Annotated in this window: 56 protein-coding genes, 1 tRNA gene, 1 pseudogene, 1 riboswitch and 1 other annotated feature (1 of these 60 only partly in view); of the genes and pseudogenes, 52 read left to right on the top strand and 6 right to left on the bottom strand. The window is 36.2% G+C overall.

Annotated elements, in window-relative coordinates; translation table 11 throughout:
* Positions 1-35 precede the first annotated feature (35 nt).
* Together MKY29_RS13820 and MKY29_RS13815 are read right to left on the bottom strand one after the other, a co-directional pair.
* Positions 36-230, bottom strand: a complete 195-nt coding sequence (locus tag MKY29_RS13820) for a hypothetical protein (RefSeq protein WP_090564163.1) — start codon at positions 228-230, stop codon at positions 36-38.
* Between the two features lie 134 nt (positions 231-364).
* Positions 365-1504, bottom strand: a complete 1140-nt coding sequence (locus MKY29_RS13815; RefSeq protein WP_093496033.1) for an MFS transporter — start codon at positions 1502-1504, stop codon at positions 365-367.
* Positions 1505-1678: 174 nt separating this feature from the next.
* On the opposite strand from MKY29_RS13815, the gene MKY29_RS13810 reads away from it, so the two are divergent.
* From MKY29_RS13810 to MKY29_RS13790, 5 genes and pseudogenes are all read left to right on the top strand, one after another.
* Complete coding sequence (locus tag MKY29_RS13810; RefSeq protein ID WP_093496032.1) at positions 1679-1912, top strand: hypothetical protein; 234 nt, start codon at positions 1679-1681, stop codon at positions 1910-1912.
* Between the two features lie 15 nt (positions 1913-1927).
* Positions 1928-2488, top strand: a complete 561-nt coding sequence (locus tag MKY29_RS13805) for a DUF402 domain-containing protein (RefSeq protein ID WP_093496031.1) — start codon at positions 1928-1930, stop codon at positions 2486-2488.
* Entirely contained in the window at positions 2475-3014 is a 540-nt protein-coding gene (locus tag MKY29_RS13800; RefSeq protein WP_340880097.1) for a GrpB family protein, read from the top strand. The genes MKY29_RS13805 and MKY29_RS13800 overlap by 14 nt, the downstream gene beginning before the upstream one ends.
* 9 nt (positions 3015-3023) lie before the next feature.
* A pseudogene (locus MKY29_RS13795) lies at positions 3024-3480 on the top strand (NUDIX hydrolase).
* A 47-nt stretch (positions 3481-3527) separates the two neighbouring features.
* Entirely contained in the window at positions 3528-4607 is a 1080-nt protein-coding gene (locus tag MKY29_RS13790; RefSeq protein ID WP_340880096.1) for an NAD(P)H-dependent flavin oxidoreductase, read from the top strand.
* A 284-nt stretch (positions 4608-4891) separates the two neighbouring features.
* On the opposite strand, the gene MKY29_RS13785 is transcribed toward MKY29_RS13790, so the two are convergent.
* From MKY29_RS13785 to rnhC, 3 genes are all read right to left on the bottom strand, one after another.
* Complete coding sequence (locus MKY29_RS13785) at positions 4892-5383, bottom strand: hypothetical protein (protein ID WP_340880095.1); 492 nt, start codon at positions 5381-5383, stop codon at positions 4892-4894.
* 211 nt (positions 5384-5594) lie between these two features.
* On the bottom strand, positions 5595-6101 hold the full coding sequence (locus tag MKY29_RS13780; RefSeq protein WP_340880094.1) for a GNAT family N-acetyltransferase: 507 nt from the start codon (positions 6099-6101) through the stop codon (positions 5595-5597).
* A gap of 18 nt (positions 6102-6119) precedes the next feature.
* On the bottom strand, positions 6120-7052 hold the full coding sequence (rnhC, locus tag MKY29_RS13775; RefSeq protein WP_340880092.1) for a ribonuclease HIII: 933 nt from the start codon (positions 7050-7052) through the stop codon (positions 6120-6122).
* A gap of 77 nt (positions 7053-7129) precedes the next feature.
* Between rnhC and zapA the strand changes: the two genes are divergently transcribed.
* From zapA to MKY29_RS13705, 14 genes are all read left to right on the top strand, one after another.
* On the top strand, positions 7130-7390 hold the full coding sequence (zapA, locus tag MKY29_RS13770; protein WP_090564147.1) for a cell division protein ZapA: 261 nt from the start codon (positions 7130-7132) through the stop codon (positions 7388-7390).
* A 4-nt stretch (positions 7391-7394) separates the two neighbouring features.
* Positions 7395-7937 carry a CvpA family protein gene (locus MKY29_RS13765; RefSeq protein WP_090564145.1) on the top strand — a complete coding sequence of 181 codons (543 nt, stop codon included), beginning with the start codon at positions 7395-7397 and terminating at the stop codon, positions 7935-7937.
* A gap of 292 nt (positions 7938-8229) precedes the next feature.
* Complete coding sequence (locus MKY29_RS13760; RefSeq protein WP_340880091.1) at positions 8230-8361, top strand: hypothetical protein; 132 nt, start codon at positions 8230-8232, stop codon at positions 8359-8361.
* Between the two features lie 45 nt (positions 8362-8406).
* Complete coding sequence (polX, locus tag MKY29_RS13755) at positions 8407-10110, top strand: DNA polymerase/3'-5' exonuclease PolX (protein ID WP_340880090.1); 1704 nt, start codon at positions 8407-8409, stop codon at positions 10108-10110.
* A gap of 16 nt (positions 10111-10126) precedes the next feature.
* Positions 10127-12490, top strand: coding sequence for an endonuclease MutS2 (locus tag MKY29_RS13750; protein ID WP_340880089.1), 2364 nt, complete (start codon positions 10127-10129; stop codon positions 12488-12490).
* Between the two features lie 69 nt (positions 12491-12559).
* A complete protein-coding gene (locus MKY29_RS13745; RefSeq protein ID WP_093496024.1) occupies positions 12560-12973 on the top strand; it encodes a DUF350 domain-containing protein in 414 nt (137 codons plus the stop codon).
* 306 nt (positions 12974-13279) lie between these two features.
* A complete protein-coding gene (locus MKY29_RS13740) occupies positions 13280-14974 on the top strand; it encodes a long-chain-fatty-acid--CoA ligase (protein ID WP_340880088.1) in 1695 nt (564 codons plus the stop codon).
* A 213-nt stretch (positions 14975-15187) separates the two neighbouring features.
* Positions 15188-15769 (top strand): TetR/AcrR family transcriptional regulator, encoded by a 582-nt coding sequence (locus MKY29_RS13735; protein ID WP_093496022.1) that lies wholly within the window; start codon positions 15188-15190, stop codon positions 15767-15769.
* An 18-nt stretch (positions 15770-15787) separates the two neighbouring features.
* Positions 15788-16561: an enoyl-CoA hydratase gene (locus MKY29_RS13730; RefSeq protein WP_241596795.1), complete on the top strand. Its 774-nt coding sequence runs from the start codon at positions 15788-15790 to the stop codon at positions 16559-16561.
* A 25-nt stretch (positions 16562-16586) separates the two neighbouring features.
* Positions 16587-17360: an electron transfer flavoprotein subunit beta/FixA family protein gene (locus tag MKY29_RS13725; protein WP_093496020.1), complete on the top strand. Its 774-nt coding sequence runs from the start codon at positions 16587-16589 to the stop codon at positions 17358-17360.
* 100 nt (positions 17361-17460) lie between these two features.
* Positions 17461-18438, top strand: a complete 978-nt coding sequence (locus MKY29_RS13720) for an electron transfer flavoprotein subunit alpha/FixB family protein (protein WP_090564129.1) — start codon at positions 17461-17463, stop codon at positions 18436-18438.
* Positions 18439-19187: 749 nt separating this feature from the next.
* Positions 19188-19502 (top strand): thioredoxin, encoded by a 315-nt coding sequence (gene trxA, locus MKY29_RS13715; protein WP_090564124.1) that lies wholly within the window; start codon positions 19188-19190, stop codon positions 19500-19502.
* A 50-nt stretch (positions 19503-19552) separates the two neighbouring features.
* Positions 19553-21346: an excinuclease ABC subunit UvrC gene (uvrC, locus tag MKY29_RS13710; protein ID WP_093496019.1), complete on the top strand. Its 1794-nt coding sequence runs from the start codon at positions 19553-19555 to the stop codon at positions 21344-21346.
* A gap of 189 nt (positions 21347-21535) precedes the next feature.
* Positions 21536-21714: riboswitch (Lysine riboswitch) on the top strand.
* Between the two features lie 95 nt (positions 21715-21809).
* Positions 21810-23042: an aspartate kinase gene (locus MKY29_RS13705; RefSeq protein WP_340880087.1), complete on the top strand. Its 1233-nt coding sequence runs from the start codon at positions 21810-21812 to the stop codon at positions 23040-23042.
* 389 nt (positions 23043-23431) lie between these two features.
* Here the strand turns inward: MKY29_RS13705 and MKY29_RS13700 are convergent, their stop codons facing one another.
* The gene (locus MKY29_RS13700; protein ID WP_090564119.1) at positions 23432-23845 is read right to left on the bottom strand and encodes a YslB family protein; all 414 of its coding nucleotides are present in this window, start codon (positions 23843-23845) and stop codon (positions 23432-23434) included.
* Between the two features lie 282 nt (positions 23846-24127).
* On the opposite strand from MKY29_RS13700, the gene MKY29_RS13695 reads away from it, so the two are divergent.
* The 33 genes from MKY29_RS13695 to MKY29_RS13535 all read left to right on the top strand — a co-directional run.
* Positions 24128-24739, top strand: coding sequence for a succinate dehydrogenase cytochrome b558 subunit (locus MKY29_RS13695; RefSeq protein WP_090564117.1), 612 nt, complete (start codon positions 24128-24130; stop codon positions 24737-24739).
* 49 nt (positions 24740-24788) lie between these two features.
* Positions 24789-26546, top strand: coding sequence for a succinate dehydrogenase flavoprotein subunit (gene sdhA, locus MKY29_RS13690; RefSeq protein ID WP_090564115.1), 1758 nt, complete (start codon positions 24789-24791; stop codon positions 26544-26546).
* Positions 26547-26548: 2 nt separating this feature from the next.
* The gene (gene sdhB, locus MKY29_RS13685; protein WP_090564113.1) at positions 26549-27325 is read left to right on the top strand and encodes a succinate dehydrogenase iron-sulfur subunit; all 777 of its coding nucleotides are present in this window, start codon (positions 26549-26551) and stop codon (positions 27323-27325) included.
* Between the two features lie 163 nt (positions 27326-27488).
* Positions 27489-27941 carry an acyl-CoA thioesterase gene (locus tag MKY29_RS13680; protein ID WP_340880086.1) on the top strand — a complete coding sequence of 151 codons (453 nt, stop codon included), beginning with the start codon at positions 27489-27491 and terminating at the stop codon, positions 27939-27941.
* A 61-nt stretch (positions 27942-28002) separates the two neighbouring features.
* Positions 28003-28227 carry a helix-turn-helix domain-containing protein gene (locus MKY29_RS13675; RefSeq protein WP_416235939.1) on the top strand — a complete coding sequence of 75 codons (225 nt, stop codon included), beginning with the start codon at positions 28003-28005 and terminating at the stop codon, positions 28225-28227.
* 78 nt (positions 28228-28305) lie between these two features.
* Positions 28306-28761, top strand: coding sequence for a MarR family winged helix-turn-helix transcriptional regulator (locus tag MKY29_RS13670; protein ID WP_090564107.1), 456 nt, complete (start codon positions 28306-28308; stop codon positions 28759-28761).
* A gap of 10 nt (positions 28762-28771) precedes the next feature.
* Positions 28772-29569, top strand: coding sequence for a glutamate racemase (racE, locus tag MKY29_RS13665; protein ID WP_340880085.1), 798 nt, complete (start codon positions 28772-28774; stop codon positions 29567-29569).
* Positions 29570-29695: 126 nt separating this feature from the next.
* Positions 29696-30298 (top strand): XTP/dITP diphosphatase, encoded by a 603-nt coding sequence (locus tag MKY29_RS13660; protein WP_340880084.1) that lies wholly within the window; start codon positions 29696-29698, stop codon positions 30296-30298.
* A gap of 8 nt (positions 30299-30306) precedes the next feature.
* Positions 30307-30804 (top strand): metallophosphoesterase family protein, encoded by a 498-nt coding sequence (locus MKY29_RS13655; protein ID WP_340880083.1) that lies wholly within the window; start codon positions 30307-30309, stop codon positions 30802-30804.
* A gap of 85 nt (positions 30805-30889) precedes the next feature.
* Positions 30890-30963, top strand: a tRNA-Arg gene (locus MKY29_RS13650).
* Positions 30964-31190: 227 nt separating this feature from the next.
* Positions 31191-31340: a hypothetical protein gene (locus MKY29_RS13645; protein ID WP_340880082.1), complete on the top strand. Its 150-nt coding sequence runs from the start codon at positions 31191-31193 to the stop codon at positions 31338-31340.
* Between the two features lie 484 nt (positions 31341-31824).
* On the top strand, positions 31825-33420 hold the full coding sequence (locus MKY29_RS13640; RefSeq protein ID WP_340880081.1) for an amidohydrolase: 1596 nt from the start codon (positions 31825-31827) through the stop codon (positions 33418-33420).
* A gap of 37 nt (positions 33421-33457) precedes the next feature.
* On the top strand, positions 33458-34924 hold the full coding sequence (locus MKY29_RS13635; protein WP_340880080.1) for an alanine/glycine:cation symporter family protein: 1467 nt from the start codon (positions 33458-33460) through the stop codon (positions 34922-34924).
* A gap of 203 nt (positions 34925-35127) precedes the next feature.
* Complete coding sequence (locus MKY29_RS13630) at positions 35128-35793, top strand: HAD family hydrolase (protein WP_093496010.1); 666 nt, start codon at positions 35128-35130, stop codon at positions 35791-35793.
* 162 nt (positions 35794-35955) lie between these two features.
* Entirely contained in the window at positions 35956-36198 is a 243-nt protein-coding gene (locus tag MKY29_RS13625) for a KGG domain-containing protein (RefSeq protein WP_340880079.1), read from the top strand.
* A gap of 176 nt (positions 36199-36374) precedes the next feature.
* Positions 36375-36932, top strand: coding sequence for an integrase (locus MKY29_RS13620; protein ID WP_340880078.1), 558 nt, complete (start codon positions 36375-36377; stop codon positions 36930-36932).
* Between the two features lie 348 nt (positions 36933-37280).
* Complete coding sequence (locus tag MKY29_RS13615) at positions 37281-37454, top strand: hypothetical protein (protein WP_340880077.1); 174 nt, start codon at positions 37281-37283, stop codon at positions 37452-37454.
* A 167-nt stretch (positions 37455-37621) separates the two neighbouring features.
* Complete coding sequence (locus MKY29_RS13610) at positions 37622-38620, top strand: hypothetical protein (protein ID WP_241596749.1); 999 nt, start codon at positions 37622-37624, stop codon at positions 38618-38620.
* A 130-nt stretch (positions 38621-38750) separates the two neighbouring features.
* Positions 38751-40037: a trigger factor gene (gene tig, locus MKY29_RS13605; protein ID WP_093496089.1), complete on the top strand. Its 1287-nt coding sequence runs from the start codon at positions 38751-38753 to the stop codon at positions 40035-40037.
* Positions 40038-40206: 169 nt separating this feature from the next.
* The gene (clpX, locus tag MKY29_RS13600) at positions 40207-41475 is read left to right on the top strand and encodes an ATP-dependent protease ATP-binding subunit ClpX (protein WP_090564093.1); all 1269 of its coding nucleotides are present in this window, start codon (positions 40207-40209) and stop codon (positions 41473-41475) included.
* A gap of 145 nt (positions 41476-41620) precedes the next feature.
* A complete protein-coding gene (gene lon, locus MKY29_RS13595) occupies positions 41621-43939 on the top strand; it encodes an endopeptidase La (protein ID WP_093496007.1) in 2319 nt (772 codons plus the stop codon).
* Positions 43940-43941: 2 nt separating this feature from the next.
* Complete coding sequence (yihA, locus tag MKY29_RS13590; RefSeq protein WP_090564089.1) at positions 43942-44526, top strand: ribosome biogenesis GTP-binding protein YihA/YsxC; 585 nt, start codon at positions 43942-43944, stop codon at positions 44524-44526.
* Between the two features lie 369 nt (positions 44527-44895).
* Positions 44896-46263 (top strand): glutamyl-tRNA reductase, encoded by a 1368-nt coding sequence (gene hemA, locus MKY29_RS13585; protein WP_093496500.1) that lies wholly within the window; start codon positions 44896-44898, stop codon positions 46261-46263.
* A 79-nt stretch (positions 46264-46342) separates the two neighbouring features.
* Positions 46343-47173, top strand: a complete 831-nt coding sequence (ccsA, locus tag MKY29_RS13580; RefSeq protein WP_090564083.1) for a cytochrome c biogenesis protein CcsA — start codon at positions 46343-46345, stop codon at positions 47171-47173.
* Between the two features lie 19 nt (positions 47174-47192).
* Entirely contained in the window at positions 47193-48122 is a 930-nt protein-coding gene (gene hemC, locus MKY29_RS13575; RefSeq protein ID WP_340880076.1) for a hydroxymethylbilane synthase, read from the top strand.
* Complete coding sequence (locus MKY29_RS13570) at positions 48115-48879, top strand: uroporphyrinogen-III synthase (protein WP_340880075.1); 765 nt, start codon at positions 48115-48117, stop codon at positions 48877-48879. Before hemC ends, MKY29_RS13570 begins: the two co-directional genes overlap by 8 nt.
* Positions 48876-49859 carry a porphobilinogen synthase gene (hemB, locus tag MKY29_RS13565; RefSeq protein ID WP_340880074.1) on the top strand — a complete coding sequence of 328 codons (984 nt, stop codon included), beginning with the start codon at positions 48876-48878 and terminating at the stop codon, positions 49857-49859. The genes MKY29_RS13570 and hemB overlap by 4 nt, the downstream gene beginning before the upstream one ends.
* On the top strand, positions 49859-51154 hold the full coding sequence (gene hemL, locus MKY29_RS13560; protein ID WP_093496504.1) for a glutamate-1-semialdehyde 2,1-aminomutase: 1296 nt from the start codon (positions 49859-49861) through the stop codon (positions 51152-51154). The genes hemB and hemL overlap by 1 nt, the downstream gene beginning before the upstream one ends.
* Positions 51155-51632: 478 nt before the next feature.
* A complete protein-coding gene (locus MKY29_RS13555) occupies positions 51633-52391 on the top strand; it encodes a GTP cyclohydrolase II (protein ID WP_093496505.1) in 759 nt (252 codons plus the stop codon).
* A complete protein-coding gene (gene ribD / locus MKY29_RS13550; RefSeq protein WP_340880073.1) occupies positions 52384-53475 on the top strand; it encodes a bifunctional diaminohydroxyphosphoribosylaminopyrimidine deaminase/5-amino-6-(5-phosphoribosylamino)uracil reductase RibD in 1092 nt (363 codons plus the stop codon). Before MKY29_RS13555 ends, ribD begins: the two co-directional genes overlap by 8 nt.
* A 24-nt stretch (positions 53476-53499) precedes the next feature.
* Entirely contained in the window at positions 53500-54084 is a 585-nt protein-coding gene (locus tag MKY29_RS13545; protein WP_093496507.1) for a 5' nucleotidase, NT5C type, read from the top strand.
* 63 nt (positions 54085-54147) lie between these two features.
* Positions 54148-54744, top strand: coding sequence for a hypothetical protein (locus tag MKY29_RS13540; RefSeq protein ID WP_093496508.1), 597 nt, complete (start codon positions 54148-54150; stop codon positions 54742-54744).
* A 225-nt stretch (positions 54745-54969) separates the two neighbouring features.
* Positions 54970-55197, top strand: a binding site (T-box leader).
* A 45-nt stretch (positions 55198-55242) separates the two neighbouring features.
* On the top strand, positions 55243-57671 hold the 5' portion of the coding sequence (locus MKY29_RS13535) for a valine--tRNA ligase (RefSeq protein WP_340880072.1). It continues 214 nt past the right edge of the window; the window shows 2429 of its 2643 coding nt (coding positions 1-2429); its start codon is at positions 55243-55245; the stop codon falls past the right edge of the window.

Below are 57671 nucleotides of genomic sequence, written 5' to 3'. Positions count from 1 at the left end.
GCAAAATGAAAAACCCTGCATTTTACGCAGGGTTATCATTTTGGAGAAATTTGTTTCTGATTAATCCACCAATCAATATGATCCAAATTAAAGACAATCATATTTGCCATTGGTCTTAAGTGAGGAATCTCTTTGTTAATGATTAAAACATTTATTTCCTCTTCAGTTAGTGGGTATCCAACTGTATCTAAATAAGAAGATAGCTTGATTACCCCATAGGCTCTTCTCAAATTAATCACCCCCCACCAAAATCTCTTTGGGTAAAATAAAGGAAGTTTAGTAAAAGGTACTAATTTTAAGTCTATGTATTTTTAATACCCATTTTTGAAGGGAATAATCATCATCCAACAGAAGGAGCAATATTTTATATTTTTCGTTTCCGAACAGTCAACAGTATACCAAATACGACTCCGATGAAGGACAAAGCTGAAATGATGAAGTAAAATGTCTGTCCTCCAAACTCCTTATAGAGAAATCCTCCTGCATATGAAGCAATAATGCTAGATAATCCAAAGAATAATAATGCAAGAACAGTTTGGCCTGTAGCACGCCATTCCTTTGGCATAATGTTATACAAGTACTGAATAGCAGCAGTATAGAAAATTGGAAACGTCAACATCTGCAATAACTGCAACAATGTAAGAGCAACCGGACTAGTTATAAAACCTGATACAAAAAAACGTAAGAAGTAAAAGAATGTAGCTATTGTAATAATTTCTAATTCCTTACCCTTTCTAAGCCACCAGAAACTTAGTGCAAAGATAATAATCTCACTAGTAGCTGCTAAGAAAAAGGCAATTCCCACCAAGGATGTATCTCCTCCCAGAGCTTTAATATGAATTCCTAAAAAAGTGTCGTTCATACGAGCAGGTACCGAGCTTACAAAGATTAATGTTAAAAATAATAGCATTTCTTTGTTGCGTAATACTGTTTTTAACCCCTCAATAGTCACTGGCTTTGCTGAGGCTTGTACATCAGGCATGAACCAAACAATTCCAAACGATAGAAGTCCCAATAAAACAAATAAGATCGATAGACTGCTAACCCCAAAATAATCCATTGCAAATCCAGCCAATAAAGACAAAACTGCATATCCTAGTGCTCCATATGTCCGTATGGACCCATAACTAATACGAGCCATTTCCGAAACAGTGAAATTTAAACTCTCAGTTAATGGATCAAGAGGCATTAGGAAAAAATACACTAATAGCGCAAATATAATTAGTAACACAAAACTATCGAAGTTAAATAAAAAGTAACCGGAAACTGCAGTCAAACAAACAAGTATTAGCATCACTTTACGGATTGTTTTTGTTTTATCACTGATAAACCCCCACAAGGGTTGAGCAAATAATGTCACAAATCCACCAGTTCCGATGATTATTCCTATTTCACTCGTAGATAATCCTTGTTCTCCTAAATAAACAGGCAAAAAAGGAATAAATAGGGCAAGTAAGCCGAAAAACAAAAAATTATACCCTTTTAATAAAACTTGTACCTTCAAATAAATTCTCCTTAAGTAAAACTAAAATAATTTATTTCATTGTAACTGATTTTATCAGCGAATTATACAGATGGCAGAGGAATAATACTAGTTTCGGATATTATATTAGAAATAAAAGAGGGAAAATACAGTTTTAAGCGAATGTAAAAAGTAAAGAAGTATGGAGGAGAATAGATGGATGGAATTGATAAAAGAAATCGTTTAGAAGAAAACCCTTTTAGTTATAAGATATCTAAGGATAATACGGTTTTCATAGAATTTCATGGAAAGCGCGTGAAAATATTAAAAGGGAAAGAGGTAGAGAAGTTTTTAAAAAGAATAGAATTGGCAGGAAATGATAAAGAAGTGCAATTAATTTTAGCAAAAATAACAGGGAACTTTAAACGTGGAAATGAGCGGAAAAAATAGAGGATGTGTGTTTAGATGTTTAGAAGATATGGAGATCGCTCAGATTGGAAACGAATTATTCAAAGAGAGTATACAAAATCTTACGTAGATAAAAAAGAATTTACAGGACATATCACATTAATAAATATGATAAAGGTTACCGATCCACTATGGGTACAGTACGGAGAAAAAAGAATTTGTATTGTAGATGATCATTATATGTGGCTACAGCATTTTCCTATGGGGAAAAATTATTCCGTCACTACAATGTTCGATGCTAATGGGGAAATCGTGCAATGGTATATTGATATATGTTACGAAATCGGAATCGAAAATAATGTTCCTTGGGTGGATGATTTAATTTTAGATATTGTTGTCTTGCCAACAGGAGAAATTATTCAATTGGACGAGGATGAATTGGAAGAAGCCTTAGAAAGTGGAAGTATCAATCAGCAAAAGTATGATTTAGCACGAGATGAAGCAAATAGAATTACTAAATGTATTAAGGAAGAACAATTTACACTGCTTAGATATTCTAATGCTCATAAAGAACTGTTAGAAGTACATTTGCAAAAGATGGAAAATGAACATGCGTAGAGTAGTAGTAGAAGAGTATGTAGAAGATTGGAAGAAAAAGTTTGAAGATGAAGTAATACTGCTTCAAAAGATTTTTGGCTTAGAAATTCAAATAATTCATCATATTGGAAGCACTTCTGTAGATGGTTTGAGTGCAAAACCAATTATTGATATGATACCGGTTGTTCGAGATATAACAAAAATTGATGCTTTTAACGATACAATGATTGCCAATGGCTATGAGCCAAAAGGAGGAAATGGCCTTCCAGGACGTAGATACTTCCAAAAAGGTGGAGACAATCGAACACACCATGTTCATATGTATGAAATGGGTAATCCTGAAATTGAAAGACATCTTGAATTTCGAAATTTTTTAAGAAAACACCCTGTTATTGCAAAGAAATATGGTGATTTTAAAAAAGTGTTGGCAAAACAATTTCCTTACGACATGGCAGCTTATATTAATGGGAAAGAAGAATTAGCCAAGGAGATTGAACAGCAAGCGATCGATTGGTTTAATAGTATAGAAGCAAGGGAATTTCATTGAGCATATGGGGTGTATGGTGTTTGTATCCAAGATGAAAGGCTACTCGTTATTAACAAAAATGGAGGTCCATACATCAATCGTTTGGATTTACCAGGTGGTAGTTTAGAAGAAAAAGAAAGCTTGACTAATGCTATGAAAAAGAGAGTTTCTTGAAGAAACGGGTCTAGAAATTGAAATTATTAAAATTATTGGAATTGCTGACTTTATAATTTCATCGGACTGGAAAGGTTGGACGGATGTTCAACATATTGCAGTGTTTTATTTAGTAAAGCAAATAGGTGGTAATCTAGTAGCGCCCGAAAAGTTTGAAGGGCAGGACTCACTTGGTGCCGAATGGGTTACAGAAGAAGAGATTTCTGTTGAAAATGCTTCGCCATTAGTGTTGAAAGCATTTGAATGGCAAAAAACAAATGATTTGGGATTGGACGCTAATTACTTTGATGATTGGAAAGTAAAAAAGAAATAAAGTACTTAATTCTGACAAGGTTAATCATAAGTATTGGGGTGTAATATATGTTTGAAAATGAGATTACAAGACTTTTAAGTATAGATTATCCGATTATTCAAGCTCCCATGGCAGGTGGAATTACTACGTCGAAACTCGTTGCTGCTGTTTCCAACAATGGAGCACTTGGAATGATCGGAGCAGGCTATATGAGTCCTATTCAATTACGGGAACAGATTAGAGAGATAAAGCAACTTACTTCAAATAATTTTGGAGTAAATCTCTTTGTTCCAAGCAAATTTAAAATCTTGGAAAACGAAGTAAAAATGGTGAATAGTTTATTAAACACATATCGTGAGGAACTAAATATATTTGAAGAGAATATCACTCTTCCGAACATAGATAATGCTTTTCTTTCGTATATGCAGCAAATAAACGTAGTTATAGAAGAAGGAGTACCAATCTGCTCCTTTACATTTGGTGTTCCAACTGCAGATGTGATGGAAAAATTTAAACAACATAATATAACTACAATTGGAACAGCTACAACTGTGGCAGAGGGAATCTCTATTGAGAAGCTTGGAATGGATGCAGTGATTGTGCAAGGTAGTGAAGCGGGAGGGCATAGGGGAAACTTTATATGTAGTCATGAAGATAGCTTAATTGGCTTGATGTCTTTAATTCCACAGGTTTCAGACACAGTAAAAATTCCTGTAATTGGAGCTGGAGGCATAATGGACGGTAAAGGACTGGTAGCGGCATTAAGTATAGGAGCAAAAGCTGTCCAAATGGGTACAGCTTTTTTGACTTGTACAGAAAGTGGTGCACATCCCATACATAAAGAAGCAATTCTGTGCTCAAAGGATGGGGATACAATTTTGACTCGTGCTTTTTCTGGAAAATGGGCAAGGGGGATTAAAAATAAATATATAATGGAGATGGAACAATATAAAGACATTATTCCAAACTTTCCAATACAAAATGTACTAACCCAATCGATTCGAAAGGCATCTGCGAATCAAAATAACCAAGAATATATGTCACTATGGGCTGGCCAAAATGCGAAACTTGCTAGAGTCGAGACTGTGGCACAACTTGTTCAAAGGGTTATGGGTGAAGCGAGGATAGAAACAGATAATCTGGTGTGAGTATAAAAGAATATGAGGCTGGGACAGAACCAAATAGCATTTTTCTCTGTGAGAAAAATGCTGTTTTTTTGCTGTGCACAAAATTGATTTCCATTCCAGGGACGCTTTCCACGGGCGTGGCCTGAGCCTGTAGTCTCAGGCGTCACGCTATTCCCATAGGAGTCGCCCCTCCATTCCAATCAATTTATTAAATATCCAATATTTAGTGAAGGTTTCTCCTTATCCAATAAAATTTCTACTTCTGTCCCAGCCTCATTAATTTATATAATGCTTTTCGATAATTTCTAACACCAAACAATAATTTCGTAGGGTGTTGTTTGAGCAGGGATACTTCTTGTGGTAGGACCATAAATTACAATTAGATTTCGGTTTGCGGGATTTCTTGTATAAGCTTGCCCATTTGTCAATAATATTGGAGTATATGGTGATATATTTAATTTTAATTGACCATCACTACTTTCAAACTGGCTGTTGAAGTAGTCTACTTTCACATTTTGATTTGGATTTTCTTTTGCTATAATAAGTGCTCGGTATTGTGGTGGATAAATAAGAGGAACAGGTGCATTTGCATCATAGTATCCCGTCGCCCTATCTCCAACTAATATCATTACATGGTCTACAAAATAAGTAGTGGGGGACACCACGAAATTTACTGAAGTTCCATTGCCGTTATCTACGGACATTAATGTATAACAACCTTCTCCTTCACCATTAGACCCAGTCATAAAATCACTAATCATGGTAACAGTACCATGAAAAGCTTGAAAATTTACCATACTCTAACCTCCATCGCTATTTAAACATGTACAGATACATGTTATGCATTTCTATGGTTTTGTGTTATCTGTACTAATTTGCAATGATAGGAGCTTTAGGAGTAAAAGAAGCTGGTTTCACAAACAACGTCCATCGGGTTGTACTTTTATGTTAAAATTTTCATATTATTCCACTTTTTATGAGGTCGATTGAGTCATTAGGTTGTTGTGATTATTTCAGTAAATACTCATAATAAGGCTCTTCTTGCTCAGTATCTTCAAACCACTTCATTCCCTTATAAGTAAAACCAATTTTTTCTAAAATCTTTAATGAACTTTGATTTAGGGGATTTGCTGATGCAGTGATGATTTTAGTATTTCCTTTATTTTTAGCTAGCTTTAGACAAGCAACCGCAGCTTCTGTTGCAAAACCTTTTCCCCATTTGTTTTTGCTAAAATGATAAATTAACTCTACTACTTCCATAGAATCAATTGGATTAAAACCAACAGCTCCTATTACTTCATCCGATTCTTTTTCTATTACTGCATAAACGGATAAAACTCTATCTTCTTGCAATTTACGATATCCTTCTATCATTTTGGGAAGCAACTCATGTGCAGAAGGTCCATCACATAATGACATTACTTCTTCATCACCCCAAAATTGTTTTGCTGCCTCTATATGTGATTGATCAAATACGCATAAATACAACCGTTCTGTTTCATAAATAATTCCCAATTATGTTCGACTCCTATGCTAAAATCGTCGCTTGTTTCCAATTTTTATCGCTTTTCCAGTATTAGCAAAATGCCATTTGGTGATGGACTTTAAAAATTCCTCTCCGTGCTTCAAATAAATCTTAGCTGCTATTTCATCGACTTTTGCGCTTGCTCCTTTCGGTATCGTGGTATTTGCTATTTCAGTCAAACGATCCATTTCCTTTAAAAATGCATATCTTGCAATAATGGATGCCGCTGCAACTGCAACATGAAGCTGCTCAGCTTTTGTAGAAAATAAAACATTTTCTTGGATGATTTCTTTCTCCATTTTAAGATGATTATAGTAAATGCTACGCTCTGCAAATTGATCGATTAATATATATGCGGGTTTTTCTTTTTCCATTTTTTTTAACACATGCTTTAGTGCTTGGTTGTGCATGAGTGCTTTTATTTTCCCTTGTGACCACCCACGAGATTGTATATCATTGTATTTTTCATTTTTCAACACCAAGACACTATGAGTTAGTGTTGCCATTAAGTCAGGTGCCATTTTACGCATCACATCGTCCGTAAGCATCTTGGAATCCTTAACACCTAATTCTTTCACTAGCTCTACTTGGTCTGCATGAACATAACAAGCAGCAACTGTAATAGGACCAAAATAGTCACCAGTTCCTGTTTCATCAGAACCTAGTACGGACAATGAGGAAAAATTAGCAGGTAACATGTCTCCTTTAGCTACACTTGTTGATAAAGATTTAGTAGAACTTGTTCCCCAAAGAGATGCCTCCCGAGTAGCACCGTTTCCTTGAAACATTACCTTACCCGATTTATAGATGGTAATAGCTGTATCTACTAGTTTTGCGGCAAAAACAACACCAGGGGCAGAGCGTTCTACCTTGAACTTCATATAATGGGATTTTACTTTTTCTATTTCATTTGGCTTCATTAATAAGACTTCGTTTGACATTCGTTCGTTCCTTTCTTCACATCGTAATCTATTTCGTGTTATTATTAGTATTAGGATTTTCTGAGGAGGGTATGGCTTTGTCAGAACAGGAAAAAACACGGATTTCGGTTGATATATATGGACAGAATTATAAAATGGTAGGTTCTGAATCTTCAGGCCATATGAGACTAGTAGCTTCAATAGTGGATGATAAAATGAGAGAAATACATTCACATAACGGTCAGCTAGATATTGCAAAGCTTGCAGTGCTCACAGCTGTAAATACTGTACATGATTACATAAAAGTAAAAGAACAATTAGAGCTACTTGAAGAAGAATTGAAAAGGTTAAAGGACTGAAAATATGTTAGATATAATTATATTGATATTACTTGTTGGCGGTTTAATAACTGGCGCAAAGCGCGGATTGATTGTTCAACTTATCCATATGACTGGATTTATTGTAGCACTAATAGTGGCATACTCTTATTATAAACCACTTGCAGATAAATTTGTTTTATGGATTCCATTTCCTGCTGTAACTGCCGGTTCTAAATTGACAATTGCAGTAGAGAGTTTAGATTTGGCTCAAACATTTTATAGAATTATTGCTTTTGCGCTTATTTTTATTGCTGTAAAATTTGCTTTACAGATGATTGCTTCAATGTTTGACTTTTTAAAGTATTTACCTATTTTAGGTTTTGTAAGCAATATTGTAGGAGCAATTTTAGGACTTATTGAATTTTATTTTATTATATTTGTACTACTGTATGTATTTGCCCTTTTACCAATCGATATTATCCAAAACTTAATATCAGGTTCAGTTTTAACCGGATGGATGTTAGACCATACGCCAATCCTATCAGAGATGGTTAAAAATTGGTGGTATATTTATATTGAAAAGTAACTTCTCTCGGTAGAGGGAAGTTTTTTTGAAGGAATAAGAAAGTATATAAAAATCATCCGGGAACACAGGGGCCACGGGACTTTAAAGAATGATAAAGAGAAGTAGTAAGTGTTTACTATATAAAGAAGCCAAATAGCGAACGGAATTGTATCTTCGAGAGCTTCCTTTATGAATAAGATAGTATCTTTTCTCTCGTTATCCAAAAACGCACTAACCTGTTTCTAAGAGTTATAGGAGGGCGACGGATAGACAAAAGCCATAAGATTATCGAAAAAAGGAGTGCTGGTTGGTTGTGACGAACGTCACAAACAACCATTCACAAGGTAATCATATAGTAAAACGTCTATCCAAAGGGCTTCGAAAACGAGAGAAACAGGATTTGCCAATAAAGGACCAAGCATGTCTTTTACCAGATTTATCTTAAGTTAGGTTAGCTACATTGCTAATTGAAATGATAGGAGTGTTATCGTTGGATAAGAAAACGATTATTAAAACATTAGAAAAAATTGCGTTATATATGGAATTACAAGGTGAAAATCCTTTTAAAGTATCTGCTTTTCGGAAGGCTGCACAGGTTCTAGAATTAGATGACAGAAGCTTGTCTGAAATGGATAATATCTTATCTTTAAAAGGAATTGGAGCTGCAACTGGGGCTGTAATAGAGGAATTAACCACCGTCGGTGAATCTTCTTTACTCATGGAGCTACAAGAAACAGTTCCTAGTGGCCTACTCCCAATGCTTAAGATTCCAGGACTTGGCGGTAAAAAAATCGCCAAGCTTTATAAGGAATTACATATTGATTCAATAGATTCGCTGAAGCTTGCGTGTGAAGAAGGAAAAGTCCAAAGTCTTCCTGGATTTGCTAAGAAGACAGAAGAAAAGATACTATTAGAAATAGTAAACCTTCAAGCTAAACCGGAACGAACAGCTGTTTGGCAAATTGAACCAATCGTAGAGCTAATTGAATACAAACTTTCTTCTATTTCTTTGATCGATAAATTTTCCGTTGCTGGTTCGTTCAGAAGAGTAAAAGAGGCTAGTAAGGATATCGACTTTATAATCGCTACAAGTTCTCCTCAAGAAGTAAGAGAAGAATTATTAAAAGTACTTCCTGTAAAAAAGATAATTGCTGCTGGAGATACGAAAGTTTCTGTAACTTTAGATGTGGAAGTAGAGATTGATGTCGATTTCCGACTTGTGGAAATAAGCCAGTATGCTTCTGCACTAAATCATTTTACTGGTTCGAAAGACCATAATATTAAAATGCGTCAAATTGCAAAAGAACAAGGGAAGAAAATCAGTGAATATGGGGTTGAGTTACCTGATGGTAGTGTGGAGCATTTTAATTCTGAAGAAGATTTTTATGCTTTCTTTGACTTACCTTTTATACCGCCAACTGTGCGGGAGGACGGATCGGAATTTTCTAAGTTAGATCAGCTACCTCTACTAGTAAATCATAAGGATATACATGGCGATTTTCATATGCATAGTACTTGGTCGGACGGTGCTCATTCTATAGAAGAAATGGTAGAAGCCTGCCGTTCAAAAGGTTATTCTCATATGGTGATTACGGATCATTCAAACTATTTAAAAGTAGCAAACGGACTTTCTAAAGAACGATTATTAAACCAAATGGAAATCATACGTGAGCTTAATGTGAAATATACAGATATTGAAATACTTGCTGGTACCGAAATGGATATACTACCAGATGGATCACTCGATTTTGAAGATGATGTATTGGCGCAACTAGATTTTGTTATAGCTTCTATCCATTCAAGTTTTAGTCAACCACAAGAAAAGATTATGGACAGACTTTTAAATGCGTTGAAGAATCCATATGTACATATGATAGCGCATCCAACGGGAAGAATAATCGAACAAAGAGATGGTTATAATCCAGATGTTCCAACACTAATAGAATGGGCAAAGGAATATGGCAAGATTTTGGAGTTAAATGCAAATCCTTATCGTCTCGATTTGAACACAGAATATTTAAAGTTAGCCCAAGAAAAAGGTGTTCCAATAGCCATTAATACGGATGCTCATCATATCGATCAGCTGAAATATATGGATATTGGTGTTCAATATGCTCAAAAAGCCTGGTTGCATAAAGACAATATTGTGAACACTTGGTCTTTTGAGAAGTTTAAGGAATATATCCAGAAATAATTAGGAGGTGCCTCGGTTGATAGCTGAAAGAGCACTGAGAACTTTAGAGTATTATAAAATTCGAGAAGAGGTTTCAAATTACTGTACTTCTTCTATTGGAAAAAGCCATATAGATAACCTCATTCCTTCTGTTGATTTTATAGAAGTGACGAAGTTATTAGAGGAAATGGACGAAGGTATGTCAATTCTTCGGTTACGTGGCAATGTTCCAATGGGGGGGATGACAGACATCCGCCCCCACGCTAAACGTGCCCAAATTGGCGGTATGCTTAGTCCTACGGAATTAATGGAAATTGCAAGTACCATACGTGCAAGCAAAATATTACGCCAGTTTTTAGAAAATGTAGCGGAATCGGAAGATGTTAAGATTCCACACTTCCTTCAAAAAAAGGAAGATATTCCGATTTTAACAGCTCTTGAACATGAAATTAATGATTGTGTAGATGAAAACGGTTCAGTATTAGATAGTGCTAGTAGTACATTGCGCACTATACGCCAACAATTACGCATTCAAGTTAGTCGTGTGCGAGAGAAACTAGAAAGCTATACAAGAGGAGCTAATGCTGCGAAAATGCTTTCAGATTCAATTATTACAATCCGAAATGATCGATATGTAATTCCTGTTAAGTCGGAATATCGCAGTCATTACGGTGGAATAATTCATGACCAATCCTCTTCAGGGCAAACATTATTTATCGAACCTTCAGCAGTAGTCCAAATAAACAATGATATTCGAAGCTTAAAAGTGAAGGAACAGGAAGAGATTAATCGTATCCTTATTAGATTGACAGCTGAGGTAGAAATAGTTGGACATGACATCTTTCTATTAGTAAATGTACTGGGAGAGGTTGATGTTATTCTAGCTAAAGCTAAATATGGACAAGCACAAAAATGTACAATGCCAGTCATTAATAACGAAGGTTATATCCGTTTAGTGAAAGCAAGACATCCACTTATTCCAATAGAGACAGCTGTGCCAAATACAATCGAATTTGGAAAAGACATTACAACAATTGTAATTACTGGGCCGAATACAGGTGGTAAAACGGTCACACTGAAAACAGTTGGTCTTTGTACATTAATGGCTCAAAGTGGACTTCCTATTCCTGCATTGGATGGCTCTGAAGTTGCTTTGTTTGAATCAGTATTTGCAGATATCGGAGATGAGCAATCTATTGAGCAAAGTTTAAGTACTTTTTCTTCTCATATGGTTAATATTGTCGATATATTAAAAAAATATGACGATAAATCATTGATCATATTTGATGAGCTTGGTGCAGGTACCGATCCACAAGAGGGTGCGGCACTCGCAATTTCTATTTTGGATGCAGTACATGGCACAGGTGCACGTGTAATGGCAACTACACATTATCCTGAACTTAAGGCGTATGGATATAATAGACCTGGCGTTGCTAATGCTAGTGTTGAATTTGACATAGAAACTTTAAGTCCGACTTATAAACTGTTAATAGGGGTTCCCGGAAGAAGTAATGCCTTTGAGATATCCGAGCGACTTGGTTTACCAGAATATATCATCAGCCAAGCTCAAACGTTTACAGGAACAGATCGCGGAGAAGTGAACTCTATGATTGCTTCTCTTGAGGACAGTCGTCGACAAGCAGAAAAAGATGCGGAAGAAACAGAAGTACACTTAGAGGAAGCTCGTAAAGTAAAAGAAGGTTTAGAATTACGATTAGCTGAACTGGAACAAAATAAAGAAAAACTAGAACAAAAAGCAAAAGACAAGGCAAAGAAAATTGTTGATGAAGCTCGTCGAGAAGCGGATGACATTATAAGTGAACTGCGAAAAATGCAAGCTAATACACATAAGTTTGTAAAAGAACATGAATTGATCGATGCGAAAAAACGTCTAGATGCTGCTTTGCCAGATAATCCCGTATTGAAGAAACAAAAAAAGTTAAATGAAACATTAAAAGAGTTGAAATCCGGCGATGAAGTGAAGGTAGTAAGCTTCGGTCAAAAAGGGACTCTGTTAGAGAAGCTGTCTAACTCGGAATGGTCTGTTCAAATTGGTATGTTAAAGATGAAACTGGACGAATCTGATCTAGAATTTGTTAAACCAGAGAAACAAAAACAGACGGTTTCTGTGAATTCCATTCGCGGAAGAGACTCCCATGTGAAATTAGAATTAGATCTTCGTGGTGAACGTTATGAGGATGCCATAATGCGTACAGAAAAGTATTTAGATGATGCAATTCTCGCGAATTATCCGAGAATCTCAATTATTCATGGAAAAGGTACTGGCGTATTAAGACAAGCTATACAACAGTTTCTGAAAAATCATTCTCGTGTGAAAAGCTATCGTTTCGGAGAAGCTGGTGAGGGTGGTCATGGTGTAACAGTTGTAGAATTAAAATAATATATAATTTATGAAACTTTTTATCGGGCTCTCCGTATAGAAGGAAAAGTGTAAAAGGGGTTTTTAAGTATGGTTCTATCCAGTTTCTGGTCAAACCCACTCGTAGAGTCTGCAGGTTATTTTAGTGTTGTTATTCTATGCTTGCTCGTTTCGATGGTTATTTTTGAAATCGTCACGAAATATAAGAATTGGCAAGAAATAAAAAAAGGTAATGTAGCAGTTGCACTTGCTACTGGTGGGAAAATTTTTGGTGTGTGTAACATTTTTAGGTATTCCATAGAACAACACAATACATTCTTTGAAATGGTTGGTTGGGGTTTATTTGGGTTTACATTACTGATCATTGCGTACCTGTTATTTGAGTTTTTAACGCCGAGCTTTAATGTTGATGAGGAAATCGAAAAAGATAATCGTTCAATTGGGTTTATTTCACTAGTTATTTCTGTCGGGTTATCATTTGTTATTGGTGCAAGTATTTCTTAGGAGCGTTTACAATGGAAAAATTGTCAAAAATATTATTGGGTGTTGGCCTACTATTTGTCTTAGTAGGTATAATATATATCGTTGCAAATTAATATAATAAATTAATAGCGTATTTAAAGACTGCAATGTAGCACTTTTAATCTTAATGATGATGGAGTGGTCGTTACAGTCTTTTTATTTTATTCTATTGTTGAATAGCAAATCGTCAAATAACTCTTTTTAATTAAAGAATTGAATTGTCATTCATTTTTCTCTATAATTAAAAATAGGAATATTCACGCTATTAAAAACAAAGGGGGCATTAATATGACAGAAAAGCCGTGGTTAGCACAATATCCACCAGAAATTCCGCACACGCTCGATTATGAACATATTCCAGTTCAAGAATACTTAACAAGAGCGTATAGGAAATTTCCTACCAAGGTAGCTATACATTTCATGGGGAGAGATGTATCGTACAAAGAGCTTTACGAGTCATCATTGAAATTTGCTAACTACTTACAGTCGATTGGTATCCAAAAAGGAGACAGAGTAGCGATTATGCTACCAAATTGTCCACAAGGGGTAATTGGTTACTATGGTGTATTATATGCGGGAGCAATTGTTGTTCAGACAAATCCTCTTTATACAGAAAGAGAAATAGCATATCAAATGAAGGACTCTGGGGCAAAAGTTATTTTAACTATGGATATATTATTTCCACGTGTAACAAAAGTTTTAAAAGAAACAGACTTAGAGAATATTATTGTTACTGGTATTAAGGATTATTTACCATTCCCCAAAAATCTTGTCTATCCTTTTATCCAAAAGAAACAATACGGGTTTAGTGTTAAAGTAGAACATAGAGGGATAAATCACTTATTTCCAGAGATTATGAAAGTCGGAAAAGCTGAAGCGATTAAAATGGATTTTGATTTTGAAGAGGATATTGCACTATTACAATATACAGGCGGTACAACTGGATTTCCAAAAGGAGTTATGCTTACCCATAAAAACTTAGTAACGAATACTACTATGTGTACAGTATGGAACTATAAATGCAAAGAAGGCGAAGAAACTATTTTAGGAGTGCTCCCATTCTTTCATGTTTATGGAATGACTACTGTTTTAATCTTTTCTGTTATGCTAGGTAATAGAATGGTATTGTTACCAAAGTTTGATGTGGAAACTGCATTAAAAACGATAGATAAGCAGAAACCAACTATTTTCCCCGGAGCTCCAACGATTTATATTGGATTATTAAATCACCCCGATATCCAAAAATATGACTTATCTTCAATTGGTGCTTGTTTAAGTGGGTCTGCTCCATTACCATTAGAAGTACAAGAAAAGTTTGAAAAGATTACTGGCGGTAGATTAGTAGAAGGCTATGGCTTAACCGAAACTTCCCCGGTAACCCATGCGAATTTGATTTATACGGAGGATCGGATAAAAGGATCAGTCGGTATTCCTTGGCCGGATACAGAAGCAGCAATTTTTGCGGTTGATTCAACGACTCCATTACCATTTGGAGAAATCGGAGAAATTGCAGTTAAAGGACCACAAGTAATGAAAGGGTATTGGAATCGACCAGAGGATACAGAAATGACTATGCGCGATGGTTGGTTTTTAACTGGAGATTTAGGATACATGGATGAAAGCGGTTACTTTTATGTAGTCGATCGTAAAAAAGATTTAATCATTGCTGGAGGCTATAATATTTATCCGAGGGATGTAGAAGAGGTATTATATGAACATCCTGCAATTCAGGAATGCGTTGTTGCTGGAGTTCCAGATCCTTACAGAGGAGAAACTGTAAAAGCATTTATAGTAGTTAAAGAGGGAGCAACTGTGACAGAAGAGGAGTTAAACACTTTTTGTCGTGAGAACTTAGCTGCGTTTAAAGTGCCAAGAATTTATGAGTTCAGAGCAGAACTTCCGAAAACAGCTGTAGGTAAGATTTTAAGAAGAACATTAATAGATGAAGAAAAAGAGAAGCAAAAACAAACAATCCCAAGTTAATTGATTATTGACAATCGACAAAATTAAATATAATATAAAAATATGAATGAATCATCATTCATATTTTTATTTTTTTCAGCAAGAGTTATAACGAATGCTGAATTAAATGAAAGCCTCTGGCGGATGTCACAGATTATGAATTTAGCTTGCTCAATACATAATCCTGACACAATTACGCCATAGCGTAATTGATTAATTGGTGGTGAATTCATAATGAAGAAGGACAAACCAAAATATAAGCAAATCATTGACGCGGCAATTATTGTTATCGCTGAAAATGGATACCATCAGTCACAGGTTTCTAAAATTGCCAAACAGGCGGGAGTAGCTGATGGGACAATTTATTTATATTTTAAAAACAAAGAAGAAATTTTAGTCTCCGTGTTTGAAGAAAAAATGGAGATATTTGCAGACAATCTAAAAGAAATTATTCAACAAGAAATTAGTTCATCAGAAAAGTTGTATAAAATGATTGAGAATCATTTTATGGTGTTATCAAGCGATCATCATTTAGCAACGGTTACTCAATTGGAATTAAGACAAGCCAATTTAGCATTGCGATTACGCATCAATGCGGTTTTAAGAAATTATTTAGTATTACTAGATACAATTTTAAAAGAGGGAATTGAACAAGGAGAATTTGATCATTCGATTGATATTCGCTTAGCAAGACAAATGGTTTTTGGTACAATTGATGAGACGACTACTACTTGGGTAATGAACGAGCATAAATATGATTTAGTTGATCTAACAAGTAAAGTACATCGTCTATTGTTAAATGGTGTAAAAGTTTAACGAAGGGGGAGTGGGGAAATGGAATTTCTGTCATGGAATATTGAAGATGGTGTAGCTACAGTAACACTAAATCGTCCACCAGCAAACGCTTTGGCAAGAGGGGTTATATTAGAAGTCAATGAGTTATTGGATGCTGTAGAACATGATGATGCAGTTCGAGTAATCTTGCTAAAAGGGGAAGGAAGATTTTTCTCCGCCGGAGCAGATATAAAAGAATTTACCTCGATTACATCTGGAGCGGCATTCTCTGAGCTTGCTGCAAGTGGGCAAACAATTTTCGAAAGAGTGGAAACTTTCTCGAAACCCGTTATTGCTGCAATTCATGGTGCTGCACTTGGCGGAGGTCTTGAACTTGCGATGAGTTGTCATATCCGACTTGTTTCAGAAAATGCAAAGCTTGGGCTACCTGAATTACAACTAGGACTAATACCGGGGTTTGCTGGCACACAACGTTTACCCCGTTATGTAGGGTTTGCAAAAGCAGCAGAAATGTTGTTAACAAGTGATCCTATTAGTGGGAAAGAGGCAGCTCAGTTAGGACTTGCTAATCATGCTTATGCGGAAGAAGAATTATTTGATCATGCCAAAAAGCTTGCAGTCAAGATTGCTAAGAAAAGTCCAATTGCAGTTAAAAATGCATTAGAAATGCTTCAGTATGCTAAACCAGCTTCCTATCATGAAGGTGTTAAAGCAGAAGCAAATGCTTTTGGAACTGTATTTGTATCAGAGGATGCAAAAGAAGGTATTTCTGCATTTATTGAAAAAAGAGAACCAATATTTAAAGGTAAATAATATTTTACATTGGGAGGATATCTAAATGAACATTTATGTATTAGTAAAACGTACATTTGATACAGAAGAGAAAATCGTAGTAAGCGGGGGTAAAATTCAAGAAGATGGTGCAGAATTCATCATTAATCCATACGATGAGTATGCAATAGAAGAGGCAATACAAGTTCGTGACGCACAAGGTGGAGAAGTAACAGTTCTCACGATGGGTGGCGAAGATGCTGAGAAGCAACTTCGTACTGCACTAGCAATGGGTGCAGATAAAGCGGTACTTATTAATATAGAAGATGATGTAGAAGAGTTAGATCAATTTACAGCTGCACATATTATCTCTGAGTACTTAAAAGATAAAAATCCGGATTTAATATTAGCAGGTAACGTAGCGATTGATGGTGGATCCGGACAAGTTGGGCCACGAGTTGCTGAGAGCTTAGGCATTAACTATGTAACTACTATTACAAACTTAGAGATTGATGGAACTACAGTAACAATTAAACGTGATGTTGAAGGAGATACGGAAGTATTAGAAACTTCATTGCCATTATTGGTTACTGCTCAGCAAGGTCTAAATGAACCACGCTATCCATCTCTTCCAGGGATTATGAAGGCAAAGAAAAAGCCTTTAGAAGAAGTTGAATTAGATGATTTAGATATAGATGAAGATGATGTAGAAGCAAAAACAGAAACAATCGAAATTTATTTACCTCCTAAAAAGGAAGCTGGAAAAGTATTAGAAGGCGATTTAGCTGATCAAGTAAAAGAGTTAGTTCATTTACTTCACTCGGAAGCAAAAGTCGTTTAACTTCATACAGCAAATATTGTACTGCGAAGAGTTCGCACAGGAGAAAATGTGCCAATGCATATTTGATTCGTAATAATTTTAATATTAGGAGGAAAAAAGCATGTCTAAAAAAGTATTAGTATTAGGAGAAGCACGTGAAGGTGCTCTTCGTAACGTATCATATGAAGCGATCGCTGCTGCTAAACAAATTTCTAGCGGCGGAGAAGTTGTTAGTGTTCTATTAGGAGATTCCGTGGGAGAACTGGCTAATGAGCTTGGAAAATATGGCGCTGATCGTGTAATAACTGTGGAGCATCCACATTTAAAACAATATACATCAGACGGTTATGGTCAAGCATTGCTGGCTGTGATTGAACAGGAAAATCCAGAGGCAATCGTATTTGGTCATACAGCACTTGGGAAAGATTTATCTCCTAAAATTGCAAGTAAACTACAAATTGGTTTAGTATCAGACGTAACTTCTATCGAAGGTGAAGGAGATGCGGCCGTATTTATCCGTCCAATATACTCTGGTAAAGCTTTTGAGAAAGTTAAAGTAAAAGATGGTATTGAATTTATCACTATTCGTCCAAACAATATTGCGCCTCTTGCAAAAGATGATAGTAAGTCAGCGGAAGTATCTTCTATGTCAGTAGATATAACTAATCTTCGTACTATTATTAAAGAAGTAGTTCGTAAATCTACAGAAGGTGTAGATTTATCGGAAGCGAAAGTTGTTATCGCTGGTGGTCGCGGAGTTAAGAGTGAAGAAGGATTTGCACCTTTAAAAGAACTTGCAGACGTACTAGGTGGAGCAGTTGGAGCTTCTCGTGGAGCTTGTGACGCTGATTATTGTGATTATTCATTACAAATCGGTCAAACAGGTAAAGTGGTAACTCCGGATCTTTATATTGCAGCAGGTATTTCTGGAGCGATTCAGCATTTAGCAGGGATGTCTAACTCGAAAATTATTGTAGCTATCAACAAAGATCCAGAAGCAAATATTTTCAAAGTTGCAGACTATGGTATCGTTGGAGATTTGTTCGAAGTAATTCCAATGCTTATAGAAGAGTTCAAAAAACTTAAAGTAAACGCTTAATAATAATGGAGACTGTACAAAACTACAATTTTGGGCAGTCTTCTTTTTTGTAGAATAAAGTATATGAAAATGTACCGTGTACACTGTCTTCATAAGATTTTAAAGAATGAATAATCCTGTGATTTTCGTTACATGTGGACGCTTTCCGCGGGCATTGCCTCAGCCTCCTCGCTGCGCTGCGGGGTCTTCGCCTAACGCTTTTCCCGCTGGAGTCGCCACATTTCACTACAATCAATTATAGCTTAGTACTATAATATAAATTTTGACAAAGCAATGTTAAGATTGATCCAATTTTAGAAAGCGTTAATACTGTTGTCGAATATGAATTAGAAGAAATGCTATTGTTTAAAGATAGTTGATGACAGTGAATTTTCTTTGTATAATGGTCCATTTCAACACATCGGATCTAAATATACTACGAATAATTAAGTGAGATTGCATTCAACTATCTTTTTACTAAAAGTGTACACGGTTGATTGGAGCGTAGGGGCGGCGACTCCAGTGGGAACAGTGAGACAGATGAAACAACCCATCGAACGCGTAGCGGAGGGGATAGTTCATCGCTCAACCCACGGAAAGCGTCTGCCCGGAGCGGAAATCGTCAACGGTATATCTATGTTTATGTTCTTACAGGATCGGGCGTATTGCACGGTTTTGTTATCGGTTGTTTTGTTTCAAGCTAATATGTAGATGTTGATATTTCTGTCTGTTATAATCATTACATAGTAGACAAAGGAGGAATTTTTAATATGGCAATAGTTCACGGAACAGATCAAACTTTTAATACAGAAATAGAAGAAGGTTTAGTATTAGTAGATTTTTGGGCAACATGGTGCGGACCTTGTAAAATGATAGCTCCAGTATTAGAAGAAATGGATGCTGAAATGAGCGATAAAGTTAAAATCGTAAAAGTAGATGTTGATGAAAACCAAGCGACTGCAAGTCAATTCGGTATTATGTCTATCCCAACACTAGTATTATTTAAAGATGGCCAACCTGTAGACAAGGCTGTTGGGTTCCAACCAAAAGAAGCATTAGTACAATTAGTAGAAAAAAACGCATAATTCAAAACCGGGTGCTACATAGTACCCGGTTTTTTTAAACAGGTGATAATATGAATAATGATTTGATCGAACAAAAGTGTTCCATCCTACCAGATGAGCCAGGATGTTACTTAATGAAAGACCGACAAGGAACTATTATCTATGTAGGAAAAGCAAAAATATTAAAAAATCGCGTACGCTCATATTTCAAAGGAGCTCACGACGGGAAAACGCTTCGATTAGTACAAGAAATTGTTGACTTTGAATATATCGTCACTTCATCTGAGGTGGAAGCTTTAATACTCGAGCTCCATCTTATTAAAAAACATGATCCTAAATACAATATTATGTTAAAAGATGATAAAACGTATCCATATATTAAAATTACTGCTGAAAAAGATCCGAGACTGATCATTACAAGACAAGTTAAAAAAGATAAAGGGAAATACTTTGGACCTTATCCGAATTCTCATGCGGCACATGAAACGAAAAAACTGCTGGATCGTTTATATCCACTTCGCAAATGTCAAAAAATGCCGAATAGAGTATGTCTTTACTATCATATGGGTCAGTGTCTAGCTCCATGTGTGAAAAAAATTGAAGCAAGTGCTTATGATAAAATCATTCATGAAATTACTAGTTTCCTGAATGGCGGGCATACGCAAGTGAAAAAAGAATTGGTTACGAAGATGAATTCAGCTGCAGAAGCGCTTGAATTTGAGAGAGCAAAAGAGTACCGTGATCAGATTTCACATATTGAACAAGTTATGGAAAAACAAAAAATGACGATGAATGATTTCACAAGCAGAGATATTTTTGGTTTCCATGTGGATAAAGGGTGGATGTGTGTTCAAGTATTCTTTATCAGACAAGGGAAGCTTATTGAAAGAGATGTTTCTTTATTTCCAATCTTCCGAGATCCAGAGGAGGAGTTTATAACATTTTTAGGTCAATTTTATGCGAAATCAGAACATATTAAACCAAAAGAAATTTATGTTCCTTTGAGTACGGATATTGACTTGGCTTCAAAACTGTTAGAAATGAAGATTTTCGTACCACAAAGAGGGACGAAGAAAAATCTGGTCGAATTGGCGGAAAAAAATGCTAAAATTGCACTGACGGAGAAATTTCATTTAATCGAAAGACAAGAAGAACGGACGATAGGCGCGATAGAACAGCTTGGTGATTCGATGAATATTGCACCTCCAATGCGAATTGAAGCTTTTGATAACTCTCATATTCATGGGACTGATGCGGTATCTGCAATGGTTGTTTTTATTGATGGTAGAGCCAGCAAAAAAGATTATCGTAAGTATAAAACTAAAACCGCAGCTAAGCATGATGATTACGGAGCAATGCGCGAAGTTGTACGTAGAAGATATACTCGTGTACTTAAGGAAAACTTGCCACTGCCTGATTTAATCATTATTGATGGAGGAAAAGGACAAATTGAAGCTGCACGAGAAATTATAGAGGATGAATTGGGGTTAGATATTCCAATTGCAGGTCTTGCAAAGGATGGCAAGCATCAAACTTCTCAGCTTATCTATGGAGACCCTTTGGAACTAATACCGATGAAGCGGACGAGTGAAGGTTTTTATTTGCTACAACGTATTCAAGATGAAGTCCATCGTTTTGCTATAACATTCCATAGGCAACAAAGAGGGAAGCATACTATTGCATCATCTCTCGATGGTATAGAAGGAATCGGACCTCAACGGAAAAAGTTATTATTAAAGCATTTTGGTTCCTTAAAGAAAATACAAGCTGCTAGTAAAGAAGAGTTTATGGAAGCGGGTCTTCCTAGTAAGCAAGCAGAGATCATGGTTAATCATTTTCAGAAAAATATATTGTCTTCTGAATAATCATGTGTTATGGTTGAAACAATTTAACTTGACTCAGTACAAAACGTCGCAAATACGTGGTTAAAAATTGCTGATTCAAGTTAAGCCTCTGGCGGATGTCATAGATTTTGAAGGAGTTAATGCGTAAGCACAATTCAAAGTCTGGAGGCATTTACACCGAGGCGTAATTGAATATTTCACTGTATTTTAAGTGAAGATAGAGGTGCGATTAGACATCAGTACGCAGCAGGAGGAAGGAAAGTTCCTAGAATGGCTGTGGAAAGGGTTTTTCGCCGAAACATAGATTAGCTTTTCCTATTCTATTGTTGGTTCTGCATTTAATAGATGTAGAATTGTCAGAATTTATATTCTGGAGGGCTATCTCACATGGGCAGATTTTTTGGACCGTGTATGAGACAATGCTTTTCACAATATGTGGAAAGCATTTTTTAATCCTTACAGATTAATTAGGGAGCGGATGTTCATGACTAAAATTGTAATGAAATTTGGCGGTACTTCAGTTGAATCAACTGGAAAAATTGAAAATGTTGCTACTCGAGTGAAACGTGAGAAAGATAAAGGACATGATATTGTTGTTGTAGTATCTGCAATGGGTAAAACAACGGATGAATTATCAAACCTTGCTTTTGAATTAGCAGAATCACCATCAAAACGTGAAATGGACATGCTCTTATCCAATGGGGAGCAAGTTACGATGGCTTTACTTTCTATTAGGTTAAATGCAATTGGGATAGATGCCATTTCTCTGACCGGTGCTCAAGTCGGTCTCATAACAGATGATATACATAGAAATGCAAAAATACTGAAACTGGATCCCGCTAAAATTGATAGTTTACTTGATTCAAATAAAGTGGTTATTGTAGCAGGTTTTCAGGGGATATCAGAAGAAGGAGAGATTACAACCCTTGGCAGAGGGGGATCTGATACAACTGCTGTAGCTATTGCTGCTTCTATCAAAGCAGAAATTTGCGATATTTATACGGATGTTGATGGTATTTATACATCAGATCCGCGCTATATCGAGAATGCTCGAAGGTTGGAACAACTTGAATATGACGAAATGCTAGAACTAGCTAATTTAGGTGCAGGGGTATTGCATCCACGTGCGGTTGAATTCGCTAAAAACTATAAGGTTCCATTAAGAGTTCGCCCAAGTTATAAAGATGGAGAAGGAACGATTTTGAAGGAGGAAGTAGATGTGGAAAATAATTTAGTAGTTCGTGGGGTAGCTTTTGAATCCGATATCGTTCGATTAACTATAGAATACGAGGTGCCATTTAACGGTTCTTTAGCTTCTATTTTTACTACTTTAGCTGCAAATCATATTAACGTGGATATAATTGTCCAGTCGATAGTTGATGGAGTGAAACCCGCAGTTTCTTTTTCAATTAAAAAGGAATCCTTGGCTGAAACAATTACAGTTTTAGAAACACATAAACAGGAGCTTGGTTTTACTTTCGCAGATTTTGAAGTAGGTCTTTCTAAGGTTTCTATTGTTGGTTCAGGGATGGTTTCAAACCCAGGGGTGGCTGCTCAAATGTTTGACCGATTAAGAAAAGAGAATATTCCTGTGAAAATGGTAAGTACATCTGAGATAAAAGTGTCAGTTGTCGTACCTCAGCAGCATATGATAGAAGCTGCTAATGCATTACATGACGAATTCGATCTTGCATTAACGCATCAATCAGTACAATAATTTATAGTTTAAAGTACTGTTGAAATTAAACTATCTCAAATAAAATCAAAAAAAACAGTCAAAAAGATGCTTGGTTCTTAAAGTTTAAAACCTGTTTCTACCGTTTTCAGCAGACTTTGGACAGACTTATTGCTATATTACTACCGTTTGATTTTTATCACAACGACGCGTTAGCGAGGGAGATAGCTCATCACTCCCCCGTGGAAAGCGTCCGCCTGTTTCTGCATCGCATCGCTACGCTAGCTTTGAAACATGAAAGTGCGTTGAAACGGAAATCAGTAGTATTATTCAATCTTTCAATCCATATAAACCCTGTGTTTACGGGACACTTTTATATACGCTTATTTATTGAAAAGGGTAACAGGAAAAGTCATTAGCTGACTATCCTGTTACCCTTTAGTTTTAGAATCCCATTTTATTTGTAAAGTAACTAAGCCGTTCTTTTTAACTTCTTCATCGTAGCATTCAGTTAAATAACCAGTAAGCTTCTGTTGTTGTTCAGCTAAAAAACCCGCTTCTAACCGATGACTTCTACTCTGTCCACTTCTAGGTAGATTATATGTACTTAACGTATAGAAAACTGAATCTTTTGTTGTTTTTTCTAAATGCAAAGTGCCCCATCCAGCTTCGTTGAAAAACGTGACGGCTTCTTCCATTGAATAAAGGGGGAATTTGCGAGCTAAATCCTTCCCAGCCCAATATAATATATCTTTTTCATGTTTTCCGAGAATAGAAGTAAGCACATGGTCTCTTATTAACTCATATCCAAAGGAAGTTACATGTGAATGTTCCTTTTCATTCAAGTAGCAACCCTTCTTTCCAAAATCATTATTGCCTATTTATTTTATCATAAAAAAATAGGAATGGGGACCGAATAGATTGTGATTATATAAACAAATTATTATCCAAAAAAGGTAGAGGAATCCATATGGAAATTCGGAAAGATACCTTGACGCTCTAAAATGATGAGAGTACAATGGATATGTCATAAATACGTAACATGATGATGTGAAAGTTTTGAACACAATTGTTTTTTTGCGATAGTTTTCATTCCTTTCGGTCGGAAATTTGAGGGGGTAATTGTTTTGTCGAATGAGCGCGAATTTTATTGGCGTCGACTGCATTCCTTACTAGGTATTATTCCAGTAGGTCTGTTTTTAGCGCAGCATTTAGTAGTAAACCATTTTGCTACAAGAGGCGAAGAAGCATTTAATAGTGCATCTCACTTCATGGAGAGTCTACCATTTCGATTAATGTTAGAAATCTTCGTAATTTATCTTCCATTAATGTTCCATGCATTTTACGGAATTTATATTGCATTCACTGCAAAAAATAATCCGAAAAACTTTGGTACATTAAGAAACTATTTATTTATTTTACAACGTTTTACTGGAATTTTCCTTGTAGTATTTATCGCATGGCATGTTTTTGAAACACGTTTCCAAGCTGCTATTGGAGCAAAAGAAGTTAACTTTAACATGATGGAAGAGATCTTATCTAATCCGTGGATGTTAGGTTTCTATATCGTAGGTGTAATCTCTGCTACATTCCATTTAGCTAACGGTATTTGGTCATTCCTAGTTAGCTGGGGTATTACACAATCTGCAAGATCCCAACAAATTGCAACATATGTAACATTAATTATCTTCTTAGCGTTATCTGTAGTTGGCGTACAAGCTCTTCTAGCATTCGTTTAAGAAACTGTAAAGACGTTCAACTACTATTAAATCGAGGAGTGAGAATAGCATGGCAAAAAGTAAACTGATTGTTGTCGGCGGTGGATTAGCTGGCCTAATGGCAACAATGAAAGCTGCCGAGGATGGCACGCATGTAGATCTATTTTCAATAGTACCTGTTAAACGTTCGCACTCTGTTTGTGCACAAGGCGGTATTAACGGAGCTGTAAATACAAAAGGTGAAGGAGATTCTCCAACAGTACATTTAGATGATACTATTTATGGAGGAGACTTCCTTGCAAACCAAAAACCAGTTAAGGCAATGACAGATGCTGCACCTGGAATTATTAGCTTGTTTGACCGAATGGGTGTTATGTTCAACCGTACACCTGAAGGATTATTAGATTTCCGTCGTTTTGGTGGTACAATGATGCACCGTACAGCATTTGCAGGTGCAACAACTGGCCAACAATTACTATATGCATTGGACGAGCAAGTTCGTCGTTTTGAAGTAGATGGATTAGTAACTAAATTCGAAGGATGGGAATTCCTTGGAATAATTAAAGATAACGAAGGCGTATGTCGTGGTATTAAAGCACAAAACCTTCTAACGATGGAAATTCGTGCATTCCGCGGAGATGCGGTTATTATGGCTACTGGTGGTCCTGGAATTATTTTCGGTAAAACTACTAACTCTATCATTAACACTGGTTCTGCTGCATCTATCGTGTATCAACAAGGTGCTTATTATGCAAATGGAGAATTTATTCAAATTCATCCGACAGCGATCCCTGGTGACGATAAATTACGATTAATGTCTGAATCAGCACGTGGTGAGGGTGGACGTATTTGGACATACAAAGACGGTAAACCTTGGTATTTCCTTGAAGAAAAATATCCGGCATACGGAAACTTAGTTCCACGTGATATTGCAACACGTGAAATATTCGATGTATGTGTTAACCAAAAACTTGGTATCAATGGAGAAAACATGGTTTATCTAGATCTTTCTCATAAAGATCCGCATGAACTAGACGTTAAACTTGGTGGTATTATTGAAATTTACGAGAAATTCACTGGTGATGACCCTCGTAAAGTTCCTATGAAAATTTTCCCAGCAGTTCATTATTCAATGGGTGGGCTATGGGTAGACGATGATCAAATGACGAATATTCCTGGATTATTTGCAGCTGGGGAATGTGATTTTTCACAGCATGGAGCTAACCGTTTAGGAGCAAACTCATTACTTTCTGCTGTTTTCGGCGGAAGTGTTGCAGGACCAAATGCAGTTAAGTACATGAGTCATCTTAAAACTCATGCTGTTGATATGGACGATTCTATATTTGAAGCTGAACTAAAACTGGAACAAGAGAAATGGGACAAAGTGATGTCTATGAAAGGTACGGAAAATGCGTACTTAATTCATAAAGAACTTGGTGAATGGATGACTGATAACGTAACTGTTGTTCGTTATAATGACAAACTAGAAGCAACTGATAAGAAAATCCAAGAGCTTTTAGAGCGTTATGAAAATATTAACATGGATGACACACAACAATGGTCTAACCAAGGCGCATCATTTACACGTCAGTTAAAAAATATGTTATATTTAGCACGCGTTATAACTTTAGGTGCGCTTAATCGTAATGAAAGCCGTGGAGCGCATTATAAACCAGACTTCCCAGAACGTAATGATGAAGAGTTCTTGAAAACTACTATGGCGAAGTTTGATCCAGCTACAGGGGCTCCAGTATTACATTATGAAGAAGTAGATATTTCTATTATTCCACCTCGTAAACGCGATTATTCTGCGAAAGGGGACAATTAATAATGGTAACAGCAACTGAAACAAAAAAAGTACAGTTTGAAATACTACGTCAAAATACACCTGAATCAGAACCATTTTGGGAAAAATTCGAAGTAAATTATCGACCAAATATGAACGTTATTTCTGCTTTGATGGAAATACGTCAAAACCCGGTAAATGTGGATGGCCAAGCTACAACTCCTGTAACTTGGGATATGAACTGTTTAGAGGAAGTATGTGGAGCTTGTTCAATGGTTATCAATGGTCGTCCGCGTCAATCTTGTTCGGCTTTGATCGATCAATTGACACAGCCAATCAGATTGGCACCAATGAAAACATTCCCGGTTGTACGTGATCTTCAAGTAGACCGTACACGTATGTTTGATTCTTTGAAAAAAGTAAAAGCATGGGTTCCTATCGATGGATCATATGATCTTGGTGAAGGTCCTCGTATGCCAGAACGTAAACGTCAATGGGCATATGAACTTTCTAAGTGTATGACTTGTGGTGTATGTCTTGAAGCATGTCCAAATGTAAACAGTGGTTCTAACTTTATGGGACCAGCACCACTTTCACAAGTACGTTTATTTAATGCACATCCAACAGGTTCTATGAATAAGGATGAGCGTTTAAATACAATTATGGGAGACGGTGGCCTTGCAAACTGTGGTAACGCACAAAACTGTGTTGTTGCTTGTCCAAAAGGAATTCCACTTACAACTTCTATCGCTGCATTGAATCGTGACACTACTGTTCAAATGTTCAAAGACTTCTTTGGAAGCGACCGTATGGTTGATTAATAGAAATGCGTAAGCATATTGGTATGTTGCAACAAGCTTTGAGCTGAAGCCTGACAATAAATGCTATAAGAAAATCTGTGTAGAATATTATTATTCTATGCAGATTTTTTCTTTCTCTGTTACAATAAATGAATATTCATTCATTTTAGGGGGAGTTTTAATTATGAAGGCTAAATACATAGAAGATATTGCGATATGGGAACAGGATTTCCAGTTTTATTCAGAGGTTAGTGTGCGATTTTCAGAAACGGATATGTATGGACATTTGAATAATACGGTTACATTTGCTTATTTTGAGTATGCACGAATTGAATACTTCAAGCATATTCAACTCATGAATGACTGGTTAAATCCAAAAGGAGAAAAAATTCCAGTAGTCGCTGATTTGCAATGTGATTATGTAAAACAAGTATTCTTTGATGAGAAGCTTCGCATATATGTAAAAGCAAATTCTGTTGGTTCATCCTCTGTGGATATTCATTACATGGCAAAGAACGAAAAAAGTGAAATTGTCTTTATTGGCCGTGGATCTATTGTTCAAATTAATAAGAAAACTGGTCGTGCTGCAAAATGGTCTGACGAGGAAAAAGAAGTTTTTCAAAAGAGTATTAACTAGCCGTCACCTACCATCCCTGTGCTACATACGTTAGTAGGAGAGTGGATAGGGGGCTATGGCATTGTACGACAATAATCAGCATCGTTCGATTTTGACAAATAGAGAGCGTCAAATCTTTCAGTTACTAGTAGAAGATAATTCTACGAAGGAAATTTCAGCATTGTTATCGATAAGTGAGAAAACAGTTAGGAACCATATTTCAAATACAATACAAAAATTAGGAGTTTCGGGTAGGTCACAAGCGATTGTAGAATTATTACGATTAGGTGAACTATCGCTGAATTGATATGAATCCTTGCCATTTTCCTCATAACACGTCACAATAATAGAAAGTAGGTTATTGTTTTGAGGAGTGAAGGAATAGATGGCAGAAGATATAAATAAGACAATATTAGATCAGGATCAAGTCGCTTTTTTAGAAAAAGAGCTTCGACATATATCTGGAATCATTAAACAAAAAGGGCGACAAATTTTAAGTACCTACACTATTACACCTCCACAGTTTGTAGCACTTCAATGGCTACTAGAACTTGGTGATATGACTATCGGAGATTTATCCAATAAAATGTATTTAGCTTTTAGTACAACGACGGATTTAATTGATCGTATGGAAAAAAGTGACCTTGTAAAGCGTATAAGGGATGAACAAGACCGTCGTGTTGTTCGTATACATTTGTTAGAAGAGGGCGCACGAATTATAGAAGAGGTTATCGACAAACGACAGCAATATTTAGAGGATGTACTTCAACATTTCGATCAAGTTGAAGTTGCTAATTTATCTATATTATTAGAAAAACTACATCAAGAGATGAAGAACTGAGGAATTAGACGTGAATGCCCCAATTGGTGTTATAGACTCTGGAGTAGGTGGGTTAACAGTTGCGAAAGAAATTATGCAATTACTACCGAATGAAAAAATAATTTACATTGGCGACACAGCCAGATGCCCGTACGGTCCTAGAACTAGCGAAGAGGTACGGAAATTTACCTGGCAATTGGCTAATGCTTTGGCGAAAATGAATATCAAAATGCTTGTAATTGCGTGTAATACAGCAACAGCAGTGGCACTTAACTCTTTAAGTAATAAGATGCCTTTTCCGGTTATAGGAGTAATTTTCCCGGGTGCCCGAGCGGCGATTAAAGCAACAAAAAGTAATGAAATAGTAGTGCTAGGTACAAGCGGTACTATTAAAAGTGGTGCGTATGAGAAAGCTATTGCTTCTTTAAATACGTCTAGTAAAGTAATTCCATTGGCATGCCCCACGTTCGTACCACTTGTAGAAAGCAATGAATACGAAGGCGAATTTGCTCGAAATATGGTGATGGAAAAATTAGCGCCACTTAAGAGAGAGCAATTTGATACCGTCATTTTAGGCTGTACGCATTATCCACTTTTGCAAAAGCATATTGAAGAGGCAGTTGGGAATCATGTAAAAGTACTTTCTTCCGCTGAAGAAACTGCTCATGATGTAAAAGAATATTTAAACTACCATGAACTAAATAATCCGATTAAACATAAAGAAACACCAATATTTTTTACGACCGGCTCTGTACCTATATTTAAAACAATCGTAGAGAAATGGTTGGAAATACAAAGTGCAGATGTTCGAACAATTTCATTTAAATGACCCTGTTAGCTTGAGAATCCTCGAATAGCGGGGTCTTCTTTTGCTTGCAGGGGAACATTAAAAGGAGCTACTTACCAGTTTGGTTAGCTGGCTTTTAAAAATAAAAGAAAAAGGACGAGATATAAAATGAAACAGATCATTATTGCTACTAAAAATATAGGAAAAGCCAAAGACTTTGAAGCTTTGTTTAACCCTTTAGGATATGAAGTGAAAACACTCCATGATGTCGCAGAAGAAATGGATATTGAAGAAACAGGCTCAAGCTTTGAAGAAAATGCAATACTAAAAGCTACTTCCCTAGCAAATCACTTACAAACAATGGTTATTGCAGATGATAGTGGTTTGGAGATTGATGCACTTGGTGGACGCCCAGGCATCTTTTCTGCCCGTTATGCAGGTGAAGAGAAAAATGATGATGACAATATAGATAAGGTATTAAAAGAGCTTGAAGGTATCAAAGAATCGGAAAAAACGGCAAGGTTCGTATGTGCAATTGCCGTGGCATCCCCAAACAAAGAACCTTTCACTGTTAGAGGAACGTGTGAAGGAGTAATTGGGACTGAAAGAAAAGGAACGAATGGTTTTGGATACGACCCAATATTTTATGTTCCATCTGAACAAAAAATGATGGCAGAACTAACAGCTGAGCAAAAGGGAGCTATATCCCATCGTGGCAACGCTATAAAAAAACTTTCATTGGGCCTAAAAGAAATAATTTCTGAAGGATAGGTGAGGTAATGAAGTTACTAATAATGAGTGATACGCATAGTGCAACTAATTTAATGGAACAAGTTATTGAACAACATCAACAGGAAGTGGACGCGATTATCCATTGTGGAGATAGTGAGTTAAATGCTAGTTACTTCTATAATACCCCTATCCGTGTTGTTCGTGGGAATTGCGATATGGATGATCGGTTTCCTCTAGAGGAATTGTTTACTGTCCAAGATTTAAAAGTACTTGTAGTTCATGGTCATAAATATAATGTAAAATCAACATTAATGCCCCTTTTTTATCGAGCGCAGGAAGTACAAGCCTCAGTAGTATGCTTTGGTCATTCGCATTTATTAGGAGCAGAAATGCAAGGAGGTATTTTATTTATCAATCCTGGTAGCCTACAGCAACCTCGTGGACGTAAAGAAAAAAGCTACGCAATAGCTGAAAATAAAGGTAATTCCTGGGCAGTTTCTTTTTATTCTGCTGAACATATAATGCTTGAAAAAGTAACTTTATAAATTTTTAGAAATAGTGTTGACTTAACTTCATTATCATTATATAATAAATCTTGTCTTTCCTATCAGTTTAGGTGGGGGAGTACTTGTCTCAGTAGCTCAGCTGGATAGAGCAACGCCCTTCTAAGGCGTCGGTCGGGGGTTCGAATCCCTCCTGGGACATACTAAATAAATACATACATAAACTGTTTGTGAGAAAAGGGATTCGGTTGGGGCTTCGGTCATCAATGCAGAATCCCTTTTTTATTACCCTTGAAGTTAAGTGAATATAGTACCGATATTATCTTCCAAATCAATCGAATGGAGGATTTTTGTTTACTACAGTAAAATAAGGTATATTATATTTGTTGGATAGATTCTCTTTAAGGAAAGAAAAGTAGGTGAACAAAGTGGGGAAATATCAATTGGATACCAAAGGTAAGCAAGCTGTGGCAAAGTATCATGAAAAACATAAGCCTGCCAAATTTGATAAAAAGCAGCAACTTGAAAAAATACGTGTCGAGTACTTGAAAAAGAAGCAAGAACAAACAGATAAATAATATGAAAGAAAATATACAAGTCGTTCATCTGCTAAAAGTGAGCAAAACAATTGTGAACGGAAAATCTTTTTGAACGTAGTTGATTCAGCAAATTCTAGGAGTCCTTTGTCTAAGGGCTCCTTTCTATTTTATTAAGTATGATTTTTGTATTACTAAAAGAATATTTAAAGTGAGCCTCAAAAGAGAAAAAGAGTTAAGCTTTTGAATTCCTATGATTTCTCTCTTTCGTGGAAGAGATAATCCTTGACGGTAACCTTTATAGTTTTTGAAGGAGTAAACAAACAAATTTTCCATAAAAACTTTCTTAGTGTTTTTTGCGTTTATTATATGTTTCCAAAGTCTAAAGTATCGACTTGTTCTACATTTTTTCTAGACCTCATATACTTTTTTAAAAAGACGGAATATTAAGATATATCTAAAAATTATATTTAATTTATGAATAGCTTATTTTATAATAAATATAACTAAGGGGGAGGAGAAGAATATGAAAACTATTTTTATAAATGGACAGATATACACGATGAATCCGAAGGAACCAGTTGTTCAATCCATCTATATGAATAATGAACGAATCGTAGATATGGGGTCAAATGAAGAGATTCAACTACAATGGGGGAGAGATGGAGCTAAAATTATCGATTTGGAAGGTAGGACTGTTGTGCCCGGCTTAATAGATAGTCATTTGCATATTTCGAGTGTTGGTATCAATTCTCAAGAACTGGATCTTACTAATGTAAAAACTACAGATGAATTATTGGATTCTATCAAGAAATGGGCAGTTAATATGAAACCGGGTGAATGGATTTTAGGTAGGGGTTGGGATGAAAATGTTTTTCCAAATAGAAGAATTCCGTCTATTGAAGAGTTAGATAAAGTTTCGTTGAATACGCCACTTTATTTACCTCGAATTTGTGGACATGCTTTTTTGGTCAATAGCAGGGCTTTGAAAATATGTGGCTACCACTCAGATATGAACATTCCCTATGGTGGAACAATCGTACTAGATCCTATTACGAAAAAACCTAATGGCTTATTGTTAGAAACTGCATCAACAATCATTTCAAAGCATATTCCAGAAAAAAGCTATGAGCAATTAAAAAGTGCCTTGCAAGCGGGCTTGAAACAAGCTACTAGTTTAGGTTTAACAAGTATTCACACTAATGATCCGAATTATCTTGGAGGTGCGTTACAGACATATAGGTTATTTGATGAACTTATCAATCATGATCGAGTTGGACCTCGTAGTAATCTGTTAATAGATTATGATTATTTAGAGGAAATGAAGAACACCGAAATGAGCACAGGATATGGAAATGATAACGTTAGAATAGGAGCTATAAAATTATTTGCGGATGGAGCGCTAGGTGGGAGAACAGCTCATTTATCGGAGCCGTATCAGGATGATCCGAATAATGTTGGAAATGCGATGTACGATAAAGAGGTCTTATTCCAACTAATACGTAACATTAGACTGCAAGATATGCCAGTAGCAATACATACAATTGGAGACCAAGCACTTATTGAGGTTCTTGATATTCTAGATCAATTTAAACCTACCAAATATCGTGATAGGCTCATTCATGTTTCAATATTAAATGAACATTTAATCCAAAGACTAAAAAGTCCTCATCGAATAGTTGATCTGCAGCCTAAATTTGTTTCTAGTGATTATCCTTGGATTGAGGATAGACTCGGAAAACAAAGAGCAGGTTTTGCGTATCCTTTTAAAAGTCTCCTAGATAAAGGGGTAATAAGTGCAGGAAGCTCTGATGCTCCTATTGAATCGCTAAATCCTTTATTAGGTATTCATGCAGCTGTAACAAGAAAGAAGGCTGGAGAAACCCATGCTGGATATAATGCGCAGGAAAAATTATCTATGTATGAAGCTTTTCACTTATTCACAGTGGGGGGGGCCTATGCAACCAATGAGGAAAACTTAAAGGGAACATTAGAACGAGGTAAGTTAGGAGATATGACCGTTTTATCTCATGACCCTTTTCGCATGGAAAATCCCGACGAATTATTGACAACCGAAACGGAAATGACCGTAATTGGAGGAGAAATAAGGTACCAAAGGTAAAGAATCAAGAATCAGAAAACGGAGAGGAGTTAATTTTTTGGATACAATACTGGAAACGATTGTTGGTTGGTTATGGGGATTACCACTAATATTTACTGTCCTTTTTGTAGGAATATATTTTACAATTGGAAGTAAACTTTTTCAGTTTAGTTATTTACCGCATATTTTTAAAGAAACATTTGGGAAAATGTTTGGTAAAAAAGATAAATCAGAGGCTACAAAAGGTATATTAACACCATTTCAAGCTGTGGCTACTGCCATTGGTGGAAGCGTAGGGGTAGGAAATATAGGTGGTGTTGCAACGGCCATAGCAATTGGGGGACCTGGAGCAGTATTTTGGATGTGGATCACCGCTCTACTTGGTATGATCACGAAAACAGTGGAAGTAACCTTATCCGTGTATTACCGAAATACAGATGAAAAGGGTAACCCATATGGCGGACCAACTTATTATATGGAAAAAGGGCTTGGAGAGGAAAAGAATTTCAAGTATTGGAAGGTACCAGCAATATTATTCGGCTTAGGTATTTTCACTACATTTTTCATCACACTTCAAAACTATACAATTTCAGAAGCAGTTAGCTCTACGTTTGATATTGGAATGATTCCTGCCTCATTTATTTATTTGACTATTATTTATATTATTATTTATGGTGGTATCAAACGGATAGGTGAGATTGCTTCTTTGTTAGTTCCTTTTATGTGTTTGTTCTATGTGATTGCAGGCCTATTTATCATTTTTAAAAATTATTCTGAAATCATTCCTGTCTTTTCTTTAATTTTTGATAGTGCTTTTTCGGGAATGGCAGCAGTTGGGGGATTCACAGGAGCGGCAATTGCTCAGGTGATTCGTATGGGAGTTGCTCGTGCAGTATATAGTAATGAGGCTGGTTGGGGAACTTCTCCAATGATACATTCTACTGCAAAGACTGCCCACCCTGTGAAACAAGGAATGTGGGGAGCGATGGAGGTATTCGCAGATACGATTATCGTATGTTCTATCACTGCATTTACTATTATCATAACAGGCGCATGGTCTTCAGGTTTGGATGGTGCGGCTCTAACATTGTCTGCATTTGAAATCGGAATTGGTGAGTTTGGTAGAAATATTATTACGATTTCGATATTCTTATTCGGACTAACCACTTCTACAGGCTGGTACACGTATTATGAAATATTGTTAAGACATGTATTTAATAATGAAAAAAAACTTGCATTAAAGTATAAAATATTAACGCTGTTCAAATGGCTATATCCAATTCCGGGTTCATTAATGGTAATCTACGCGGTAATGAATGATATGCCAGGAAAAGCAGTTTGGTATTTTGCAGATATAACGACAGCAATCCCCACATTTGTTAACCTATTAGTTATTTTGTTCTTAAGCAAAAAATTCTTCGAACTTCTTCGAGACTACAAAGCCAGATACTTAAATATAGGAATTGTTGATCCTAATTTTAGTGTGTTTTACGAGGATAAAGTGAAGAAAGAAAGTAGTAAATAGTTATATAAAAAACAAAGACAAATCGTTGAATATGCGGTTTGTCTTTTTCTTGGCTCAGTTAATGTTATTGTTGAGTATTCGTTTAATATTGTGAAAATGGGTTGCCTCTATAATTTCGCACTAGGTATTTATGTTAGAATAAATATGAGACTGTGTAATCATTAACTTAAACAAGAGGCTATGAAGGCTTATAGGAGGATATTATGGCTTTAAAATATAAATGTTTAATCTTAGATCACGATGATACTGCCGTAAAAAGTACACCTGGAATACATTATCCATCATTTGTTGAAGCTCTTACAAATGTACGACCAAATGAGAAGGCTATTACACTTGATGAGTTCGTTAGGTACTGTTTCAATCCAGGTTTTTCTTCTTTATGTAAAGACATTATTAAATTCACTGAGGAAGAGCAAGAGCATCAGCAAGTGGTATGGAAAAAATATACCCAATCAACTGTGCCAGATTTTTATGAACTTTTTGCGGAGACAATTCAAGAATTTAAAAAACAAGGTGGTATTGTGACGGTTGTTTCTCATTCTGAGAGAAATAGAATTGAAAGAGATTATTCTATTCATTGTGGATTTGTGCCAGATGCAACCTTTGGATGGGAACTTCCTGAACATCAAAGAAAACCACATCCTTACCCCATAAAGGAAATTTTGAAACGCTTTAATCTTCAAGAAACTGAGGCATTAATGTTAGATGACCTTAAACCTGGGATGGAGATGGCAAGAAGTTGTAATGTAGATTTTGCGGCAGCTGGGTGGTCTCACATAATTCCTGAAATCAAGGACCAAATGAAAAAGGAGTCTAAATATTACTTCGATACAGTAGAACAATTCAATCAATTATTATTCTGTAAATAAATGTGTGACACCCTTTCAAAAGGGGCTATAGTAAAAAGGGTTTGGATGATTCTCCAAGCTCTTTTTTTAGTAAAATTAATTTTTATGTTTATTTCGTTTACAACCGGGAAACTAGATAGTGAGCCTATGAAGCTCAAAAAAATTAAAGGAGGAATTATTAGAATGCCAAACAACCAGGACAATCGCAACAGAAACAACAATCCAAATCAGTCAGTCAATGAAGCGGGACGTAACGGCGGGGAAGCAACCTCCAATAATCGTGAAAATGAGTTTTATGAAGAAATAGGTCGTAAGGGCGGAGAAGCTCGGAACAAACAAAATGACTTTGACAAAAAGAATCAGGAAGAAACTGATGGACAAGACAAAAAGAGAAACGAAGACGATTATAACTCGATCAATAGTTAAAACCTAAAATGCAAAAAAACTAAATAGCAAATAAAAAGATGCACAAAGTCAAGGTGGCTTTGTGCATCTTTTTATTTTCCTGAAACTTTTCAATTGAAATCATATTCCTATTATCCTATAGTGTATCTTGTTGAAGAAGTAAAACCTAAGATAGTAAGGAGCAGTCAAAAAACTAAATGTTGAGTATATACACTAATGACTATATTGAAGAGATTATCAAATCTGTTATGGATACAGTTAAGATAAATTTGGAATTAAGACAAGACCATTCTGGCGTAAACATGAGTTACAACTTTATTGGCAACTATATAGGGGTGGATTTTGAACGCTTACTAAGTTCATGGGAGGAAACTCATACATCTATTTCGTTAGAATCATTTATAAAAGTGTTAACAATTCACGAACTAGGACACGCTGCGGATCGACTTGCATTACTTGAATCCTTGGAACGCACGATTGAAATTTTTCAGACGAAAAAAAGATATATTTTAAGTGAAATCTATAATGATAGGTCCTTGCTAGCTATGCTTATAGAGGAACATGAAATGAATATTACATTTGAACAAACAGCTTGGGTTAATGCAGAACAAGTTAACCAGAAATATAATCTGGTTCATCAATCTACTTTTAGATTAGTAAAAAAACTAAGCTTAGAATCATATCAAAAACTGTATTTAGAGGATTTAAAATTATACGAGAATCAGCTAGAAAACCTAAACGAAAAAACTGCGTAATTCAAACGTGGCTGGGACAGAACCCCAAAACAGCATTTTTCTTTGTGAGAAAAATGCTGTTTTTTTGCTGTGCACAAAATTGATTTCCATTCCAGGGACGCTTTCCACGGGCGTGGCCAGAGCCTGTAGTTCAGGCGTCACGCTATTCCCGTAAGAGTCGCCCCTCCATTCCAATCAATTTTATTAAATATTCATTATTTAGTAAAGGTTTCTCCTTATCCAATAAAATTTCTACTTCTGTGCAAGCCTCGTTTTCTTATAAAAGATAGTTTAAATTGTTTATAACCGTAAAGATAGGGAACCTTATTACTATCACAAAATATAATTTCGAAAAGAGGAGAGATTAATATGTCTTACCAAAATGAAAAGCGATACTCTGAAGATCCTAACACTACACAAGAGCAACCAAGTAAAATCGAAGAAATAGAGAAAAGAAAAGAAAACGATAAAGAACGACGAGGAGATGGGAATTATAAAGAAGATACGATTAGTACAGAAGAAGACGGTGGCTTGCGTCAATAATTATTTATATAAGATGTAAAGAGATGCCCCTAATTTATTGCCGATTAGGCGTATCTCTTTTGTTGTATTAAAATTTCCCAACACAGATTGTATCTGTGTACACAGAAAAAATGCTATAGTATATATAATAAAGTACATAGATAAGCTAGTGAAGGTGGCGAGTTATATTGAAAAAAAAGGGTCATCCAATTTTAAAGGATGAAAACGTCATTTTATTTCCAGGAATGGTCGAAAATTATATAGAAAATGGGCTAAAATTCGCTGAAGAGAATAATTTTGTACAAGCAGTCGCTTGTTTAGATGAGGCAAATAAATATAAAGAACTTAGTGATATGGTACAAAGTGTTTACATACTTTCTTTATTAGAAACAGGTAGGGCTAAAGATGCGAAGAAAATTTGTGAAACTCTTTATGAAAAAAAATCCCCTTTTTTTGAGCAAGTAATAGAATTATATTTGACGATATTACTTGATTTAAAGGAATACAAACAATTAAACGAAGTGTTAAATGGATTAATGAAAGATTCGACATATACTTTTCAACAAAAGAAAAATTTTAAACAGTTAAAAGAACTGAGCATCAAGTTGTTAACAGATACTACATATTCTACTGATGAAGACATGCAAACTAACTTTGACACTGATCTATTTGAGCTTAGTAATTTCAAAACACTACCATATGGCAGGCAAGAACAGTTATTACAAGAGGCATTTCAAACAGATATTAAGGATATAACTAGGGAAATCATCACTATAATAGAAAGCTCAGATATAATCCCTACTATTAAATCACTTGCGCTTTTACTACTTGGCGCCGCTGGAGTGAACAATGAAGTAACCGTTGAAAAATTTGGTTTTAAAGAAACAGTTATTCCAACAGCACCACCAGAACGTACTGCAGTTGATCGAGTAGAACCTATAAAACGATTTATCGAGAACGCGTTAGAAAAAGATCCAACTAAGCTTCAAATGACGTTGGAAATGGTTCATCGACATGCTTATACCTTGTTTCCGTTTGACTGGGTAGGATATACTAATGAAATAGTAGCTAACAGATATATTGAATATGTGGATGTGTTATTTGGTAATAGTGAATTGCAGTCGGATGAGTTCTTTAAATTGCTTATAGTACTAGAAGAATCATTAGAAGTTTTGAGTTGTGAATAATGTTGAAACTCTAGTCATCTATGCTATAATATACAAGTTGTCAATATAATTAGTGAAAAACTGCGCTGTATCAGTGTATGCAGGCTGCTAAATTATTGTAAATTATTATTTGGAGGTAGAATATATGTCAATGGATCAGACTGTGAAATGGGAAAAACAAGAAGGTAATACTGGTTTACTTACTGTAGAAGTTACTGCAGAAGAAGTAGCAAAAGGGTTAGATCAAGCTTTTAAAAAAGTAGTTAAACAAATTAACGTACCAGGTTTCCGTAAAGGGAAAATGCCTCGTCAAATGTTCGAAAAAATGTATGGAGTAGAATCATTATTCCAAGATGCATTAGATATCATTCTTCCTCATGCTTATGGTCATGCTGTTGAAGACGCTGGAATTGACCCAGTAGATCAACCAGAAATCGATGTAGTAACAATGGAAAAAGGACAGCCTTTAGTTTTCACTGCTAAAGTTGTTGTAAAACCAGAAGTAACTCTAGGTAACTATAAAGGTCTTGAAGTAACAAAATTAGAAGAATCAGTAACTGACGAAGAAATCGATGAGCAACTACAAAGCCAACAAAATCGTTTAGCTGAATTAGTTGTAAAAGAAGATGCAATCGTTGAAGGTGATACTGCTGTAATCGACTTCGAAGGATTCGTTGATGAAGTTGCATTTGAAGGTGGAGCAGGAACAGATTATCCATTGGAAATTGGTTCTAATTCATTTATCCCAGGATTTGAAGAACAATTAGTTGGTTCAAAAACTGGAGATGCTAAAGATGTGGAAGTAACATTCCCAGAAGAGTATCATGCTGCTGAATTAGCTGGTAAAGCTGCAACTTTTAAAGTAACTGTTAAAGAAGTTAAAGGTAAAGAACTTCCTGAACTTAATGATGACTTTGCTAAAGAAGTAGATGCTGAAGTAGAAGGTATCGACGCATTACGTGCTAAACTTAAAGAAGTAACTGCTGAAGAGAAAAAACAATTAGCTGCTCAAACACTTCGTGATACATTAGTTGAAGCTGCTGCTGAAAATGCAACAATTGATATTCCTGAAGCAATGATCGCATCTGAAACTGACCGCATGCTACAAGAATTTGGTCAACGTTTAGAGCAACAAGGTATGAACTTAGATCTTTACTATCAATTCTCTGGTCAAGATGAAGAAGCATTACGCTCTCAAATGACAGAAGATGCTAATAATCGCGTAAAAGTTTCATTAACTCTTGAAGCAATTGCTAAACAAGAAAACATCGAAGCTTCTGAAGAAGATATCAATGCAGAGCTAGAAAAAATGAGCGCACAATTCAATATGACGATTGAAGATATTAAGCGTGCACTAGGTAGTACTGACGTACTTGCAAACGATCTACGCTTTGCAAAAACAGTTGAATTCTTAGTAGATAACGCTAAAATTTCTTAATTTCAAATCAATTCGGTTTTAATACAAATAGAACAAGGTACAGCACTTAAAACTGTGCCTTGTTCTATCATATACATAGCATTTTATTTTTAAAAAACATACTTAAACGTATTATTTGATTACTTGATGAGAATCTTGTAACATAATTGCTTGAATAGGGGTGAATATTTTGTTCAAATTCAATGATGAAAAAGGGAATTTAAAATGTTCTTTTTGTGGTAAGCCACAAGAACAAGTTCGTAAGTTAGTGGCAGGACCAGGCGTATATATTTGTGACGAATGTATCGACCTTTGTTCTGAGATTGTAGAAGAAGAGCTAGGAATTGAAGAAGAAGTAGAATTTAAAGAAGTTCCAAAACCAAAAGAAATTTTAGCTATTTTAGATGAATATGTAATTGGTCAAGAACGAGCAAAAAAATCACTTGCAGTTGCTGTTTATAACCATTACAAACGCATCAATTCCAACAGTGTAATTGATGAAGTAGAATTAGCTAAATCTAATATAGTATTAATAGGCCCAACTGGTAGTGGTAAAACATTACTAGCACAAACACTTGCAAGAATTCTAAACGTGCCATTTGCAATTGCAGATGCAACATCGTTAACAGAAGCAGGATATGTAGGGGAAGATGTTGAGAACATCCTTTTAAAACTAATTCAATCGGCTGACTATGATATCGAACGTGCTGAAAAAGGAATTATTTATATTGACGAAATAGATAAAGTTGCTCGGAAATCTGAAAATCCATCTATTACACGTGATGTTTCTGGTGAAGGTGTACAACAAGCACTTCTAAAAATATTAGAAGGTACTGTTGCAAGCGTTCCTCCACAAGGTGGTCGTAAGCATCCTCATCAAGAGTTTTTACAAATCGATACAACGAATATTTTATTCGTTGTAGGTGGAGCTTTTGATGGTATCGAACAAATCATTAAACGTCGTTTAGGCGAAAAAGTAATTGGTTTCGGAGCGGATCCTAACAAAGTGGAAGTTGCAGAAGGTTCGGTACTTTCTCAACTAATTCCTGAGGATTTATTGAAGTTTGGTTTGATACCAGAATTCATCGGACGTTTACCAGTACTAGCTAGCTTAGAGCAATTAGACGTGAATGCGCTAGTTCAAATTCTGACAGAGCCGAAAAATGCTCTTGCTAAGCAATATCAAAAAATGATTGAGTTGGATAATGTGAAGTTAACATTTGAAGATAGTGCTTTAGAAGCTATTGCTAAAGAAGCGATAGAACGTAAAACTGGTGCTCGTGGTCTTCGTTCTATCATCGAAAATATCATGCTTGATGTAATGTTTGAATTACCTTCAAGAGAAGATATTGTAGAATGTGTAATAACTAAAGAATCTATTACAGATAAAGCCAAACCTAAACTGTTATTAGCGGATGGCACAGAATTAGAAAAAGATAATGAAAAAACATCGGCTTAACTAGCCATTGACAAAGCTGGCTTCCAATCTGCGCGTGCTTAGCGCATGCAAGGATGTCAGCTTTTTCAACATAATAGGAACTTTTTTTGTAAGAAGCATTATTAATGAATTATTCGGACAGAATAAGCTGGAGGTGACTACCCAAATGGCTAAAGAAAAAGAAATATATTATCCAGTACTACCTCTAAGAGGTTTACTAGTTTATCCTACAATGATTTTACATGTGGATGTGGGGCGTGAACGCTCTATCGATGCACTTAATGAAGCAATGATTCGGGAGGAAAAGTTATTCCTTTCTGTTCAGAGAGATATGACCTTGGAAAAACCTGAGATGTCAGATCTTTATGATGTTGGTATAATTGCAAAAGTAAAACAAATGGTAAAATTGCCAAATGGTACAATGCGAGTTTTAGTAGAAGGATTGCAACGTGCTATTTGGGATGATTTTAATCGTCTTGATACTTTTGACGAAGTTTCTGTAACTGCATTTATTGAACCAGAAAAAGCAGATCAGGAAGACGAAGCACTCATGCGTACGCTGGTACATAATTTTGAAAAATATTCAAAATCATCTAAGAGTGTATCCGAAGAAACGTTCAATTCAGTTACTGATATTGAAGAACCAGGTCGTTTAGCAGATATGGTTGCTTCTCATTTACCTTTAAAAATTTCTGGTAAACAGGAAATTTTAGAAATAATGGATGTCAAAGAACGATTAGAATGGCTAATCGCTCGTTTATACAATGAACAAGAAATATTAGACCTAGAAAAGAAAATAAATACAAGGGTTAAGCATGCGATGGAAAGAACACAAAAAGAGTTCTATCTACGTGAGCAGATGAAAGCGATTCAGACGGAGCTTGGAGATAAAGAAGGTAAGACCGGTGAAGTTGCTGAACTAAAAAAACGTATTGACGAAGCTGGTCTACCTGAAGTGACGAAAAAAAATGTGTTAAAGGAATTAGACCGCTATGAAAAGCTTCCTTCACAGGCACCAGAAAGTGGCGTAATACGCAATTACATCGATTGGATTGTCTCTATTCCATGGACTAAAGCGACAGAAGATCAATTAGATATAAAACGTTCTGAAAAAATACTGGATAGAGATCATGATGGATTGGAGTCTGTTAAAGAGCGTGTGCTAGAATATTTGGCTGTAAGACAGTTGACGAAATCCTTAAGAGGTCCAATTCTATGTTTAGCAGGTCCTCCTGGTGTTGGTAAAACTTCCTTAGCTAAATCAATTGCGGAGTCTTTAGGACGTAATTTTGTACGAATCTCACTCGGGGGAGTACGGGATGAATCGGAAATTAGAGGTCATCGTAGAACATATGTAGGCTCTATGCCTGGACGTATAATTCAAGGGATGAAAAAAGCGGGAACGATTAACCCATTGTTTTTACTAGATGAAATCGATAAAATGTCGAACGACTTTAGAGGGGATCCCTCTGCAGCAATGCTAGAAGTTTTAGATCCTGAGCAAAATAATACATTTAGTGATCATTATATCGAAGAGACGTATGATTTATCAAATGTCCTTTTCATCGCTACAGCAAATGATTTAAGTACTATCCCTGGTCCACTTCGTGACCGCATGGAGATTATTTCGATTGCTGGATACACGGAAATTGAAAAGCTATCTATTGCCAAAAATCATTTATTACCAAAACAGTTGAAAGAGCATGGTTTGACGAAAAGTCAGCTACAGCTTAAAGATGATGCATTACTGGATGTAATTCGCCACTATACAAGAGAAGCTGGGGTTCGCAGTTTGGAACGGGTACTAGCAAATCTTTGTCGTAAAGCTGCACTTCAAATTGTATCAGGTGATAAAAAAAGAGTTTCGATTACAACAAAAAATCTAGAAGACGTTATTGGTAAACGAAAATTCCGGTACGGACAAGCTGAAACAGAAAATCAAATTGGAGTTGCTACGGGTCTCGCTTATACATCAGTAGGAGGAGATACTCTACAAATTGAGGTTTCGTTATCAGCTGGAACTGGAAAACTTCAATTAACAGGTAAGCTCGGAGATGTGATGAAGGAATCTGCACAAACAGCATTGTCCTATGTGCGTTCAAAAGCGGAGGATTTTGGAATTGATCCAAAGTTCTATGAAAGTAATGATATCCATATTCACGTACCAGAGGGTGCTGTTCCAAAGGATGGTCCTTCCGCAGGTGTTACAATTGTTACTGCTCTTGTCTCCGCGCTATCTAAGCGTCCTATAAAACGTGAAGTTGGTATGACAGGAGAAGTTACATTAAGAGGTCGAGTATTACCTATCGGTGGTTTAAAAGAAAAGACACTAAGTGCACATCGTGCAGGTTTGACGACAATTATTTGTCCGTCAGATAACGAGCGCGATATTGAAGATATACCAGAAAGTGTTCGCGAAGTATTAACATTCCATTTTGTTTCCGATGCTGAAGAGGTGCTTCAACTGGCTCTAGAGGAGGCATAATAATGAAAATCCATAATGTAGAATTACTAATTAGTGCTGTAAGACCAGCGCAATATCCAGAAGGGGACTTACCTGAAATAGCTTTGGCTGGACGGTCAAATGTAGGGAAATCATCCTTTATCAATAAAATGATTGGTCGAAAAAGCATGGCTAGGATTTCTTCAAAACCAGGTAAGACGCAAACGTTGAACTTTTATCAATTGGAGGAAGCATTGATATTTGTGGATGTTCCTGGTTACGGATACGCAAAAGTATCTAAAACAGAACGTGCTGCATGGGGTAAAATGATCGAAACTTATTTTACTTCACGTAATATATTGAAAGCTGTAGTGTTGATCGTTGATCTAAGACATCCACCAACAGCTGATGATTGCATGATGTATGATTTTTTAAAGCATTATAATATCCCATGTATTGTGATCGCAACAAAAGCAGACAAAATTCCTAAAGGTAAATGGGATAAGCATAAGAAGATAGTAAAAGAAGAACTTCAAATGGATAAAGAAGATCCGCTAATCGTTTTTTCTTCAGAAACAGGATTGGGCTTTGATGCAGCATGGGCTGAAATCGAAAGTAGAATTCTTTAATATTATTTGTATTTCAAGCGAGTTCCCAGAGCGACCTGTCGTTTAGGAGCTCGCTTTTTATTGTTAAATAACATTATAATTTTCAGTTCCATAAAGCGGTGATACTGCGGCTTTTAATACTACATATAATATAAGGTTAAAAACTCCTCAATAAGGGAATAACAACCTTATATTCGACTTTATTTTTTGAATTATTCCACTTTTTTTATTTGAATCAGAACGTTTGAATTGTGTGAATGTGTTTGGTATTATTAATTTATAATAATTCTAATTAAGATTTCATATGTTGTTCACAAATATACAAGGAACTAGCGGAAAGCTATGATATAATTGGACTTATGAAATGAACGTGAAGGGGAGACATATTCCATGCATACAATCGTGGTTGGTGTCAATTACCGTACTGCTCCTGTCGAAATTCGAGAAAAACTGTCGTTTGTCGAAGCGGAGTTACCGAATGCGATGCAAGCATTACAAGACCAAAAAAGTATATTAGAAAATGTCATCGTATCTACCTGTAATCGTACGGAGATCTACGCAACAGTTGATCAACTACACACTGGTAAATACTATGTGAAACAATTTTTAGCAAACTGGTTTGATATTCCATTAGAAAATTTATCTACCTATTTATTTGTTCACGAGGATGACCAAGCGAATAATCATTTGTTCCGTGTTACAGCGGGCATCGATTCAATGGTACTTGGTGAGACACAAATATTAGGGCAAGTGAAGAAAAGCTTTCTAAATGGACAAGAAAACGGAACTACAGGTACTATTTTCAATCAATTATTTAAGCAGGCAGTAACTTTTGCGAAACGTGCACATGCAGAGACTGCGATTGGAGAGAATGCTGTTTCCGTTTCTTACGCTGCGGTTGAGTTAGGGAAGAAAATATTTGGCTCATTAAACCACAAGCATGTTGTTATTTTAGGCGCTGGTAAAATGGGCGAGCTTGCAATTCAAAATCTACATGGTAGTGGAGCAGAAAAAGTAACGGTCATTAATCGTACTTTTGAAAAAGCGAAGGAGCTTGCTTCTAAATTCGATGGCAATGCAAAACCGATGGACGAGCTTCAATGTGCATTATTAGAGGCAGATATCCTTATTAGTTCAACGGGTTCAACTGAATTTGTGATTGACCTTGAACTAATGCAGTTTGTAGAGCGTCTTCGTAAAGGCAAACCATTATTCATGGTAGATATAGCTGTACCGCGCGATTTAGATCCGCGTATTGGTGATCTTCCGAATGTATTTTTATATGATATTGATGATTTACAAGGAATTGTGGAAGCTAACTTAGCTGAAAGAGAACGTGCAGCTCAGCAAATCAATCAAATGATCGATACAGAAATAGAACAATTCAATGACTGGGTAACTACGCTTGGAGTTGTTCCAATTATTGCAGCACTTCGTCAAAAAGCGAATACTATTCAAGCAGAAACAATGGCTTCTATTGAAAATAAAATGCCAAATTTAACGGATCGTGAACGCAAAATTTTAAGTAAGCATACAAAATCGATCGTAAACCAGCTTTTAAAAGAACCAATTTTACAAGCGAAAGAACTGTCTGTAGCTAAAGATCCATCAGCTCAGCTTCAACTATTCCAACAAATTTTTGGGATAGAAGAGGATGTGCAAAAGGAAGTAGCTATGCAAGCTGAAAAAGCGAAAATCAATTTAAAACAACAATTAATTGAGTCGAAAAATTTAAAAGGAAATCTATTATATAACTAAGTAAAGGAGGCGTTTTTATATCTGTATGGAGACAAATAGATATAATAAACGCCTTTTTACTATGTAAAAGGAGAATGTTATGACTGATCTGACGATGACAAGGCTTCATGAGATTATGGTCATTCTTCAAGCTATAAGCCTTGTCTTTTATTTTATTGATTATTTACATAAGGATCTAAGGGCACATCGACTAGCTGTGTGGTTACTTTTTGCGGTTGGTACTTTACAAACAATCTTCTTAATCATGTATATGATGGAGATGAAACGTTTTCCAATACTTTCGTTGTTTGAAGGAATCTATTTTTATGCTTGGTTGATTATCATGCTTTCTCTTGTTTTACAACTGGTATTTAAATTGGATCTACCTGCATTCTTTTTGAACTTGATTGGTTTTATTTTTATGACAATTCATACGTTTGCTCCAAATCCAATGGCACAGTCGTTGGTCGGGGATAACCTAAAATCAGAGTTATTATTCATTCATATAATGTTTGCGTTATTAGCGTATGCAGCTTTTGCTTTAGCATTTGTTTTTTCGACATTATATTTAATACTATATAAAGTGTTAAAGAAGAAAAAATGGACGAACCAATTTACTCGTTTACCTTCTCTTCAACAAGCTGAAAATGGTATGAGTCTGTCAATTTTAACGGGAATCCCATTATTGTTTGTAAGTTTAGTTCTTGGGTTAGAATGGGCATATATATCTTTAGATGCTTTTCCACTCTACGATATTAAGATTGTCAATTCTTTTATAGTATTAGTAATTTATATTCTTGTTTTATTAATAAGAAAATCTGCAAAGATTAAAGGGACGAATTATGCGTGGATACATATTTATGCTTTTTTGTTTGTTTTGATAAATTTCTTATTAGGTAGTCAATTATCACAATTCCATATTTGGTATTAAAGAAAGGACGCGTTAAGTTATGCGTAAAATTATTGTAGGATCTAGAAGAAGTAAGTTAGCTTTAACTCAAACTAATTGGTTTATTCAACAAATGAAAGATATGGGAGCTCCTTTTGAGTTTGAAGTGAAAGAGATTGTAACAAAGGGCGACCAGATTTTAGATGTTACACTTTCTAAAGTTGGTGGGAAAGGCCTTTTTGTTAAAGAAATAGAACAGGCACTTTACGACAAAGAAATCGACTTTGCTGTGCATAGTATGAAGGATATGCCATCTGTGTTACCAGAAGGTTTAGTCATGGGATGTACACCAAAACGTGTGGATGAACGTGATGCTTTTATATCAACAGGCCATGTGAAATTTGCTGATCTTCCAAAAGGAGCAGTAATTGGGACAAGTAGTTTAAGAAGAAGTGCCCAGCTATTATTATTGCGCCCAGACATTGAGATTAAATGGATTCGTGGTAATGTAGATACTCGTCTGCAAAAATTACAAGATGGCGAATATGATGCGATTATATTAGCAGCAGCGGGGTTGAAGCGTCTAGGCTGGAGTGATGAAGTAGTAACAGAATATTTGTCTGTGGAGGATTGCATACCAGCAGTTGGACAAGGAGCTCTTGCAATTGAGTGCCGAGCGGATGATAAAGAGTTAATCGACGAGCTATCAAAGCTATCTGATCATGATACATGGGTTGCAGTGGAAGCCGAGCGTGCATTTTTAGCTGCAATGGATGGTGGATGCCAGGTGCCAATAGCTGGACATGCAACAATCAGTGACGATAAAATTACGATGACGGGATTAATAGCAGCACCGGATGCATCTATCGTATATAAAGAAATATTAACTGGTACAAATGCAGATGCACTTGGGAAGGAACTAGCACGTATCGTGACTGAACAAGGAGCATACGATTTAATCCAACAAGTGAAGGCAGATTTGAATGTTTAATAATACTCCTTTGTTAGGAGAGAATGTCATCTTTACGGGCATTCAAAGATCATCGGAAGCATCAGATCTTGTGAAAAGATATGGTGGGAGTGCAGTAATCGCTCCAATGATTGCTACAAAGGAGATAGTTAGTCCTCGTGACTTAGACTTATTACAGAGTTTTAACTCATATGACTGGCTTATTTTTACTAGTCAAAGTAGTGTAGAGGCATTTCATTCGAAAATGGTAAAATATCAGTTAGATGCAAGTTTTTTTACGGCTAAAATTGCAGTAGTTGGTACTAAAACAGCGAATGCCATTGAAAATTTGGGATTATCCGTTGATTTTACCCCATCTACATTTAGTGCGGATATTTTTGTTCGGGAATTTCCAACAGTAGCATCCTTAACGGACCGCTGTTTATTTGTTAAAGGTAATCTTGCGAAAGATACAATAACAGCAGGGCTGCAAAATGATGTAGATGAATTGACTATCTATGAAACAGTAGAGTTAGAGGAAAATAAGGAATTAATAAAAACGCTATTAATGAGTGAGGAAAGTTGTTCTATTATCTTCACGAGTCCTTCGACTGCCGAGTTTTTTCATCGAAGTATAGGCGCCTCCTTTGGGTATGAAAATATCACAGTGTGTGCAATCGGACATATTACAAAAAAATTTTTAGAATCTAAAAAGGTTTCTGTGCAGGTTATGCCAGATACTTACACTTTAAGTGATGTCATCGTTAAATTAGCGGAATGGAAAGGAAGAGTGCAATGACTGAATTAGTTTTTCAACGTCACCGTCGTTTAAGACAATCAGCTGGAATTCGAGCAATGGTAAAGGAAACATATCTACATAAGGAAGATTTAATCTATCCTATTTTTGTGATGGAAGGCGACAATATCAAAAACGAAGTACCTTCCATGCCAGGTGTATTTCAATTCTCCCTTGATCGTTTAGATGAAGAAGTAGATGAAGTAGTGAATTTAGGAATTCCATCTGTTATTTTATTCGGACTTCCGGCTGAAAAAGATGCAGTTGGTACTGGTGCTTATCATGACCACGGAATTGTACAAAAAGCAATTCGTCAAATTAAAGCACGTCATCCACAGCTAGTAGTTATAGCAGATACATGCCTTTGTGAATTTACAGACCACGGTCATTGTGGTGTAGTGGATGAAAATGAACGTATTTTAAATGATCCTTCCCTTGATTTGTTAGCGAAAACGGCAATTAGCCAGGCGGAAGCTGGCGCCGATATTATAGCTCCTTCTAATATGATGGACGGCTTTGTTGCTGCAATTCGTCTTGGTTTAGATGAAGCTGGGTATAAGGATGTGCCAATCATGTCTTATGCAGTAAAATATGCATCCGCATATTACGGACCTTTCCGTGAAGCAGCGGATGGAGCACCAAAATTCGGTGACCGCAAAACATACCAAATGGATTATTCGAATCGAATGGAAGCTATACGTGAAGCTTCATCTGATGTACAAGAGGGAGCAGACTTCCTTATTGTCAAACCGGCATTATCATATTTAGATATTATTCGAGATGTAAAAAATACATTTGCTACTCCGATTGTTGCATACAATGTATCCGGAGAATATGCAATGGTAAAAGCAGCAGCTATTAATGGCTGGATCAACGAAAAAGAAACAGTGCTTGAAACACTAACAGGAATGAAACGTGCAGGAGCAGATATGATATTAACTTATCATGCTAAAGATGTTGCCCGTTGGTTGGAGGGGAAATAATGACAAAATCTTATGAGCAGTCTAAACAAGCATTTACAGAAGCGAAAGAGTTAATGCCAGGTGGTGTAAACAGCCCTGTACGTGCATTTAAATCAGTTGATATGGATCCTATTTTTATGGAAAGTGGAAAAGGTGCTATTTTAACAGACATCGATGGTAACGAATACATTGACTACGTTCTTTCTTGGGGTCCTCTAATTTTAGGGCATACGGAACCAAATGTAGTGAAGGCTATCCAACAAGTTGCTGAAACAGGTACAAGCTTTGGAGCATCTACTTTAATTGAAACTAAATTAGCTAAATTAGTGATGGAGCGTGTTCCATCTATTGAGATGGTTCGTATGGTTTCTTCTGGTACGGAAGCAACCATGAGTGCTCTTCGCTTAGCTCGTGGTTATACAGGACGCAACAAAATTTTGAAGTTTGAAGGTAGTTATCACGGTCACGGCGACAGCTTACTCATTAAAGCTGGATCAGGTGTTGCAACACTTGGATTACCAGATAGCCCAGGTGTACCTGAGTCTATTGCTAAAAACACAATAGCTGTACCGTATAATGATTTAGAAAGCGTACGCCATGTATTTGAAAACTTTGGTAATGATTTAGCAGCGGTAATCGTTGAGCCGGTTGCGGGTAATATGGGTGTTGTTCCTCCAGTTGAAGGGTTCTTAGAAGGACTCCGCGAACTAACTGAAAAAAATGGAACATTGTTAATTTTTGATGAGGTAATGACTGGTTTCCGTGTAGGCTACAATTGTGCACAAGGATATTATGGTATTACACCTGATTTAACTTGTTTAGGCAAGGTAATTGGTGGAGGACTTCCAGTAGGGGCTTTTGGTGGTAAACGTGAGATTATGGAAATGATCGCACCTGCTGGTCCTGTATATCAAGCTGGAACACTTTCAGGTAATCCATTAGCGATGACTGCCGGATATGAAACTTTAACCCGTTTAAACGAACAATCGTATGATTATTTTATTGAGCTAGGCGATATACTGGAAAAAGGTTTCCGAGAAGCAGCATCAAAATATAATATTCCACATACAGTGAACCGTGCTGGTTCAATGATTGGTTTCTTCTTAACAAATGAAGATGTGATTAACTTCGATACAGCAAAAACGTCTGATTTAGAATTATTCGCTAAGTATTTCCGACTTATGGCAGAGGAAGGGATTTATTTACCACCCTCTCAGTTTGAAGGATTATTCCTTTCAAGTGCCCATACCGTTGAACATATAGAGAAAACAATTCAAGCGTTCCATACAGTTTTCGAAAAATTATCTAACAACTAAATCAATTTCATAAAGAATATTATATAGTTAAATCCGAACAACGCTGATTTCCGCTCTAGGCGGACGCTTTCCGCGGGCACGGCTTCAATATCCTCGTCACTACGAAAACATATGCTCCTGCGGTTACTCGTCGCAAAGACATTGGTCAAACAAAGTTCGACCAATGTCTTTCCTGCGGGGCTTTCAGCTCGCGCTGTTCCCGCTGGAGTCGCCGCCTGCCACTCCAATCAACGGGATCGCTTTTAAAAAACGAATAACATATTGCGATATTAAGTAAACATTCGTATTTTTAAATGAAACAAGTAATTATGAAATTGACTCAACTAAATAGAAATCGGAGCCTTGCATTAGTTGCAGGGCTCTTTTAGTCTAAGATAATTGACATAAAAAGATTACTAAAATATAATTACTTACGAAAAGTAATCTAATCAGAATAATATAGAGATACTATTATGTTTTAGAGAAATGAGGATTTAGAATGCAAAATGTGAAAGAAATATCAAATGATGTAGTGAATGTATTGAAAGATAAAATCCAAGTAATTAAAACCGACGAAAGTTCAATTTATCTAGTCGGACCAATACGTCTTCCAGTAAATTTAAATGGAAATACAGTTATATTTCAATGGTATAGCTGGTTAAATAGTGATGAATACACAGAAGACATCAAACAAATTATAAATAATTTATCTTCCTCTAACTTAGCTGAATACCAACAGTCCAGTGTGTTAGTATACGGAGATTTTAAAGAGGCGGAGCAGTCACTAATCCGTATGCACTCTATTTGTCACACGGGTGATATTTTTGGCAGTAAGCGTTGTGATTGTGGCTTCCAACTAAAACAGTCTATGCAAATGATTGTGAATAACGGAGCTGGCGCATTATTCTATTTAGCAAACCACGAAGGTAGAGGAATTGGTCTATTTAGTAAAGCAATGGCCTATATTCTACAAGAAAATGGTTCAGATACTGTAGAGGCAAATGAAAAACTTGGTTTTGTAGATGATTCTAGAAATTATAGCGATGCTATCGAGGTGTTAAAAGTATTGCGCACGAAACCAGTTACATTAATAACGAATAATCCAAAGAAAGTTAATGCTTTAAAGGATGCAGGCTTAGCAATAGAGGGGCGTACACCATTATGGGGAGACGTTTCGGAATACAACGAGAAATATTTACACACGAAAATAAATCGCTCTGGTCATATGGAGGAAGAAGGGACTTTTCAAAATGACTAGTCATGCATTTTATATGGATATTGCACTGCAAAATGCTAGAGCTATGAAAGGACAAACTGATCCTAATCCATTAGTAGGAGCAGTTATCGTCAATAACAACCGCATTGTTGGTATTGGTGCACATATGAAACCAGGAGAGCCACATGCGGAAATTCATGCAATCAGGATGGCAGGGGAGCATGCGAAGGGTGCTACTATTTATGTCACACTTGAACCCTGCTCGCATCACGGAAGAACAGGTCCATGTGCAGAAGCGATTGTAGATGCTGGAATAGAAAAGGTTGTCATTGCCACACTAGATCCGAATCCACTAGTATCTGGTCGAGGAGTGAAAATTTTAGAAGATGCTGGAATTAAAGTAATCTCAGGTATTCAGGAAGAAACTTCTAAAAGAATGAATGAAGTATTCAATAAATTTATCGTAACTGAAAAGCCTTTTGTCACTTTAAAATCGGGGATTACTTTAGATGGTAAAATTGCTTCTCATACTGCACATAGTAAATGGATTACGTCTGCAGATGCACGAGAGGATGTTCATCATCTTCGAAACGAGCATTTAGCTATTTTAGTTGGTGTTAATACAGTAATTGAGGATAACCCCGAACTAACTACTCGTATTGAAAATGGTCGCAATCCTATTCGAATAGTTCTTGATTCATCGTTGAAAATTCCATTAGATGCAAAGCTAGTTACCGATCAGTTAGCTGAAACATGGATTTTCACAAGTGCTAATTATGATAATGATAAAAAAGAAAAGCTTGCCAATCAGGGAGTTCAAATTTTCCATACTACTGGACTTAATCATGTCAATGTACAAGAGGTCGTTCAATTATTAGGCGAAAAATCTATATCCTCTTTATTAATCGAAGGTGGTGGGACGATAAATGCAGCATTTTTAGAAAATAAATTAATAGATAAAGCTGTTATTTATATTGCACCTAAGCTAATTGGTGGTAAAAATGCTCCAACATTTATGGAGGGTACTGGCTTTGACCTGATGAGTGATGCGGTAGAGCTTGTTGATACGGATATTCAAAAAATAGGGAAAGACTTTAAGTTTGTTGGTTATCCAACTTATGAATAAGGTGTAATGAATGAGGGATATTATATGAAATTTGGATTTGATATAGATGATACATTGATCAATTTAAGAGAACATGCTTTTCATATTTACAACGAAAAGTTAGGACAACAGGTGCAGTTAGATAAATTTCATGCGCTAAACAGAGTAGAAATACATGAGTTATTTGGAATGTCCGATGAAGCAGGTTCGAAAATGTGGAATGAAACATTGGAACAAATATATTACACGAATTGTCCTACTTATCCTGATGCTGTAGAAACTCTAGTAGCACTACAAGAACAAGGACATGAGGTTTATTATATAACAGCTAGACCGGCAGAACATCGGGAAAGAACGATGAAATGGCTAGCTGAACAGGGTTTTCCTGTCGTTGAGGAACGCTTTTATTGTGGCATGAAGGATCAAGCTAAAGTGAATATTATTCGAGACTTACAGTTGGATTATTATTTCGATGATAAGCCAGACGTATTAAATACTTTGACAGATGATACATTAAAAGTTTATGTTAAAACACAATCGTATAACCAACATCTTACTATTCCTAGGCTTACAAATTGGCTTGAACTAAAGCGAATTGTTGAAGAAAACAACGACAAAAAGCAATTCTAGAGTGAAATATGTTCTAACCCTTTTGTTCCTTTCATAAGTTGTCCTATAGAAGGAGGATGACTTATGGCAACAAGAACATGGGATGTAAAAGAGCAATTTCGATTTCCCCAAAGCTTTGGGGTTCCAAAGGAAATTAAAAATGTGGCAGTAACTCCTCAGTGTGAAATCGCAGAGAAGGAAGATTTTATCCAAGTAGTTGGTATATATCACATCACTTGCCACGTTAAGTTCGAGGAAGGTGAAGAGGAGCATCATGCTACTAGTGAATTCACAGAAATTGAGGATCTTGATTTGCAAGGTGAGGTTGGCTATTTTGAATATGCTGTACCAATGAGTATTGAAATTGGTAAAGACAAGTTAAAAGAAGGTTCCAAGCCAACAGTTCATGTGAACCATATTAACTCGAAACCTACTCAACAGATGGCTATTGAAGTTGGGTGGACAGTACATTGTGAATATGAGGAAGCTCCGGAACCAGAACCTACACCAGTTACACCTCTTGTAGAAGCAGAAAGTCCAAATCCTGCTGAGCCAATGGAAGTAAAAAATCCTCAAGGCGATGAATTTGAACTTCAATTTATATTAGATTTAGATGATGGATATTCTAAGCTCTCATTCCCATCAAATAATATTTTTGTAAAACAAAAAGCAGACGAATAGTAATAGGACCAGTAATATGATATCCCAAGTGGTGGGAACAATTAGCACTCGTATTAATTGAAATCCACAAATAGGGATACTAATATGCTTACAGTAGAAACGTGTTTTACGTAACCAATCAGGCAACAAATACGGATTATAACCTTTTCTCAATGTATTTCTCCTTTCACCATACTAGACTTGACGACATATAATAAAATCCTTTACAATAGGAACAACGTAAATAGTGATGCAATGAATGGGAAGAGTAAAATGATTTGGTTTTCAAAAGAAAGGAAACAATTTGCTGAAATGTTTCTGTCAACCACCATTTGAAGGTAGCCCACGAGCAGTATTTGTGAACCTAGAGTAGCAAATGCCGGTTTGAAGCCGTTATCGAATTGAGAGCGTGATGCGTTTTATTAGCATTCGCGAATAAAGGTGGTACCGCGAACAAACTCCTTCGTCCTTTAATGACGATAGGAGTTTTTTTATATTCTTTTTTAGGAGGAACAGACAATGACAAACGAGACAACGATGTCCACAAAGTATGATCCGCAGTCGATTGAAAAAGGTCGCTATGATTGGTGGCTTGAAGGGAAATACTTCGAAGCTCATCCAGAAAGCGATAAAGAACCTTATACGATCGTAATCCCACCACCAAATGTAACGGGTAAATTACATTTAGGTCATGCGTGGGATACTACATTACAAGATATTATTGTTCGCATGAAACGTATGCAAGGGTATGATGCACTATGGTTACCAGGTATGGACCATGCAGGTATCGCAACACAAGCAAAAGTGGAAGAAAAGCTGCGTTCTGAAAATATTACAAGATATGATTTAGGTCGTGAAAAATTTGTAGAAGAAACATGGAAGTGGAAAGAAGAATATGCTGGTCATATCCGTACACAATGGGCAAAACTAGGACTTGGCTTGGATTATTCACGTGAACGCTTCACATTAGACGAAGGATTATCAAATGCAGTAAAAGAAGTATTCGTAAAGCTGTATAACAAAGGATTAATCTACCGTGGCGAATATATTATCAACTGGGACCCAGCTACAAAAACAGCGCTATCTGATATCGAAGTAATTCACAAGGATGTACAGGGTGCATTCTATCATATGCATTACCCACTTACAGATGGTACTGGATCCATAGATGTTGCGACTACAAGACCAGAAACAATGTTAGGTGATACGGCAGTTGCAGTTCATCCAGAGGATGATCGTTACAAGCATTTAATCGGAAAAACAGTAAAACTTCCGATTATCGGTCGCGAGATCCCGATTGTAGGAGATGATTATGTAGATATGGAGTTTGGTAGTGGAGCAGTTAAAATTACACCTGCACATGACCCGAATGACTTTGAAATAGGAAACCGTCATAACTTACAACGTATTTTAGTGATGAATGAAGATGGAACGATGAATAAAAACGCTGCATCTTATGATGGTATGGATCGTTTTGAATGCCGTAAACAAATCGTAAAAGATTTACAAGATGCAGGTATCCTATTCAAAATTGAAGAGCATGCACATTCAGTAGGACATTCTGAGCGTAGTGGAGCAGTAGTTGAGCCTTATCTATCTACACAATGGTTCGTAAAAATGCAACCACTTGCTAAAGAAGCTATTAAACTTCAAGAAGCAGAAGGAAAAGTGAATTTTGTTCCGGACCGTTTTGAAAAAACTTACCTACGTTGGATGGAAAATATTCATGACTGGTGTATTTCACGCCAACTATGGTGGGGACATCGTATTCCTGCTTGGTATCACAAAGAAACTGGAGAAGTATATGTTGGTCATGAAGCTCCTGCAGATGCGGAAAACTGGAATCAAGACAACGATGTATTAGATACTTGGTTCTCCTCTGCATTATGGCCACTTTCTACATTAGGCTGGCCAGATGCTGAAAACGAAGAGTTCAAAAAGTATTATCCTACGAATGCACTTGTAACTGGTTATGATATTATATTCTTCTGGGTTTCTCGTATGATTTTCCAAGGTATAGAATTTACCGGTACTCGTCCATTTGATGATGTATTAATCCATGGTCTAGTTCGTGCAGAAGATGGAAGTAAAATGTCGAAATCTCTTGGGAACGGCATCGATCCAATGGATGTTATTGATCAATATGGTGCTGATTCACTTCGTTACTTCCTAAGTACTGGATCATCTCCTGGGCAGGATTTACGTTACTCTACAGAAAAAGTAGAGGCAGTATGGAACTTTGCTAACAAAATTTGGAATGCATCTCGTTTTGCATTAATGAATATGGATGGCTTGAAATTCGAAGAAATCAATTTAGATGGTAAAAAATCGGTTGCGGATGCATGGATTCTTACACGTTTAAATGAAACGATTGAGCAAGTAACAAGACTTTCGGAGCGCTACGAATTCGGTGAAGTTGGTCGTGCACTTTATAACTTCATTTGGGATGATTTCTGCGACTGGTATATCGAAATGGCAAAACTTCCCCTAAACGGTGAAGATGAAGCAGCAAAAAATATGACGCGCTCTGTGCTAGCTTATGTTTTAGACAATACTATGCGTTTGTTACACCCATTTATGCCATTCATCACAGAGGAAATCTGGCAAAACCTTCCGCATGAAGGGGAATCGATTACAGTTGCTGCTTGGCCGACTGTAAATGAGGCACTTTCCAATAAAGAAGAAGCGGATAATATGAAATTACTTTCTGAAATTATACGCTCCGTTCGTAATATTCGTTCGGAAGTACAAACACCAATGAGCAAGAAAGTACCATTATATGTATCAGCGAAGGATGCAAATACATTAGCAGTGTTAGAAGCAAATGCTAAGTATTTAGAACGCTTCTGTAATCCAGAACCACTTGTAATTGGATTAGATTTAGAAGCTCCAAATCAGTCCATGTCTGCTGTAGTTACAGGAGCGGTTTTATACCTACCATTACAGGG

Origin of the sequence: Psychrobacillus sp. FSL K6-2365, from assembly GCF_038003165.1 — a bacterium.
GTDB lineage: Bacteria > Bacillota > Bacilli > Bacillales_A > Planococcaceae > Psychrobacillus > Psychrobacillus psychrodurans.
Note: the sequence above shows the minus strand (reverse complement) of the source record. Positions and strands in the feature narration are given on the sequence as shown.

What these genes read in the sequence shown, in the direction of transcription:
- sdhA (WP_090564115.1), top strand. Translation starts at nt 24,789, where the DNA reads ATGGCAAAAAGTAAACTGATTGTTGTCGGCGGTGGATTAGCTGGCCTA.
- MKY29_RS13670 (WP_090564107.1), top strand. Translation starts at nt 28,306, where the DNA reads ATGGCAGAAGATATAAATAAGACAATATTAGATCAGGATCAAGTCGCT.
- MKY29_RS13785 (WP_340880095.1), bottom strand. Translation starts at nt 5,383, where the DNA reads ATGGTAAATTTTCAAGCTTTTCATGGTACTGTTACCATGATTAGTGAT.
- MKY29_RS13655 (WP_340880083.1), top strand. Translation starts at nt 30,307, where the DNA reads ATGAAGTTACTAATAATGAGTGATACGCATAGTGCAACTAATTTAATG.
- MKY29_RS13790 (WP_340880096.1), top strand. Translation starts at nt 3,528, where the DNA reads ATGTTTGAAAATGAGATTACAAGACTTTTAAGTATAGATTATCCGATT.
- ribD (WP_340880073.1), top strand. Translation starts at nt 52,384, where the DNA reads ATGACTAGTCATGCATTTTATATGGATATTGCACTGCAAAATGCTAGA.
- hemL (WP_093496504.1), top strand. Translation starts at nt 49,859, where the DNA reads ATGACAAAATCTTATGAGCAGTCTAAACAAGCATTTACAGAAGCGAAA.
- hemC (WP_340880076.1), top strand. Translation starts at nt 47,193, where the DNA reads ATGCGTAAAATTATTGTAGGATCTAGAAGAAGTAAGTTAGCTTTAACT.
- MKY29_RS13680 (WP_340880086.1), top strand. Translation starts at nt 27,489, where the DNA reads ATGAAGGCTAAATACATAGAAGATATTGCGATATGGGAACAGGATTTC.
- MKY29_RS13740 (WP_340880088.1), top strand. Translation starts at nt 13,280, where the DNA reads ATGACAGAAAAGCCGTGGTTAGCACAATATCCACCAGAAATTCCGCAC.
- MKY29_RS13615 (WP_340880077.1), top strand. Translation starts at nt 37,281, where the DNA reads ATGTCTTACCAAAATGAAAAGCGATACTCTGAAGATCCTAACACTACA.
- MKY29_RS13625 (WP_340880079.1), top strand. Translation starts at nt 35,956, where the DNA reads ATGCCAAACAACCAGGACAATCGCAACAGAAACAACAATCCAAATCAG.
- MKY29_RS13540 (WP_093496508.1), top strand. Translation starts at nt 54,148, where the DNA reads ATGGCAACAAGAACATGGGATGTAAAAGAGCAATTTCGATTTCCCCAA.
- MKY29_RS13545 (WP_093496507.1), top strand. Translation starts at nt 53,500, where the DNA reads ATGAAATTTGGATTTGATATAGATGATACATTGATCAATTTAAGAGAA.
- MKY29_RS13640 (WP_340880081.1), top strand. Translation starts at nt 31,825, where the DNA reads ATGAAAACTATTTTTATAAATGGACAGATATACACGATGAATCCGAAG.
- MKY29_RS13705 (WP_340880087.1), top strand. Translation starts at nt 21,810, where the DNA reads ATGACTAAAATTGTAATGAAATTTGGCGGTACTTCAGTTGAATCAACT.
- MKY29_RS13570 (WP_340880075.1), top strand. Translation starts at nt 48,115, where the DNA reads ATGTTTAATAATACTCCTTTGTTAGGAGAGAATGTCATCTTTACGGGC.
- sdhB (WP_090564113.1), top strand. Translation starts at nt 26,549, where the DNA reads ATGGTAACAGCAACTGAAACAAAAAAAGTACAGTTTGAAATACTACGT.
- MKY29_RS13800 (WP_340880097.1), top strand. Translation starts at nt 2,475, where the DNA reads ATGAACATGCGTAGAGTAGTAGTAGAAGAGTATGTAGAAGATTGGAAG.
- MKY29_RS13725 (WP_093496020.1), top strand. Translation starts at nt 16,587, where the DNA reads ATGAACATTTATGTATTAGTAAAACGTACATTTGATACAGAAGAGAAA.
- ccsA (WP_090564083.1), top strand. Translation starts at nt 46,343, where the DNA reads ATGACTGATCTGACGATGACAAGGCTTCATGAGATTATGGTCATTCTT.
- MKY29_RS13810 (WP_093496032.1), top strand. Translation starts at nt 1,679, where the DNA reads ATGGATGGAATTGATAAAAGAAATCGTTTAGAAGAAAACCCTTTTAGT.
- MKY29_RS13735 (WP_093496022.1), top strand. Translation starts at nt 15,188, where the DNA reads ATGAAGAAGGACAAACCAAAATATAAGCAAATCATTGACGCGGCAATT.
- rnhC (WP_340880092.1), bottom strand. Translation starts at nt 7,052, where the DNA reads ATGTCAAACGAAGTCTTATTAATGAAGCCAAATGAAATAGAAAAAGTA.
- MKY29_RS13620 (WP_340880078.1), top strand. Translation starts at nt 36,375, where the DNA reads ATGTTGAGTATATACACTAATGACTATATTGAAGAGATTATCAAATCT.
- MKY29_RS13660 (WP_340880084.1), top strand. Translation starts at nt 29,696, where the DNA reads ATGAAACAGATCATTATTGCTACTAAAAATATAGGAAAAGCCAAAGAC.
- MKY29_RS13765 (WP_090564145.1), top strand. Translation starts at nt 7,395, where the DNA reads ATGTTAGATATAATTATATTGATATTACTTGTTGGCGGTTTAATAACT.
- MKY29_RS13745 (WP_093496024.1), top strand. Translation starts at nt 12,560, where the DNA reads ATGGTTCTATCCAGTTTCTGGTCAAACCCACTCGTAGAGTCTGCAGGT.
- MKY29_RS13555 (WP_093496505.1), top strand. Translation starts at nt 51,633, where the DNA reads ATGCAAAATGTGAAAGAAATATCAAATGATGTAGTGAATGTATTGAAA.
- trxA (WP_090564124.1), top strand. Translation starts at nt 19,188, where the DNA reads ATGGCAATAGTTCACGGAACAGATCAAACTTTTAATACAGAAATAGAA.
- hemA (WP_093496500.1), top strand. Translation starts at nt 44,896, where the DNA reads ATGCATACAATCGTGGTTGGTGTCAATTACCGTACTGCTCCTGTCGAA.
- yihA (WP_090564089.1), top strand. Translation starts at nt 43,942, where the DNA reads ATGAAAATCCATAATGTAGAATTACTAATTAGTGCTGTAAGACCAGCG.
- MKY29_RS13720 (WP_090564129.1), top strand. Translation starts at nt 17,461, where the DNA reads ATGTCTAAAAAAGTATTAGTATTAGGAGAAGCACGTGAAGGTGCTCTT.
- MKY29_RS13805 (WP_093496031.1), top strand. Translation starts at nt 1,928, where the DNA reads ATGTTTAGAAGATATGGAGATCGCTCAGATTGGAAACGAATTATTCAA.
- lon (WP_093496007.1), top strand. Translation starts at nt 41,621, where the DNA reads ATGGCTAAAGAAAAAGAAATATATTATCCAGTACTACCTCTAAGAGGT.
- tig (WP_093496089.1), top strand. Translation starts at nt 38,751, where the DNA reads ATGGATCAGACTGTGAAATGGGAAAAACAAGAAGGTAATACTGGTTTA.
- MKY29_RS13730 (WP_241596795.1), top strand. Translation starts at nt 15,788, where the DNA reads ATGGAATTTCTGTCATGGAATATTGAAGATGGTGTAGCTACAGTAACA.
- MKY29_RS13630 (WP_093496010.1), top strand. Translation starts at nt 35,128, where the DNA reads ATGGCTTTAAAATATAAATGTTTAATCTTAGATCACGATGATACTGCC.
- hemB (WP_340880074.1), top strand. Translation starts at nt 48,876, where the DNA reads ATGACTGAATTAGTTTTTCAACGTCACCGTCGTTTAAGACAATCAGCT.
- uvrC (WP_093496019.1), top strand. Translation starts at nt 19,553, where the DNA reads ATGAATAATGATTTGATCGAACAAAAGTGTTCCATCCTACCAGATGAG.